General features: G+C 67.3%; 50 protein-coding genes and 2 pseudogenes (2 of these 52 cut by a window edge). 22 read left to right on the top strand and 30 right to left on the bottom strand.

Annotation, left to right across the window (positions count from 1 at the left end; all coding sequences use genetic code 11):
- Positions 1–5, top strand: partial view of a dihydrofolate reductase family protein gene (locus GNX95_RS01845; protein WP_163505314.1) — the 3' portion only. The gene continues 712 nt to the left of window position 1, outside the view; 5 of the gene's 717 nt are visible here — the last part of the coding sequence; its start codon lies beyond the left edge, outside the window; the stop codon is at positions 3–5.
- 14 nt (positions 6–19) lie between these two features.
- Here the strand turns inward: GNX95_RS01845 and GNX95_RS01840 are convergent, their stop codons facing one another.
- Both GNX95_RS01840 and GNX95_RS01835 read right to left on the bottom strand, forming a co-directional pair.
- Positions 20–613: a dihydrofolate reductase family protein gene (locus GNX95_RS01840; protein ID WP_163505312.1), complete on the bottom strand. Its 594-nt coding sequence runs from the start codon at positions 611–613 to the stop codon at positions 20–22.
- An 11-nt stretch (positions 614–624) separates the two neighbouring features.
- Positions 625–2,028, bottom strand: a complete 1,404-nt coding sequence (locus GNX95_RS01835; RefSeq protein ID WP_222853335.1) for an alpha/beta hydrolase family protein — start codon at positions 2,026–2,028, stop codon at positions 625–627.
- A 107-nt stretch (positions 2,029–2,135) separates the two neighbouring features.
- Between GNX95_RS01835 and GNX95_RS01830 the strand changes: the two genes are divergently transcribed.
- Entirely contained in the window at positions 2,136–4,826 is a 2,691-nt protein-coding gene (locus GNX95_RS01830; RefSeq protein ID WP_163505310.1) for an AfsR/SARP family transcriptional regulator, read from the top strand.
- Here the strand turns inward: GNX95_RS01830 and GNX95_RS01825 are convergent.
- The 10 genes from GNX95_RS01825 to GNX95_RS01780 all read right to left on the bottom strand — a co-directional run bounded on the left by GNX95_RS01825 (position 4,813) and on the right by GNX95_RS01780 (position 14,297).
- The gene (locus GNX95_RS01825) at positions 4,813–5,121 is read right to left on the bottom strand and encodes a DUF1048 domain-containing protein (protein ID WP_163505308.1); all 309 of its coding nucleotides are present in this window, start codon (positions 5,119–5,121) and stop codon (positions 4,813–4,815) included. The two genes, GNX95_RS01830 and GNX95_RS01825, sit on opposite strands and share 14 nt — an antisense overlap.
- Position 5,122: 1 nt before the next feature.
- Complete coding sequence (locus GNX95_RS01820) at positions 5,123–5,473, bottom strand: DUF1048 domain-containing protein (RefSeq protein WP_163505306.1); 351 nt, start codon at positions 5,471–5,473, stop codon at positions 5,123–5,125.
- Between the two features lie 17 nt (positions 5,474–5,490).
- Positions 5,491–6,258, bottom strand: coding sequence for an ABC transporter permease (locus GNX95_RS01815; protein ID WP_163505305.1), 768 nt, complete (start codon positions 6,256–6,258; stop codon positions 5,491–5,493).
- The gene (locus tag GNX95_RS01810) at positions 6,255–7,013 is read right to left on the bottom strand and encodes an ABC transporter ATP-binding protein (RefSeq protein ID WP_163505303.1); all 759 of its coding nucleotides are present in this window, start codon (positions 7,011–7,013) and stop codon (positions 6,255–6,257) included. Before GNX95_RS01810 ends, GNX95_RS01815 begins: the two co-directional genes overlap by 4 nt.
- Entirely contained in the window at positions 7,013–7,342 is a 330-nt protein-coding gene (locus GNX95_RS01805) for a PadR family transcriptional regulator (RefSeq protein WP_163505301.1), read from the bottom strand. Before GNX95_RS01805 ends, GNX95_RS01810 begins: the two co-directional genes overlap by 1 nt.
- A gap of 424 nt (positions 7,343–7,766) precedes the next feature.
- Complete coding sequence (gene rhaI / locus GNX95_RS01800) at positions 7,767–8,930, bottom strand: L-rhamnose isomerase (RefSeq protein ID WP_163505299.1); 1,164 nt, start codon at positions 8,928–8,930, stop codon at positions 7,767–7,769.
- 5 nt (positions 8,931–8,935) lie between these two features.
- Positions 8,936–11,167, bottom strand: a complete 2,232-nt coding sequence (locus tag GNX95_RS01795; RefSeq protein WP_222853334.1) for an alpha-L-rhamnosidase — start codon at positions 11,165–11,167, stop codon at positions 8,936–8,938.
- 24 nt (positions 11,168–11,191) lie between these two features.
- Positions 11,192–12,025, bottom strand: a complete 834-nt coding sequence (locus GNX95_RS01790; RefSeq protein WP_163505297.1) for a carbohydrate ABC transporter permease — start codon at positions 12,023–12,025, stop codon at positions 11,192–11,194.
- A complete protein-coding gene (locus GNX95_RS01785) occupies positions 12,022–12,963 on the bottom strand; it encodes a carbohydrate ABC transporter permease (RefSeq protein ID WP_163505295.1) in 942 nt (313 codons plus the stop codon). The genes GNX95_RS01790 and GNX95_RS01785 overlap by 4 nt, the downstream gene beginning before the upstream one ends.
- Before the next feature lie 26 nt (positions 12,964–12,989).
- Positions 12,990–14,297 (bottom strand): ABC transporter substrate-binding protein, encoded by a 1,308-nt coding sequence (locus GNX95_RS01780; protein ID WP_163505293.1) that lies wholly within the window; start codon positions 14,295–14,297, stop codon positions 12,990–12,992.
- Positions 14,298–14,633: 336 nt separating this feature from the next.
- Between GNX95_RS01780 and GNX95_RS01775 the strand changes: the two genes are divergently transcribed.
- The gene (locus GNX95_RS01775; RefSeq protein ID WP_281356862.1) at positions 14,634–15,398 is read left to right on the top strand and encodes an alpha/beta fold hydrolase; all 765 of its coding nucleotides are present in this window, start codon (positions 14,634–14,636) and stop codon (positions 15,396–15,398) included.
- 17 nt (positions 15,399–15,415) lie between these two features.
- On the opposite strand, the gene GNX95_RS01770 is transcribed toward GNX95_RS01775, so the two are convergent.
- Together GNX95_RS01770 and GNX95_RS01765 are read right to left on the bottom strand one after the other, a co-directional pair.
- The gene (locus GNX95_RS01770) at positions 15,416–16,018 is read right to left on the bottom strand and encodes a gamma carbonic anhydrase family protein (RefSeq protein WP_163505286.1); all 603 of its coding nucleotides are present in this window, start codon (positions 16,016–16,018) and stop codon (positions 15,416–15,418) included.
- Positions 16,019–16,294: 276 nt separating this feature from the next.
- Positions 16,295–17,137 (bottom strand): S1 family peptidase, encoded by an 843-nt coding sequence (locus GNX95_RS01765; protein WP_222853333.1) that lies wholly within the window; start codon positions 17,135–17,137, stop codon positions 16,295–16,297.
- A gap of 129 nt (positions 17,138–17,266) precedes the next feature.
- Between GNX95_RS01765 and GNX95_RS01760 the strand changes: the two genes are divergently transcribed.
- Positions 17,267–19,012 (top strand): hypothetical protein, encoded by a 1,746-nt coding sequence (locus tag GNX95_RS01760; protein WP_163505284.1) that lies wholly within the window; start codon positions 17,267–17,269, stop codon positions 19,010–19,012.
- Here GNX95_RS01760 and GNX95_RS01755 read toward each other — a convergent pair.
- The 4 genes from GNX95_RS01755 to GNX95_RS01740 form a co-directional block, all read right to left on the bottom strand.
- On the bottom strand, positions 19,002–20,219 hold the full coding sequence (locus tag GNX95_RS01755; RefSeq protein ID WP_163505283.1) for an FAD-dependent monooxygenase: 1,218 nt from the start codon (positions 20,217–20,219) through the stop codon (positions 19,002–19,004). The genes GNX95_RS01760 and GNX95_RS01755 overlap by 11 nt on opposite strands.
- Positions 20,220–20,291: 72 nt before the next feature.
- Positions 20,292–20,528 carry a hypothetical protein gene (locus GNX95_RS01750; RefSeq protein ID WP_163505282.1) on the bottom strand — a complete coding sequence of 79 codons (237 nt, stop codon included), beginning with the start codon at positions 20,526–20,528 and terminating at the stop codon, positions 20,292–20,294.
- Between the two features lie 9 nt (positions 20,529–20,537).
- Positions 20,538–22,718 carry an alpha/beta fold hydrolase gene (locus GNX95_RS01745; RefSeq protein WP_163505281.1) on the bottom strand — a complete coding sequence of 727 codons (2,181 nt, stop codon included), beginning with the start codon at positions 22,716–22,718 and terminating at the stop codon, positions 20,538–20,540.
- Positions 22,719–23,258: 540 nt separating this feature from the next.
- Complete coding sequence (locus tag GNX95_RS01740) at positions 23,259–24,605, bottom strand: MFS transporter (RefSeq protein WP_163505280.1); 1,347 nt, start codon at positions 24,603–24,605, stop codon at positions 23,259–23,261.
- Between the two features lie 47 nt (positions 24,606–24,652).
- Between GNX95_RS01740 and pdxR the strand changes: the two genes are divergently transcribed.
- Entirely contained in the window at positions 24,653–26,083 is a 1,431-nt protein-coding gene (pdxR, locus tag GNX95_RS01735) for a MocR-like pyridoxine biosynthesis transcription factor PdxR (protein ID WP_163505279.1), read from the top strand.
- On the opposite strand, the gene GNX95_RS01730 is transcribed toward pdxR, so the two are convergent.
- Positions 26,077–27,918: an alpha/beta hydrolase family protein gene (locus GNX95_RS01730; RefSeq protein WP_163505278.1), complete on the bottom strand. Its 1,842-nt coding sequence runs from the start codon at positions 27,916–27,918 to the stop codon at positions 26,077–26,079. The genes pdxR and GNX95_RS01730 overlap by 7 nt on opposite strands.
- A 99-nt stretch (positions 27,919–28,017) precedes the next feature.
- Between GNX95_RS01730 and GNX95_RS01725 the strand changes: the two genes are divergently transcribed.
- Positions 28,018–29,388 carry a M20/M25/M40 family metallo-hydrolase gene (locus GNX95_RS01725; protein WP_163505276.1) on the top strand — a complete coding sequence of 457 codons (1,371 nt, stop codon included), beginning with the start codon at positions 28,018–28,020 and terminating at the stop codon, positions 29,386–29,388.
- Here GNX95_RS01725 and GNX95_RS01720 read toward each other — a convergent pair.
- Positions 29,368–30,420, bottom strand: a complete 1,053-nt coding sequence (locus tag GNX95_RS01720) for an ArsR/SmtB family transcription factor (protein ID WP_163505274.1) — start codon at positions 30,418–30,420, stop codon at positions 29,368–29,370. The genes GNX95_RS01725 and GNX95_RS01720 overlap by 21 nt on opposite strands.
- Entirely contained in the window at positions 30,417–31,547 is a 1,131-nt protein-coding gene (locus GNX95_RS42380) for an SDR family NAD(P)-dependent oxidoreductase (protein WP_222853332.1), read from the bottom strand. The genes GNX95_RS01720 and GNX95_RS42380 overlap by 4 nt, the downstream gene beginning before the upstream one ends.
- Positions 31,548–31,873: 326 nt before the next feature.
- Here GNX95_RS42380 and GNX95_RS01705 point away from each other — a divergent pair, with 326 nt between their 5' ends.
- Positions 31,874–34,993: an amidohydrolase family protein gene (locus tag GNX95_RS01705; RefSeq protein WP_222853331.1), complete on the top strand. Its 3,120-nt coding sequence runs from the start codon at positions 31,874–31,876 to the stop codon at positions 34,991–34,993.
- A gap of 24 nt (positions 34,994–35,017) precedes the next feature.
- On the opposite strand, the gene GNX95_RS01700 is transcribed toward GNX95_RS01705, so the two are convergent.
- Together GNX95_RS01700 and GNX95_RS42375 are read right to left on the bottom strand one after the other, a co-directional pair.
- Positions 35,018–35,635, bottom strand: a complete 618-nt coding sequence (locus GNX95_RS01700) for an SMI1/KNR4 family protein (RefSeq protein WP_163505263.1) — start codon at positions 35,633–35,635, stop codon at positions 35,018–35,020.
- On the bottom strand, positions 35,635–36,849 hold the full coding sequence (locus GNX95_RS42375; RefSeq protein WP_222853330.1) for a WXG100-like domain-containing protein: 1,215 nt from the start codon (positions 36,847–36,849) through the stop codon (positions 35,635–35,637). The genes GNX95_RS01700 and GNX95_RS42375 overlap by 1 nt, the downstream gene beginning before the upstream one ends.
- Before the next feature lie 131 nt (positions 36,850–36,980).
- Here GNX95_RS42375 and GNX95_RS01690 point away from each other — a divergent pair, with 131 nt between their 5' ends.
- Positions 36,981–37,301: a hypothetical protein gene (locus tag GNX95_RS01690; RefSeq protein ID WP_163505261.1), complete on the top strand. Its 321-nt coding sequence runs from the start codon at positions 36,981–36,983 to the stop codon at positions 37,299–37,301.
- A 52-nt stretch (positions 37,302–37,353) separates the two neighbouring features.
- Here GNX95_RS01690 and GNX95_RS01685 read toward each other — a convergent pair whose 3' ends face one another.
- Together GNX95_RS01685 and GNX95_RS01680 are read right to left on the bottom strand one after the other, a co-directional pair.
- Positions 37,354–37,830: a DUF4396 domain-containing protein gene (locus GNX95_RS01685; RefSeq protein WP_163505259.1), complete on the bottom strand. Its 477-nt coding sequence runs from the start codon at positions 37,828–37,830 to the stop codon at positions 37,354–37,356.
- 93 nt (positions 37,831–37,923) lie between these two features.
- Positions 37,924–39,204 carry a helix-turn-helix domain-containing protein gene (locus GNX95_RS01680; protein ID WP_163505257.1) on the bottom strand — a complete coding sequence of 427 codons (1,281 nt, stop codon included), beginning with the start codon at positions 39,202–39,204 and terminating at the stop codon, positions 37,924–37,926.
- Positions 39,205–39,416: 212 nt separating this feature from the next.
- Between GNX95_RS01680 and GNX95_RS01675 the strand changes: the two genes are divergently transcribed.
- Together GNX95_RS01675 and GNX95_RS01670 are read left to right on the top strand one after the other, a co-directional pair.
- The gene (locus GNX95_RS01675; protein ID WP_163505255.1) at positions 39,417–40,730 is read left to right on the top strand and encodes an NAD(P)/FAD-dependent oxidoreductase; all 1,314 of its coding nucleotides are present in this window, start codon (positions 39,417–39,419) and stop codon (positions 40,728–40,730) included.
- 2 nt (positions 40,731–40,732) lie between these two features.
- Positions 40,733–42,673, top strand: coding sequence for a S9 family peptidase (locus GNX95_RS01670; RefSeq protein WP_163505253.1), 1,941 nt, complete (start codon positions 40,733–40,735; stop codon positions 42,671–42,673).
- Here GNX95_RS01670 and GNX95_RS01665 read toward each other — a convergent pair.
- The gene (locus GNX95_RS01665; RefSeq protein WP_163505238.1) at positions 42,670–43,974 is read right to left on the bottom strand and encodes an MFS transporter; all 1,305 of its coding nucleotides are present in this window, start codon (positions 43,972–43,974) and stop codon (positions 42,670–42,672) included. The two genes, GNX95_RS01670 and GNX95_RS01665, sit on opposite strands and share 4 nt — an antisense overlap.
- A 168-nt stretch (positions 43,975–44,142) precedes the next feature.
- Here GNX95_RS01665 and GNX95_RS01660 point away from each other — a divergent pair, with 168 nt between their 5' ends.
- The 8 genes and pseudogenes from GNX95_RS01660 to GNX95_RS01635 all read left to right on the top strand — a co-directional run bounded on the left by GNX95_RS01660 (position 44,143) and on the right by GNX95_RS01635 (position 51,513).
- A complete protein-coding gene (locus GNX95_RS01660) occupies positions 44,143–45,366 on the top strand; it encodes a metal-dependent hydrolase family protein (protein ID WP_163505236.1) in 1,224 nt (407 codons plus the stop codon).
- Positions 45,366–47,426 (top strand): prolyl oligopeptidase family serine peptidase, encoded by a 2,061-nt coding sequence (locus GNX95_RS01655; protein ID WP_163505234.1) that lies wholly within the window; start codon positions 45,366–45,368, stop codon positions 47,424–47,426. Before GNX95_RS01660 ends, GNX95_RS01655 begins: the two co-directional genes overlap by 1 nt.
- Before the next feature lie 7 nt (positions 47,427–47,433).
- Positions 47,434–49,092 carry a gamma-glutamyltransferase gene (locus GNX95_RS01650; RefSeq protein ID WP_222853329.1) on the top strand — a complete coding sequence of 553 codons (1,659 nt, stop codon included), beginning with the start codon at positions 47,434–47,436 and terminating at the stop codon, positions 49,090–49,092.
- Positions 49,020–49,472 (top strand): annotated as a pseudogene (locus GNX95_RS44155) (hypothetical protein); the annotation flags it as partial. The gene GNX95_RS01650 and the pseudogene GNX95_RS44155, both read left to right, overlap by 73 nt.
- A 188-nt stretch (positions 49,473–49,660) precedes the next feature.
- Positions 49,661–49,717: pseudogene (locus GNX95_RS44150) on the top strand (hypothetical protein); the annotation flags it as partial.
- A 10-nt stretch (positions 49,718–49,727) separates the two neighbouring features.
- The gene (locus GNX95_RS44145) at positions 49,728–50,279 is read left to right on the top strand and encodes a beta-N-acetylglucosaminidase domain-containing protein (protein WP_425483887.1); all 552 of its coding nucleotides are present in this window, start codon (positions 49,728–49,730) and stop codon (positions 50,277–50,279) included.
- Positions 50,162–51,205: an Ig-like domain-containing protein gene (locus tag GNX95_RS01640; protein ID WP_246281485.1), complete on the top strand. Its 1,044-nt coding sequence runs from the start codon at positions 50,162–50,164 to the stop codon at positions 51,203–51,205. The genes GNX95_RS44145 and GNX95_RS01640 overlap by 118 nt, the downstream gene beginning before the upstream one ends.
- Complete coding sequence (locus GNX95_RS01635) at positions 51,181–51,513, top strand: hypothetical protein (RefSeq protein WP_163505228.1); 333 nt, start codon at positions 51,181–51,183, stop codon at positions 51,511–51,513. The genes GNX95_RS01640 and GNX95_RS01635 overlap by 25 nt, the downstream gene beginning before the upstream one ends.
- 83 nt (positions 51,514–51,596) lie before the next feature.
- On the opposite strand, the gene GNX95_RS01630 is transcribed toward GNX95_RS01635, so the two are convergent.
- Together GNX95_RS01630 and GNX95_RS01625 are read right to left on the bottom strand one after the other, a co-directional pair.
- Entirely contained in the window at positions 51,597–52,259 is a 663-nt protein-coding gene (locus tag GNX95_RS01630; protein ID WP_163505226.1) for a response regulator, read from the bottom strand.
- The gene (locus GNX95_RS01625; RefSeq protein ID WP_246281484.1) at positions 52,259–53,413 is read right to left on the bottom strand and encodes a sensor histidine kinase; all 1,155 of its coding nucleotides are present in this window, start codon (positions 53,411–53,413) and stop codon (positions 52,259–52,261) included. The genes GNX95_RS01630 and GNX95_RS01625 overlap by 1 nt, the downstream gene beginning before the upstream one ends.
- Here GNX95_RS01625 and GNX95_RS01620 point away from each other — a divergent pair.
- Both GNX95_RS01620 and GNX95_RS01615 read left to right on the top strand, forming a co-directional pair.
- On the top strand, positions 53,402–53,845 hold the full coding sequence (locus GNX95_RS01620; protein WP_163505225.1) for a hypothetical protein: 444 nt from the start codon (positions 53,402–53,404) through the stop codon (positions 53,843–53,845). The genes GNX95_RS01625 and GNX95_RS01620 overlap by 12 nt on opposite strands.
- The gene (locus GNX95_RS01615; RefSeq protein ID WP_246281483.1) at positions 53,842–54,558 is read left to right on the top strand and encodes a hypothetical protein; all 717 of its coding nucleotides are present in this window, start codon (positions 53,842–53,844) and stop codon (positions 54,556–54,558) included. Before GNX95_RS01620 ends, GNX95_RS01615 begins: the two co-directional genes overlap by 4 nt.
- Positions 54,559–54,933: 375 nt before the next feature.
- On the opposite strand, the gene GNX95_RS01610 is transcribed toward GNX95_RS01615, so the two are convergent.
- On the bottom strand, positions 54,934–55,359 hold the full coding sequence (locus tag GNX95_RS01610; RefSeq protein ID WP_163505223.1) for a winged helix-turn-helix transcriptional regulator: 426 nt from the start codon (positions 55,357–55,359) through the stop codon (positions 54,934–54,936).
- 86 nt (positions 55,360–55,445) lie between these two features.
- Here GNX95_RS01610 and GNX95_RS01605 point away from each other — a divergent pair, with 86 nt between their 5' ends.
- Entirely contained in the window at positions 55,446–56,291 is an 846-nt protein-coding gene (locus GNX95_RS01605) for an SDR family NAD(P)-dependent oxidoreductase (protein ID WP_246281482.1), read from the top strand.
- Positions 56,292–56,329: 38 nt separating this feature from the next.
- Here GNX95_RS01605 and GNX95_RS01600 read toward each other — a convergent pair whose 3' ends face one another.
- On the bottom strand, positions 56,330–56,923 hold the full coding sequence (locus tag GNX95_RS01600) for a TetR/AcrR family transcriptional regulator (protein ID WP_163505220.1): 594 nt from the start codon (positions 56,921–56,923) through the stop codon (positions 56,330–56,332).
- A gap of 35 nt (positions 56,924–56,958) precedes the next feature.
- Between GNX95_RS01600 and GNX95_RS42370 the strand changes: the two genes are divergently transcribed.
- On the top strand, positions 56,959–57,421 hold the 5' portion of the coding sequence (locus GNX95_RS42370) for a class I SAM-dependent methyltransferase (RefSeq protein WP_222853328.1). Its footprint extends 38 nt past the window's final position; 463 of the gene's 501 nt are visible here — the first part of the coding sequence; its start codon is at positions 56,959–56,961; the stop codon falls past the right edge of the window.

The raw sequence follows: 57,421 nt of genomic DNA, 5'->3' as shown, positions 1-57,421 counted from the left end.
GATAGGCAGGCGGAGCTCGTCAAACGATGTCGTAGACCAGGTGTGTCGCGGTGGAGGTGACAGTGACGCTCCGCTGCACGAGCGTACGCGTCGCGCCGCCGGTGAACAGCGGTGTGCCGGCACCGAGCACGACGGGTGAAAGGTGTACGAAAAGCACGTCGACCAACCCGGCTTCGAGCGCCGAGTGGATCGACGCGCCGCCACCCATGAGGACGACATCTCGGCCGGACGGCGCTTTCTGGCGCGCGACGGCGACGGCGTCGGACACGCCGGTGGTGACAAAGGTCCAGTCAAGATTGGTCAGCCGCACCGATTCCGGCGGCGAACTGGTCATGACCACAAACGCCGGCTTTCCGACCTCGGTGGCGCCATAGCCGACCTGCTCGCTCCACCCCTTCGGCCCGTCGACCACGTCGAAGAGCCGGCGGCCGAGGATGACCGCTCCGGAGCGAGCGGTCCCCTCCCGCAGGATCCGGCGATCTTCGTCGTCGCCAGAAAAAGCCCAGGTGTGCAGCGCCTCGCCGCCGTCGCCGAGACCGTTGTCGGGGCCGGCGTTCGGACCGGTGACGAAGCCGTCGAGAGAGATCGAGATGTCGGCAACAACGCGCGTCATGTCAGTTCCTTTCAGCGTGATGGACGCAGTGATCGCGGTGGGGTGAAGGAAAGAAATGCTGGCGGCATGGCTTTGTCTTGGAAGGTGGGGAAATCGAGGACGTTCTGATAGTCAGGACCGTACGCGGCGGCCTCACGGTTGAGCTGCGACGGTCGCAGGTCAGGCCACCGGCCGGTGTCGATACGTTGCAGCAAAGCACGAATCGCGACGAGTTCTTCGGCGTCGCTGATGGCGCAGTGCATTCCGCGGTCGGTAAACAGCTGCCGCAGTTGATCGCGCCGGTCGACCTGCTGCGCATACCACCGCTCCTGGTCCGGCACCGCGCCTCCGTCTTTCGGCGTGTGTACGGTGATGACCGGCACCGGCGTACGACCGCTGGGGACCCAGAAACGGTAGAGATAGCCGACCGCGGACGGGCTGGCTGCGATCCGCGGTGCCGCATTGAGCCTGGCGAGGTCGGTGTCCAGATCGAGGCCGGCCGACGCGTACGCGGTGCGCACCTGCCGGGTCAGCGCGGATCTGGCCAGCTGCGCCCGATAGTCGATGCCGAGGTTCCACGAGGGATTTCCGCCGGCACGGCGTTCGATGTCGGCGGCGCGTTCGTACGGCCCGGCGAAAAGCAGGTAGCTGCTGAGCCATTCCGCCTGCGCGCGGATCTGACCGTCCAAGGTGGACGGCGGCGGCTCATGACCGGAGAAGGCGCCGGGGATGTTGCCGAACGACGCGGCGAGCGCGATCCGTGCTCTGCCTTGCGGCGTGGCGACCGCGTCGTTGATGGCCTTGGCAAGCAGGTCGTTGCTGTGTTTGGGATCGCGAGCCAGGACCAGGTCGATGTCCTGATCTTTTGCCGGTACGAGCAGGGTTTTGACCGCGTACAGCATGTCGAGCGCGGTGTTCAGCGTGGCTCCGGCGTCCAGCTCGGCGCACATCGTCGCCACGCCGGCAAACCGTCCGGGGTTGCGCTCGGCCAGCTCGACCGCGATGAGACCGCCGTGCGACTGGCCGGTCGACAGCGTACGGCGCGGATGTCCGATGTTTGCGTCAAACCAGTCCAGCAGGGCGATCTGGTCGTGCAGCGCCGGCTCGGTCACATAGCCGGTGACTCCGGTGAAGTTGGACGCGGCCAGCGCGTAGCCGTTGTCGAGCAGCCACGTCGCGGTGCGTGACCGGTCCGGCGGCCGGTTGGCCAGCCAGATGCCACCAGGCGGCGCGCCGACGGTGGTCGGCCAGTCGCCGTGGCTGAACAACACCAGTGTGCCGTTCCAGCGCCGCGGCATCTCGATCCGGAAATCCGCGCTGCCGATCGTGCCGGTGATCGTTCGCCGGCCGGTTTCGGCAGCGGTGACCGGACCGCTGGCGAGCAGGACGACCACGGTGGCGACATAACCGGCGACGCGGAGCCAACGGTGGATCATATCGCTCCTTCGATGAGTTGCGTTTTCGCGAAATGATCGTCAGCTTCGCGTACGGCGGTGGCAGAGTGCTGTCAGTCCGGTGAAACTCGGCTGAGGAGGTGCCGTCCATGCTGACTGTCGACCTGCTCGGCGCCTTGCGCGTCGCACTGGACGGACGGCCGGTCGAGCTGCCGGCCGGACGGTTGCGCGCGCTTTTGGCTGTGTTGGCGCTGTCGGCGGGCCGGACGGTCTCGACGGACGAGCTGGCGGCGGCCGTCTGGGGACCGGAGGCCGGCGGCGACGCGCGAGCCAATGTGCGTACGAACATCAAGCGGTTGCGCCAGGTCCTCGGCGCCGCGGAGGTGATCGCGGCTCGACCAGGCGGCTATCTGTTGAACGTCGATCCCGATCAGGTGGACGTGCTTCGTTTCGGCCGGCTGCTCGATGAGGCCGCGGCGACGTCGGACCCAGCCACCGAGCGGTGCCGGCTGGACGCCGCGTTGGCACTGTGGCGCGGCTTTCCTCTCGACGGCATCCGGATCGACCGCGCGGTCGGACCCGCGCTGGAAGGCCGATATCTGACAACGTTGGAGCGGCGGACCGACCTCGACCTCGCCGCCGGCTCGCGTCCGGAGCCGACGGCGCTCGTCGCGGCAGCCGAGCGCCATCCGCTGCGCGAGTCGCTGTGCGTACGGCTGCTCCAGGTGCTGGCGGCAGCCGGTCGTCCGGCAGAGGCGCTGGAGCGGTACGAGACGATCCGGCGGCGGCTTGCCGACGAGCTCGGCGTCGATCCGAGCCCTGAGCTGCGGCAGGTGTACGCGGACCTGCTCGCCGGTCGCGGTCCGAGCCAGCTGCCGTCGGTCCCCCGCCAGCTGCCGCCCGGCGTCCATGGATTCGCCGGACGCGAGTGCGAGCTGGCGGCGCTCGACGGGTTGCTCGATCCGCGCCGGCGGTCGTTGCCGGTGGCGGTGATCGCCGGCACGGCCGGCATCGGAAAGACGACGCTCGCCGTGCATTGGGGACACCGGATCGCCAGCCACTTTCCGGACGGCCAGCTCTATCTGAACCTCCGCGGCTACGACCCGTCGGACGTCGTACGGCCAGAGGCAGCGATCCGCGAGTTTCTCGACGCGTTGCGGGTGCCGCCACACGAGATCCCGGATGGCGCGGCGGCTCAGGCCGGCCTGTTTCGCAGCCTGCTCGCCGAGCGGCGCATGCTCGTCCTGCTGGACAACGCTCGCGACGCCGACCAGGTCATCCCGCTGCTGCCCGGCGCGTCCGGCTGCCTGGTCGTCGTCACCAGCCGTGAGCACCTCACCGGCCTGGTCATGGCGTGCGGCGCACGCTCGGTCACGCTCGACCTGTTGCCGCCGAGCGAGGCCAGACGGCTGCTGGCCAGCCGGCTCGGCGCCGACCGGATCGCCATCGAGCCGGCCGCGACCGACGAGATCATCCGGCGCTGCGCCGGTTTGCCGCTGGCGCTGGCCATCGCGGCCGCTCGAGGCGCGATCCGTCCCGCGCATCCGCTCGACGCGCTCGCCACCGAGCTTCGCGACGCCCTCGGCGCGCTGGACCGGGCCGCCGGCGTACGCGCCGTCTTCTCCTGGTCGTACGGGACGCTCAGCGAGCCGGCGGCCCGGCTGTTCCGGCTGGTCGCCGGCCTGCATCCCGGCCCGCACAGCACGACCGCGGCCACGGCGAGCCTGGCCGGCATCCCGGACTCGCAGGCGTCGGCGCTGTTGGCCGAGCTGGCCCGCGCCAACCTGCTGACCGAGCCCGCGCCGGATCGGTTTTCCTGCCACGACCTGCTTCGCGCGTACGCGGCCGAGCTCTGCCAGGCCCACGACGCGGATCGAGCGGCCGCGCGGCAACGCGTCGTCGACCACTACGTACGTGCCGCCGAGGCGGCCGCCGCGCGGCTGGCTTCGATGGAGCGTGGACCAGGCGACGCCGTCACCACGGCGAGCTGGTTCGCCACCGAGCGCCACGTCCTGCTCGCCGTCCTGAAGCTCGCCGTCACGGCCGGGCTCGACCGGCAGGTCTGCGCCCTGGCGGAGGCGCTGTCCATTTTTCTGCACCGCCACGGCCATTGGCACGATCGAGCCGACGTACAGCGTGCCGCCGTCGACGCGGCACGCCGGCTCCACGACCCGACGGCGGAAACACGCGCGCTCTGCAACCTGGCTCGCGCACTTGCCGACCTCGGACGTTTCGACGACGCGCACACGTGTTTCGACAACGCGTCGCAAGACGACCCGTGGACGCACCACAATCGCGACATCGTCTACGCCATCCAGGGCCACCCGGCCGACGCACTCGATGCCGCAGTCCGCGCGTACGACCTCTTCGAACAACAAGGTGACCAGGCCGGTCAGGCGATCGCGCTCACCGACATCGGCTGGCACCACGGCCGGCTCGGAAACCACCTGCGAGCCGTTGAGCTGTGCGAGCAAGCCCTTGTCCTGCACCAAAAACTTGGCAACCGTACGTACGAGGCGCACACGCTGTCCTGCCTCGCCGACAGTCATCTCACCGCCGGCGACCCGGCCGCGGCCGCCGCCTGGTGGCGCCAGGCGCTCGACCTTTTCCGAGAGATCAGCGATGTTTACGGCGAGGCAAGCACACTCGCCCACCTCGGAGCCTGTCATCACCACGCCGGCGACGACGTGGCCGCGTACGAACACTGGCATGCGGCCCGTCTGGTGCTCGATCAGCTCGACGCGTACACCTTCGAGCAGATCTACGGCCAGCTGGCCAGCTACGACCGGCGCGCGGCCGACGCCTTCCGCGACACCGCCAAGGGCGCTATTTCTTGTTGATGGTGTCTCGATAACTGTCCGCGTACGTCGGCGAGTCCTTCACCAAATCGTCGCAGAATGCCGCCACATCGGTGCCGATGAGTTCGAGGACTCCTTTGCCTGCCGCCGCTCCTTCCTCGAAGAAGTCGACGATGCCTGGCAGCAGCGTGCCGTCGGTCAATCCGACCGGTCCGACCTTGAAGAAATACTTCTGGATTTCCTTGTAGACGATCTGATAGTCGCGCGGCAGTGCCTTGACCCGCGCCATGTGCGCACGCCACTGCTTCTTGCCCTCGATGATGTCCTGGATCCCCATGTCAGCCCCGTCCCAGTTTCCTCGCGACATTTCGGTTCAGCTGGTCGCGCCACCGGTCGCGATAGGTGCGCGCTCCCTCGCCGCCGGCCAGTGCCGCGCAGAAACCGGCGATGTCGTCACCGAGCACATCCTCGATGCTCTGCTCCTCGGCCGCCGTCTCCTCGAGCAGTCCGAGAGCGCTGTCGAAAATCGGCATCAGGTTGCGGCCGGTGAAGTCCGAGTACGAGAAAAGATGCGTCTTCATCTCCTCCCAGGCCGCGCGATAGTCGGCCGGCAACACGGCGGCGCGTGCTTCGAACGTCTTCCATTCCTTGGTGAGATCGTTTCCGGTGACCGTGTCCCAGAAGTTCATGTGTCCGTCCTCTCCAGCTAGGAGATCTTGCGGCGATAGATGACCATCGCCAGAGCGAAGGCGACAACGAGGATGCCAACCATCCAGGAAAGTGCGCTCCAGATGTCGCCGCTGACTGGCTGCTGGGCGAAAAGATCGCGTATCGTGTTGACGATCGGCGTCACCGGCTGGTTGTCGGCGAACCATCGTACCGGCCCGGGCATGGTGTTGGTCGGCACGAACGCCGAGCTGATGAATGGCAGGAATATCAGCGGATACGAGAACGCGCTCGCGCCGGAGATGGATTTCGCGGTGAGGCCGGGAATGACGGCGACCCAGGTCAACGCGAGGGTGAACAGGACCAGGATGCCGGCAACCGCGAGCCACGCCAACACGCCAGCACCGGTGCGAAAACCCATCACGAGCGCGACGACGAAGACGACCGCGACCGAAATGAGGTTAGCCACCAGCGAGGTCAGCACGTGCGACCAGAGCACACCCGAGCGCGCGATCGGCATCGACTGGAAGCGGCCGAATATTCCGGTCGTCATGTCGGTGAAGAGCCGGAACGCCGTGTACGAGATGCCGGAGGCGATCGTCATGAGCAGAATGCCCGGCAGCAGATAGCCGACGTAGGTGCCGCTGCTGGCTCCGCGACTGATCGCGCCGCCGAAAACGTACACGAACAGCAACATCATCGCGATCGGGACGATCGCCGTCGTAATAATCGTGTCCATGCTGCGTGTGACGTGTTTCAACGACCGTGCGGTGAGTACGGCGGTGTCGCTGACGAGGTGAGTGCTCATGGCGTGGTCACCTTTCCACCATCGCCGACGATCGCCAGGAACACGTCTTCGAGGCTCGGCTGCTTTTCGACGTATTCCACCTTGGCCGGCGGCAGCAACCGCTTGAGCTCGTCGAGCGTGCCGTTCACGATGATCCGACCTTCGTGCAGGATCGCGATCCGGTCGGCGAGTTGCTCGGCCTCGTCCAGATATTGCGTGGTCAGCAGCACCGTCGTGCCGCCGGAGGACAGTTTCTTCACGGCATTCCAGACTTCGATGCGTGCCTGCGGATCGAGTCCGGTCGTCGGCTCGTCGAGGAAGATGACCGGCGGACTGCCGATGAGGCTCATCGCGATGTCGAGGCGGCGCCGCATGCCACCGGAATACGTCGCGACCCGCCGCGCGGCAGCGTCGGTCAGCGAAAACCGCTCCAGCAGGTCATCCGCGACACGGCCAGGCTTGCCGACGTGCCGTAAACGCGCCACCAAGACGAGATTTTCGCGCCCGCTCAGGATTTCGTCGACGGCGGCGAACTGGCCGGTGAGGCTGATCGACCGCCGTACGTCCGCGGGTTGCCTGGCGACGTCGAATCCATTGACCGCGGCGGTGCCGCTGTCGGCTCGCAGCAGCGTGGCGAGGATGTTGACAATGGTGGTCTTGCCCGCGCCGTTAGAGCCGAGCAACGCGAAGATGCTGCCGCGCGCCACGTCGACATCCACGCCACGCAGCACTTCGAGCTTGCCGTACGACTTTTTCAGGTCTCGCACACGAATCATCACATAACTCCTTGCCGGAGTTGGTGGAGCCGATCCACCAGAAACCCCCACGTTGTCCAGAATTCTTCGAGGTAATCGTGTCCGTGCGCGTTGAGCGAATAGACCTTGCGCGGCGGACCCTTTTCCGACGGCACCTTCTCCACGTCGACGAGCCCCTGCCGCTCGACCCGCACCAGCAGGGCGTAGATGGTGCCTTCGGCGATGTCGGCGAAGCCCTGGTCGCGCAGCCATGCGGTGATCTCATAGCCGTACGCAGGCCGACCGGCCAGGATCGCCAGCACGATGCCTTCCAAGGTGCCTTTGAGCAGCTCCGTTGCCTGCCTACCCATGGACGCGTCCTTCTACTCAATGTCACTGACTACCGGTAGATAGTAGCGCTGACTACCAGTAGATAGCAACACCAAGTAGCTGGTCTCCTGCAAGCCCACGAAGTCGGGGCGACCGAATCCACCAACTCACCACGGCCAGGAAACTGCGACTAGGGTCTGTCTCCATATTCCGGGGGGATGAGAGTCGAGATCCAAACGTCAGGCGGCCCGAGAAAGATGTGACAGCGGCTCGGCTATCGCCCCGCGCGGAAGATGAAGATAGACCCTAGGTGTTTCTGAAATGGGATGCCGGGTCCGGTGATCCAGAAGGCGGCTGGGCGTGCCGGGAAAGCGCCCTCATACCGGGCGTATCCGGGCGCCTTCCCGGTGCGTCCACGCGGCTTCTGGGACGCCCGAACCGGCGTGCCAGTTCAGAAACACGCCACTAGGCTCCCCAGCCGGCTTGGACGCCGCCGACACGGTCGGCTTCGATCTTCTCCTGATAGCCGGATGCCGCATACGTCGTCATCGGATCGGCTGGAAGACCGCGCGACTCGCGCCAGTCGGCGAGCGCCGGTCGTACGTCGGTATAGAAAGCGTCCATGACAATTTCGTTGGCACCGAGCACATCGCCGGCAGACTGCGCGGCGGCGAGTGCGTCGCGGTCGATGAGCAGAGCGCGCGCGGTCATCTCCTGTACGTTCAGCACGGAACGGATCTGCCCTGGCACCTTCTTTTCGATGTTGTGGCACTGGTCCAGCATGAACACCACGTCGGGACTGTTCAGTCCCCCGCCGCGTACGACCTCGGCGAGGATGCGGAACAGCTGGAACGGGTCAGCGGCGCCGACGATCAGATCGTCGTCGGCATAAAACCGCGAATTGAAGTCAAACGAGCCGAGCTTTCCCAGCCGCAGAAGCTGAGCGACGATGAACTCGATGTTCGTGCCGGGCGCGTGATGGCCGGTGTCGAGGCACACCTTCGCCTTGTCGCCCAGCGCCACCGTGTGCGCATAGCTGGTCCCCCAGTCCGGCACATCGGTGTGATAAAAGGCCGGCTCGAAAAACTTGTATTCCAGTACGAGCCGCTGCTCGTCGCCGAGACGCTGATAAATCCGCCGCAGCGAGTCGGCAAGACGGTCCTGACGAGAGCGGATGTCGTCCTGGCCGGGATAGTTTGTGCCATCGGCAAGCCAGATCTTCAGGTCGCGGCTCCCGGTCTCGTGCATCACCTCGATGCACCGGAAATGATGGTCGATCGCTTTCTGCCGGACCGTCGGGTCGGAATGTGTGAGCGAGCCAAGCTTGTACGCGTCGTCCTGGAAGGTGTTGGAGTTGACCGTGCCGATCGAAACGCCGTTGTCCTCGGCGTGCCGGCGCAGATCGGCGAACGAATCGACCAGATCCCACGGAATATGGACGGCGACCTTGGGTGCGAGGCCGGTGTGCTTGTGCACCTGCGCCGCGTCCGACACCTTCTCGAACGGATCGCGCGGAGTGCCCGGCGAGCCGAACACCTTGAAGCGGGTGCCCGAGTTTCCAAAGGCCCAGCTGGGAAGTTCGATCGTCTGCGCGGCGAGTGCCGGCGCGATGCCGGACAGCTCAGTCATGACTCTCAGCGCGCTCCCGTGACCGAGAGCTGGCCGGCTTCCAGCTGCCGGTCGGCCTGGCCGGGCAGCCGCAGCACACCTTCCACTCCCGGCGGAATGTCGACGTCTACGGTGATCTCGTCATCGGACACGACCCACTTTACCGCTATCCGCCCGTGCCGCGTTTTCAACGAGGTCTCCACTTCGGTGAGGCCGCCGCCAGGCCGCGGAGCGATGAGCACCTTCGCATAGCCGGGCGCCAGCGGAGCGATGCCACCGACGACGCGGTGCATCCAGTCGGCGACCGCGCCGAGCGCGTAATGATTGAAGGAAGTCATCTCGCCGGGGTTGATCGTGCCGTCCGGCAACATCGAATCCCAGCGTTCCCACACGGTGGTCGCCCCCATCGTGACCGGATAGAGCCAGGACGGACACTCGCGCTCCAGCAGGAGTTTGTACGCGTCGTCAAGATGGCCGGTCCGCGTGAGCGCGTCGGTGACGAACGGCGTGCCGGCGAATCCGGTCGAAATGCGATAGCCGGCCTGCGCGCACAGCTCGGCGAGCCGATCGCCGGCCACCGCCTCGTCCTGCGCGTCGAGCAGGCCGAAGACGATCGCCAGCGCGTACACGGTCGTACAGTCGCTGAAAACCCGGCCATCGTGGACATAATGCTCGCTGAAAGCAGCCCGGAGTTTTCTCGCGAAATCGGCAAATTCCGCCTGCTCGGCCGACAGTCCGAGAATTGCCGCCGACTCGGCCACGATGACGGCCGACCGGTACGCGCAGGCCGTCGCCACGACGCCGGGGTCGGCCTTCGCCTGCGCCGGACGCTCGGGCGGCGCATCCGGGTCCAGCCAGTCACCAAACTGGAAACCGGTGTCCCACAGCCCGTTTGGCGACAGCAGCGAGCGTACCCGGCGCACGTGCGCGGCCATGGAGTCGAACTGAGCGCGCAGCACCTGGTCGTTTCCGTACGCCTGATAGAGAGTCCACGGGACCCACACGCCGGCGTCGCTCCAGATCGTGGTCGACTCCACCGGGCGGTCGAGGAACTTCAACACATCCGGCACGACGTACGGAATGATGCCGTCGTGGTGCGCCTGCTCCAGCGCCAGGTTGGCCAGCCAGTCGCGGAGAAATGCCTCCACGTCGTACAAAAAAGCGGCCGTCGGCGCGAACGCCGCGATGTCACCGGTCCATCCCAGCCGCTCGTCGCGCTGCGGACAGTCGGTCGGCACGTCGACGAAGTTGCCGCGCATCCCCCACACCACGTTTTCGTGGAACTGGTTCAACAACGGGTCCGAGCTGCGGAAGGTGCCGATCCGTTCGAGGTCGGATCCGATCGCCACGGCCGTCAGGTCCTCCGGCCTGAGTTCTCCCGGCCAGCCGGTGATTTCCGCGTATCGGAAGCCGTGGAAGGTGAAGGTTGGTTCGAACTCGTCACGGCCGCCACTGAGAACGAACCGGTCGGTCGCCAGGGCCGTACGCAACGGCCGCGTGCCCAGCTCGCCATTCTCCAGGACTTCCGCGTGCCTGATGGAAATCTCCGCACCTGCTTCGCCTTGCACGGTGACCCTGATCCAGCCGACCAGGTTCTGACCGAAGTCCACCAGGGTCTTTCCGGATGGCGACGTGGATATCTCTGTTACGGCCAGCTCTTTCCAACGCGTAACGCGGGGACCGACGTACGGCGTGAGGATGTCGGTGTCGAAGTCGAGGACGTGTACGCCGCACCAGCCATCACCGGCGAAGCCGGCATCGAGCCAGGAGTCGTCACGCCGGCGCGCGTCGATGGTCTGGCCGTCGTACAGGTCGTTCGCGAGCACGGCGCTCGGCCCGGCGGTCCAGGTCTCGTCCGTGCCGACGACCTGCGTCGAGCCGTCTTCGAACGTGACCTCAAGCTGCGCGAACGCGCCAAGTTCCTTGCCATAGAAGGCCGAACGCCCGGACCAACCCAGCCGGCCGCGGAACCAGCCGTTGCCAAGCGCGAGGCCGATGACGCTCGTGTCGTCAATCAGGTCCGTGACGTCGTACGTCGCATACCGAAGACGCCATTCGTAGCTGCTCCAGCCCGGCGTCAGCAGATCGTCGGAGACCGGCCTGCCGTTAAGCCAACCCTCCACCACACCAAAAGCGCTAAGCGACAGGGACGCGCTCGTAACGGCGCCGTGACCAGGATCGAGGCTGAACTCCCTCCGCAGCAGCGGCGCGCCATCGAAGTCCTTGTCTGCGGCGATCATGCGAGCTTGCCAGTTCATGGACTCTCTTTCCGTCGGGTTGCCTCAGCCTTTGATGGCGCCGCTGGTCATGCCACTGACGATCTGCCGGTTGAAGAAGATGTAGGCGACCAGCGGCGGAATGGTGACCAGGAAAATGGCCATGAACAGCTGGTTGTAGAAGCTCAGGTTTTGGCCGGAGAAGGTGTAGAGCGCCAACTGTACGGTCACATTTTGGTCGCCTGGCAGGAAATAGAGCGGTCCGGCGAAGTCGTTGAATACGAAGACCGCCTGCACCACGATCACCGTCACGATCACCGGCCGCAGCAGCGGCAGCACGACCTGGAAGAACAGCCGCACCGGTCCGGCGCCGTCGAGCACCGCGGCCTCGTCGAGCTCGCGCGGGATCGTCCTGACGAACACGCGGAAAAGCAGGATGCAGAAGGACAACCCCAGCGTCGTCTCGACGAGGATCATCCCGGGAATGGTGCCGAACAGCTTGAGTCCCTGCAGGACCCAGATGGTCGGCACCACCGCCGGCGGCACGATCAGGCCGGCGAGGACGAAGAAGTTGACGACCGGTCCCCATTTGCTCTTCTTGCGAGCGAGCACATATCCGGCCATCGCGGAGATGATCACCATGAGCGTGACCGAGCCGACCGTCAGGACGGCGCTGTTGATGATCGCGCGCCAGATCACGCCGTCATTGGAGGTGAGCGTGTCGCGCAGGTTCTGGAAGAAGACCCACCGCGTCGGCCAGGAAAACGCGAAGTTGGACGCCTCCGCCGGTGTTTTCGCCGCCTGCAGCAGCACGAACGCGAACGGTACGAGGAAGACCACCACGGACACCAGGATCGCGATGACACCGACGATCCAGGCTCGGAGCCGCCGGCGGTTCACAGCTCCACCTGCTTTCTGTTGAGGACGTACGAAAGCGGGACCATGATCGCGGTGACCAGGAGGAAGAGCACGACGTTGCCGGCGGTCGACAGGCCGAAGAAGCCGGCCTGGTATTCCTTGTAGATCACCGACGCGAGCACGTCACTGGTGAAACCGGGGCCGCCGCCGGTGGTGACCCAGATGATCTCGAAGGACCGCAGTCCGCCGATCAGCGAGAGGATGATCACCGTCGCGGTCGCACCGCGGCACAGTGGAATCGTGATCTGGCGCAGCGTCTTCCAGCCGCCGGCACCGTCGATCTTCGCGGCTTCGAAGTACTCGTGCGGAATGGCGACGATTCCGGCCATGAAGATGAGCGTCGCGATGCCGACGCCCTTCCAGACGTCCACGGCCGCGATCGTGTAGAGCGCGAGGTGTGGATCGGTGAACCAGCCAGGCTCGGGCAGTCCGAAGAAGCCGAGCACCGCGTTGACCATGCCGTGAAATGGATCGAGCAACGACTTGAACATGATCCCGACGCCGATCGTCGAGATCAGCACCGGAAAGAACACGACGGCACGGAGATAACCACGACCGACGACCGGTCCGGTCAGCAGCAACGCGAGGAAGAATCCGGCGACCACCTTGGTCCCCGACGTGATCACCGCGTAGATCAGCGTGTTGACGAAGCTGCTGTAGAGCTGCGGGTTCTGGAAGAACTGGACGAAGTTGGCGAAGCCGATGAACGTCGAGTCGAACAGCGACCAACGCGTCAAGGAGAAATAGAATGACGAGAACGTCGGAATGGCAAAGAACACCACGTACAAGGCGATCGCCGGGATGAAGAACCAGGTCGGATAGTACGACCGGATCCGTCGTCGTTTCCCCGGCGCGGACGCGTCGACCCTGACGTCGGCCGCGCGGATCGCGGTCGCCGAGTTGGCGGTCGAGGTCGGCATGGCGTCACTCCTCGTCCGGGTTGGCCCTACCAGCCTTTGAGTCCGAGCTGCTGCGCCTGTGCTTTCACGTCGTTGTCGTAAAGAGCCGCGCCGGCGGCGCCGGAGGTGATGCCGGAACCGACCTGGATGAGGATCTTTTCCAGGTTTGGCCCCTTGATCGGCGACACGAACTCGAGCGCCAGCCCGGTTTTCTTGACGTTCTGGTAGGTCAGCTCGTCGGCCACCAGCGCCGGCGTGTTGGCCGGCAGCTTGCAGCTGCTGATCGCGTACGGCCCGGACGGCACCTGCGCCTTGTTCTGGATCTCGCAGCCGGCCGGAGAGTTCAGGAAAGCGACGAGCTTCTTGGCCGACACGAGCTTGTCGCCGGTCGTCGACTTCGGGATGTACGCTCCGCCTGGTTCCCAGATCGTCGCGTGCGGTTCACCGGAGTCGGTCGGCATCGCGAAATAGCCGATGTCGTTGACCTGAGCCGGATTGCTCTGCACCACGTTGCCGATCGCCACGGTGATCATCGGATACTGCGCGGCCGCGCCGGTGGCGAGCAGCTTCAGCGCGTTGACGTTGGTCAGCGAGGCGAAGTCTTTGTTCATCAAGCCGAGCTTGAAAATCTGCTCGGTGTGCGTGAAGCCGGCAAGCGCTGGCGGGTTCACGTACTTTGCTTTGTTGTTGGTGTAGTCGGTGGCCCAGTTCGGGTCTTTCGCGCTCACGTTGGCAAAGTCGGCGAGGACGAAGAGCTGGCTGGTCCAGGTGTCACCGAACGACTGCAGCACCGGGGTGATGCCGGCGGCCTTGATTTTCTGGCTGTTACTGATGAACTGGGCCCAGCTGGTCGGCACCGACAATCCCAGCTTCGCGTAGACCTTCTTGTTGTACATGATGCCGCCGTCGAAGGTCGTCCCCCACGGCGCACCGTACACACCCTTCGGTGTGCTGACCGTTTTCTTGAAATCAGGGCTGATATCCTTCACCCATGGCTCGTCGGTGAGCGGCTGGAGCTGTGAGTCCGGATGCAACGCCTGGAAAAGCGACCCGGAGTTGTACAGGAAAACGTCGTCCATCGTCCCGGTCGACAGCCTGGTCTTGATCAGGTTGTCGCCTTCGGTGCCGCCCGGCCGCGTGTCGACCTTGACCTTGATCGTCGGGTTGGCCTTCTGGAATGCGGCCGCGAAGTCGTTCGCCGTCTTGGTGGCGACCGGGTCGTTTCCGCCGGCCATGAGGGTGATCGTCGAACCGGACCCGCCGCCGGTCGCACCGCAGCCAACCAGCGTGCCGCCGAACACGGCCGCGCCCGCGAGAGTGGCGGCAACGCGAGCTGCCGTACGTCGAGAGAACATGAACAGCCTCCCTGAGGTGGCGCCGCAGCTCCCGTCGGGTATTCCGGAGGGGATGCATTGAAACGCTTCAACAGAAGCTAGGAGCGCGAGCGGAAGGCGTCAATGGTGGTGTCCGATTGTAACGATTCAGTCGGGTGAATCGTACGCGCTTCGGCTGATTCGTGGCGAGATGCCGACGCTCCAACAGCCGTCGACCATTCTACGAAACCCGGCGGCTTGCGAACTTGTTTTCTTGATCTCACAGGGCAGCTCCACTCGCCGAACGTCACGTTTCACCGCCACGGCGTTGACCGCGGCTATTTCCACTGTGCGGGAGTGAGGAGGTAACCTCGGCGGGTGCGGAATCGGACCGGCCACATCGCCTGGCAGCTTTTTGGTGAGAAACCACGGATTTTGCTCTTGCATGGGATGAGCGACTCAGCCGCGTGCTGGGATCCGTTGATTCCGTTCTTCACCTCCTACGGCGGCGTGGTGGCGACCGACGCGCGCGGACACGGCGGCTCGGGACTGCCGGAGGAGCCGTTGGCCGAAGCTGTGCTCGCGGCCGACGCGGCCATGGTGTTGGACGAGCTTGACGCGGGGCCGGTAGTCGCGATTGGCCACTCGATGGGGGCCGCGACCGCCGCGCACCTCGGTCGCATCCGTCCGGATCTGGTCAGTGCCGCCGTACTCGAGGACCCGCCGACGTCTGGTCGCCAACAACACCCGGGTGGACATCCGGCGCCGGACTGGCTCGCCGACCTGCGTACGCTCGACCCGCAGGCCACCGTCGATCGGGGCCGCGCCGACAATCCCGCGTGGCCGGCGGACGAACTTCCGCCCTGGGCAAGGTCGAAACACGAGATGGATCTGGAATTTTTCGGCCGTCTCAGCCAAGCGTCACCGCCGCTGGTCGATGTGCTCGGAGCAGTCAGCTGCCCGGTCCTCCTTCTGCACGGCGACCCCGACCGCGGCGGCATCGTCACCGCCGAGGTCGCCGCCGAATGCGAACGCGAGGCTGGCGGTTCGCTGACCGTCAGGCACATCGACGGAGTCGGACACAACATTCACCGCGAGGCACGCGACCGATACAAAACCGTCGTCGGCGAATTCTTGGCCTGATAACGGAGACGCTGGCGTCAGAGAATTCTGTTCGTACGGTGACGCTCGAGTGCGCGACCGTAGCGGCGGGTCATCTCGGGCATGGTGTTCTCGCCGGAGGCGTCGCGCGGTAGTCCGAAAACATAGCCGGGGAAATCCAGTTCTCGTTGGATTTCCCAGATCTGTTCGTGCTCGGACGGTGCGAACAGCCGGGCGGGGTCGCCCACCGCGACCCAGCCGATCGGTACGACCGTCGACTCGGGCAGCACACTCCGCAGGTGCACCACCGCGCTGATCCGCACCTCCGCGCGTGAGCCGATTCTCGCGCCGTTGAAAATCCGTGTGCCGGTGGCCAGAAACACCTCGTCCGCCACACTGCATCCGGTCAGGTAGGCCATCGGCCCGACCAACACATGCCGCCCGACCCGCACCGGATCACGCGGAGTGCCGCGGAGCACCGCGTTTTCCATCACCACCACGTGTTCTTCCAGGACGACGGGGCCACCGTCGGCGGTCAGCACGGCACCGAACAGGACCTGGCAATGCGGTCCGACCCGGACATCACCACACAAGGTGGCGTTCGGCGCGACGTACGCGGTCGGATCCACGGACGGACTTTGGCCGTTGTGCTCGATCAACATCGGTTCACCCCTCCAAAAAGACAGGCAGCCGAAATCGTACGACCCCGCGCGGACGACCGCCCATCGACGCACGATGCTGACTGCTCCTTTCTGCCACCTGGTCGCCGGGAGCAGGTCACGGCGACATCTCGTTGAGAGCACGCAGATGGTCAGAGGCCAGGAACAGGTGTGCGAGGACCGGGCTTTCCGTTCCACCTGGCCATTTTCACCGGTCCGAACGGGCGCCTGGGCGGCCGGGTGACGGCCCGGGCGTGGGGGTCCGGGCCGTCACATGGCTCAGTGGTTCGGGTAGATCGTGTCGATGATCCAGCCGCGCGACGCTACGACAGAAGTGTCGATGTCGGGAGTCTGCCCGCAGATGTCACCTGGCCCTCGACTCACCACACCGGCCAGTTGCCACCGGCCGTCGATCTTCCACAGCACTGGCGAACCGGAGTCGCCGCCGCACGAACCTGACACTTTGTCAGGATTCTCAACGCAGAAGTCACCCGGCCGGATGCCGTACGCGTCACCGGCGGTCGGGTCGCTGACGCATTCAGGAGTGGCCGGATCCACGACCGGCGAGTCCAGCTCGTTCAGTCCGACCGGCAGCTGCGTCGGGCTGTTCTGGTCGATTGTCGTATAGCCCCAGCCAATCTGGCGCGTCATGGTGCCCGGCGGCGGCATCTTCGCCACCATCGCGGCCCGCTGGTTGGGCACCACGTGCTCAAGACGCAGCAGCGCGATGTCCTTGCCGTCGTTACGATCCGCCTTGTTGACCCAGTCCCACCGGACCTCGATCTGCGCCACGTTCGCCACCGTGCCGCCGGTCGTACGGTCATTCGACCCGATCCGTACGTGGAACGTCGACGGCGGCAGGCTGGTGTACGGCGCGCCGTTCACGCCGGGTTTGGTGACACAGTGCGCGGCCGTGATCACCCAGTTGTCGGACACCAATGTCCCACCACACCATTGCGTGTTCGGATCACCTTTGTATTCGCGCTGGATGGACACGACGAATGGATAGTTCTCAGATGCCGGATGACCGTTGATGATCGCCTGCGCCGGCGCGGCGCCGGCGAGCACGAGGCCAGCCGCCACCATCGCGGAAGCCGCGCGCCACAGCGTACGAGATTTCACCTCGAAGAAACCCTTTCGGTCGAGTGTGTAAGAGCAGGGTGAATTTTAGCGCTCAACAGCCAAGTTGATCACGCGGTGGTAGCGATATTTCGCTTGACCCGCCAGGAAGACGGGCAACACAGTGGGGCGGTGAATGTCCCAGAAAAGGTACGCTCCAGTTTCGTGGCCCCGGCGCGCCGCCTTCCCGGCGGAGCCGGCACGTCCTGGCAGATCGACGCGCTGGTCCTCAAACCCGATCAGGATCCGGCCGAGGCCGAGTGGACGGCCGGGGTGTACGCCGGCCTGCGCACCTCGGGGTTTCGAGTCCCGCGACCGGTGCCGGCGGTCGACGGCTCCTGGACGGTCGATGGATGGGCCGCGTGGACGTACGTGGACGGCACGCCCGGCGCGTTGGAGCACTGGCCTGAGCTGATCGCCGCCAGCCGCGCGTTTCACCTGGCCCTGGCCGGCGTACCAGCGCCGGATTGGCTGAGCCAGGAACGCAATCGGTGGGTCGTCGCCGACCACGTGGCGTGGGATGGGGCGGCCGTCGAGTTGGCGCCGGAGCTCGCCGACCTGATCGACGCGCTGCTGGCGACCACCAGACCGGTGCGGCTGCGCGACCAGCTGATTCACGGTGACCTCGCCGGCAACGTGCTGTTCGCCGACGGCCAGCCGCCGGCCGTGATCGACTTCTCGCCATACTGGCGGCCGGCCGCGTACGCGCTTGCCGTCGCCGCGGTCGATTTGCTGGCCTGGTCAAATGCGCCACCGGAGATCCTCGACGAGCTCGACGACGAGGACGAGATCGACCAGTTGTTGGTACGTGCGTTGGCGTGTCGGCTGGTGACCGAGTCGCTCGGCCGGCCGGACCGGGAAAGCCGGCTGGCGGTCCGCCGGGCCAACGCTCCGGTGGTCGACCTGCTGCTGTCGCGGCTGACCGGCCGGCCGGCGGCCGGCTATCTGACCGACCGGCAGATCGCGGAGCAGGCCAGCCACCTGCTCGGACGTGACATCGGCGTGCTGCGGCCGGCGCCGGGTGGCTACAGCAGGTCCGTACGTCGGATCGCGGACTCCGTGTTCGTCAAGGCCGGGCCGGAGCTCGACGTGGAGCTGGCCGCGTACGACGCGCTGCCGGCCAGTGCCATGATCGCGAGCACTCGCGAACCAGTGCCGATGCTCGTACTGGAGGCGCTTGCCGCGGACGGTTGGGTCCGCGACTGGACGCCGGAACTCATCGACGCCACCGACAGGTTGCTTCAGGACCTGCACGCGCTGCCGACTCCGAGCGGCGTCCCCACAGTCGCCGCGACAACGAATCCATGGGACGCGATCTCCGCCGATCTCGGTCGGCTGCTGTGGATGGACGTGTGTTCCGCGGACTGGCTTGCAGAGCACCTGGCCGCGTTGCAGGCGGCGGCCGCCGACGCGCCCCTCAAGGGCGCCAGCCTGCTGCATCGCGACGTATGCGCCGCCAACCTGTGGCATCGCGACGGCCGGCTCGTACTCGTGGACTGGGCCTCGGCCGGGGTCGGCGATCCGTGGCTCGACCGGCATCTCTGGCTGGTCGCGATGCATGCGGAAGGTGGTCCGCCGCCGGAGGACCACCAGGGACCGTACGCGGTCAACTACGCGGCTCTGATCGCCGGCCAACAACCTCTGCTGACGCCGTCACGCGACTCGAACCCGGCGTTGTTCCAGCTGCGTCGCCGGCGTCTCGAAGTGGCGTTGTCCTGGTCCGCACGACTTCTCGGCCTTCCGGATCCACTCGATCAGGCCGGCTCAACCGTTGCTGTCGCATGTGCCGGAGCGGCGAAATCGTCGACCGTCTCGGCCGTCAGCGCCTTGGGTTTCCGCGGCGGCGGAAATCCCTTTCACCGGTGGCCTATGACATGACCGGCTGTACGGTCGTGGGCCTGGTGTCCGGCAGTTCCTTGTAGTCGGGCAGGTCGACGCCGTTGATGGCGCGTTGGATCAGGTCGAGGTCCCATTCGGGTTCGGTGTGGTGTTGGGTGCCGTTGAGGCTGTTTGCGTGGAGGCGGCCGATTTTCTGGTTGGCTTGCACGTACGGGAGCATCCGGTGTTGGTAGGCGGTGAATCCGGTGTGTGGGTCCCAGTCGGCGGCGGCCAGTTCGCTGGCCAGCAGGTAGGCGCCGACCAGGGCCAGGCCGGTGCCGCCGCCGGACATCGGTGAGGAACTGTAGGCGGCATCGCCGATCAGCCCGACCCGCCCGTTGGACCAGTGCGGCATCACCACCTGGGCGACCTGGTCCAGGTAGAAGTCCGGCGTGTCATCGGCGTGGCCCAGGATGCGCGGAGTCAACCATCCCATCCCCTCCATCCGCTCCCGCAGCAACCGCTTCTGCGCCGCGACGTCCCGATAGTCGACCTGGAAATCAGCCGCCGGGAAAGACAACATCGCCATCGCCCGGCTCGGATCCGGGACCGGCCGCAAACCAGCCGAACGCCCCGAGGCAGCGTCCCGGTAGTCCAACAACCACCGCCCCAACCCAAACTCGTTCGGCACACTGTAGAAGGCCAACACCAACCCCAAATGACGAACAAACCGCTCATGCGGCCCGAACACCATCGCCCGCAACGCCGAATGCAACCCATCCGCGCCCACCACCAAATCAAACCGCCGCCAACCACCACCACCAGCACCACCGGCACCGGCGAACAGCACATCAACACCCTCGCCGTCCTGAGTCAGCTCAGCGATCCGATCCCCAAACACATACTCCACCCCATCCCGCGTGTCCTCATACAACACCCGGGACAGATCACCCCGCAGAATCTCAATCTCCGCGATATACCCATCCCCACCATCATCCTCCGCACGAAACGTCTCCACCACCGCCCCATCCACATCCACCGTGTACGCACCAGCCGTCAACGTCCGCGCCGCCCGCACCCGCGCCTCCAACCCCATCCGACCAATCACCTCCCGCGCCACCCCACGCGCATCCACCGCCTGACCACCCCCACGCAACCCCAACGCCCGCTCCACCACCGTCACCCGCGCACCACGCCGACACAACCAATGCGCCAACGCCGGCCCCGCGATACTCGCACCAGCCACCAACACCCTCACACCACTCATCTGCCCGCCTCCTGTTGATTCGTCGTCAAGACATCGCTTTCACACAAAGAAAGGTCCGACGCTCACGATCCATCACGCGGCGGCGCGCGTCGTCGTCAGGATTGGTGATTTCACAACCTGAGCCGGCGATCGCCAGCTCGACTTGGCCAGCTGCCGCGCGTAGTCGACACCGGCGTTGCCGTCCGGGTTGCCGCCGGCGCGACCGAGCAGTTCGGCCTGGCCGGCGGGTCCGAACGCTCCGACCGTGATGAACCGCTCGAGTCGTACGCGGCCGCGATGACGCCAGAGCCCGGCAATTGTGCTCGGCACACGAATTCGTCAGTTGAGTGGGATCGCGGCGGTGACGGGGTGGCCGTCGATGGAGCCGGTCACCTGGGTGCTGTTTTCGGCGCGGAATGCCAGCCATTGCAACCGTACGCGGTGCGGTTTCGGCCCAACGGTGGCGAGCACGGCGATCGCTCTGCCAGCGGTGTCGTACCGAACCGTGCCGGTGACAGGCAGATCGGCGACGAACCGGGCCTGGTCCAGCCGTATGGTGGCGTGCTCGTCGTCGTAGGCGACCGCGCCGCCGCGCAACCCGGGCTCGTGGTGAATGCCGGCAAGGCTGTCGAGGTTGGTCGGGTTGCGGCGACCCAGTACGTCGTCGGCGGTGGCGAAGACCGCGGCCAGCAACTGTGCGTCCGTACGCGCGGCGCCGGTCGCTGGCCGGACGGCCGCGAGCGTACGCGGGAAATGTCCGTGAGCGCGGTAGTTCTCCGCGCTGCAGGGTTTACCCGGCAAAGCGGCGCTTGGCTGCGCGAGGAAGGCACGCATCAGTTCGCGTACGCAGGTGCTGTATGGCCCCGACTCGCCGAATCCGCTGGCGTGGTTGCCAAACGGCACTTCGACGTAACGGCTGTTCGGAAACCGGTCAGCGACCTTGCGCGCGCTGGACGGGGTGGTCGTGGTGTCCAGTTGTCCGTTGACGACCAGGACCGGGACGTCCGGATACGCGGCCCGTGGCGGGACCGGTGGACTCGGTCGCGGCGTCGGCCACTCCGCGCACCAGGTCGGGTAGTCGCCACCGCCGCGGAGCATCTCCGCGTTGGTGTACGGCCAGTACGGTTGGCTGGCCAAATAGGCATCCAGTTGCCGGTGCCGGGTGGGGATGTCGGCAGTGTGGTCGAAAGGATATTGCGCGTCGGCGCACGTGTACGACAGCAGTGCCGCACCCTCCGGGTCGGTGCCTTCGTCCGGCCGTCCGGCGCGCCAGGCGCGATCCTCGCGCACGATGCGGTGCAGCGCGGCCGGGTCGCCGCGCAGGTATCCGACGACCGCGGCATCCAGGTCTCGGCTGTAGCCGGGTTCGCCGACCCAGCTGGCGAGATAGCTGAGGTCGATGGTGCGAGCGTCCTTGTCCGGATGCGACCGCAGCCGGTGGATCAGCGCCACCCACCGGTCGCGCGACCGCCCGGGCAGCGCGCGGCAGGCCGGTGACCGGTCGCAGATCGCGTCCAGGTCTGACAACGTGGTGCGCATCGTGGAACGTGCTTCGCCCCAATCGAAGTAACCATTGGGAAATGCCGACAGCACGCTGTCCAGATAGATCGCTGCCACGCGCGTCGGGAACCGGGTGGCGTACGCCTGCGCATGCACGGTCCCGTAGGAATTGCCGTAGAAACTCACCTTCGGCACGCCGAGCGCGGCGCGGATCGCGTCCATGTCCCCGGCGACCTGGTCGCTGGAGAAATACCGCGTACGAGCGCCGAGCCGGCTGGCGCAGGCGCGGATGGTAGCCGGTTTGTCGAGGTCCAGTCCGGGACAGCGCAAGGTGTTCGCCGCGCCGAAACCTCGCAACTCCACGATCAACAGGTTCTGGTGAACCAGCAGCGGTCCAAGCGTGCGTTGGAATGACGGCACGTCGCCAAGTGCACGGGTCGGCCCGCCACCGTTGGCCATGATCGTTCCGGTCGCCGGCCGGGACAGGTCCGACCGCGGCACCCACGCGAACGCGGCGGTCACCCGCTCACCGCCCGGCCGCCGCCAGTCCAACGGCACGCTGATCGTGCCGTCGCACCGCTTCACCGCGGCCGCACACGGATGTCGTGGCGATTGCGCGTACACCGGCGTCACCATCGAGGCCATCAGGACAGCACCAGCGATAGGTACGATTCCCGTCCACATATGGATGAGGATCGCGATGCCGGCAAAGGCACACAACCAGCCGGAGACCGCTGACACCCCGCCAAAGGTCTGGTCGTGACATCGGTGGGTCGGGCGTAACGACCGATCCACCCGGCACCGCGCCTGACCGGCGGTAAGCCGCAACGCGGCGGCGAACTCATCAGCGCACCAACTCTGCGCCCGCTCCAGCGCCTCCGCCAGGCTCTCCTTGAACGCCGTGCCATCCTTGCGGCGCAGGATCAACGGCTCCTGCTCGGCGATGCGGCGCCGCGCCAACTCCGCCATCATCGCCAGCTTCTGCGCACCAGCAGCCGACTCCACCCGATCAAGCACCACCGCCGCATCCACAATCTCCGCATCCGACAACAACACAGGATCCGGCACATCGCGCGAGTCGAGCAGCAACCGCGGACCGCCAGAGGCAATCCCCGGCGACCCGCGGCAACTCCTCAACCAACCTAACCCATATCGTACAAACGTTCGAGAACACCTCGAACACCGGGGTCCGGTCGTTTCCACGCAAACAGTTGTGACTGTGAGGCATACCTGTCACAGGTGAGCGCCAACTGTCACTGGCGCGGTCGATGTTGCTAAAGATCCGTGATCTCCTCCGGAGATAAGCGCCAAAGGACTGAGCCGTGCCCGGCCGACCTGAGATGCGGCTCCTCGATAACTAGGGTCCCGAGTCAGAAATTCGTCACTTTGTCTCGGCACCCAGACGGCGACTGAGTGCACCGGAAAGGCGCCCGAATACACCGGGTATGAGGGCACTTTTCCGGCACACTCAGTCGCAGCAAACAGTTGAAACTCAGAGAGGCCGCGCGAATAGGCGTTGGTCATAGTCGTGTTTCTCGAGGGGTGCTGTTCGCGCGGCCTCTAAGCAGTCGATGGCCGGGATCGTGCGGTGAATCCGCTGAGCGCGATGGCGAGGATCAGCATGGCCAGTGGTACGAGCAGCGCGTCGCGAATCGAGTCGGCGCGCAGGACCGCTCCGGCGGCGGCCAGGCCGAGCATGCCGCCCAATCGTTGTGCCGTACCGAAAACCCCCGAGGCGGTGCCGATCAGCGCGGCCGGCAGGCTGCGGGTCGCCAGGACGAACGGCGCGCTGAAGACGACCCCCATGCCGACGCCGAAGATCGCGAGCCCCGGCACGAGCAGTGCGACCGGTGATCGGAAAGCGACCGCGACCGCGGACGCCGCCACCCCGGCGGCCATGAAAGCCAGGCCGGCGACGAGCACCGGCCGCGGGCCGCGGCGGTCGACGATCGCGCCGGCGTAATGGGAAAAGGGAATGGACACCGCCGGCGCGACGGCAAGCAGCAGGCCGGCGGCGTACGCACTCATAGAGGCCACGTTCTGCAGGTAGGTGGAGAGAAGGAACGTCATCCCGGAAACCGCCGCCGGCAGTGTTCCGACCACGGCCGCGACCAGGCTGAAGTCGCGGTTTCGCAGGAGCCGTAACGGGATCAGCGCATTGGTGTCGCGCCGCCGGAACTCCACCGCGACAAAGACGACGGCCAGAACGGCTGCGAGCGCCAGCAGCCATCCCGGACCGCTGTCGATCAGCACGTACGTCACACCGGCCAGCGATCCGGCGAGCAACAGTTGCCCCAGCACGTCCATGCGTACGGCGGCGCTGACCGGGTTGGGCATGAGCGACCGGACGAGTACGCCGGCGGCCACACCCAACGGCAGGTTGACCAGGAACACGCCGCGCCAGCCGAGCGCCGACACCAGAATCCCGCCCAGCGACGGACCTGCGGCGACGGCGAATCCGGCCACGGCGCCGCTGACTCCCAGGGCCCAACCACGCCGATGCGGCGGGAACACGTGCGTGACCAGGCTCAGCGACTGCGGTGCCAGCAGACCCGCGCCGACGCCCTGCACGATCCGGACGGCGATCAGCCAACCGCCATCAGGCGCGAGCGCGCAACCGGCGGAGGCGACCGTGAACAATCCGAGTCCGGCGAGCAGGAGCCTACGCGGACCGAACCGGTCCCCCAGCCGGCCGGCCGCGATCGGCATCACCACCAGCCCGAACGTGTAGCCGTTGAGCACCCACAGCACCTGGCCGAGCGTCGCGGGCAACTCGCGCTGCATCGCCGGAGCCGCGAGCGCGACACCATACGCGTCCAGCAGCGTCATGAACGTGATCAGGCACAGGACGGCGAGCACCAGCGCCGGTTTCCGAGTGCGCCGCGTCGCGGCGTCGACGGTTGTCATACGCGACAGCATCGGCGAGCGATTGGTCCAACATAAGATCCACGGACATGCGAAGAAATTGGTCCACTCTGCACGAGCTGCTGCTGCCGATGGCCGCCGGCCAGCCTGGCGGCCCACCAGACCAGCCTCGCTACCAGCGGCCGGGCCGAGCGCTGGAAGACCAGCTGCGCGGCATGGTCCGCGCCGGTCGGCTCCACCCCGGAGCGCGGCTGCCGTCCACCCGTGACCTCGCCGGGCAGCTCGGCCTCGCACGCGGCACCGTCAGCACCGCGTACGCGCAACTGATCGCCGAAGGTTTCCTGGACGCGCGACGGGGCGCCGGCACCTTCGTCGCGGCTGTGACCCCGGACGCCAAAGACGCTCGGCACGCGCCGGAAGCCGGCCTGCCGCGCCGCTTCGACCTCACCCCGGGCCTGCCCTCGCTCGCCGAATTTCCGCGTACGGCCTGGACAAGAGCGGCGCGCGCGGCGCTGAGCACGCTGGCCGACGACCAGCTCGGCTATCCGCCGCCGGCCGGGCTGCTGTCGGTCCGTGCCGAGCTCGCCGCGTATCTCGGCCGCGTACGGGCCGTCTCGGCGACCACCGACCAGGTGGTCGTCACACACGGCACGATCGACTCGCTGGCCACGCTCGCGTCCGAGCTTCGCGGCGACGGCCACCGGCGGATCGCGGTCGAGGATCCAGCCAACCCACACGTGCTGCGTACGCTCACGCTGCACGGCCTCACACCGGTGCCGGTGCCGGTCGACCGGCACGGCATCCAGGTCGACCAGCTGCCCGACTGCCGCCTCGCCCTGGTCACGGCCGCTCACCAGTATCCGCTCGGAGTCGCGCTGAGCCCCGCGCGCCGCCGCTCGATCATCGACTGGGCCCGGCGGCGCGACGGGCTGGTCATCGAAGACGACTACGACTCCGAATACCGCTATGACCGGCCCGCGCTCACACCACTGCAGGCGCTCGCGCCGGACCGGGTCGTCTACCTCGGCACGAGCAGCAAGACGCTGGCACCGGCGATCCGCCTCGGCTGGCTGGTCGCTCCAGGACCGCTGGCCGACGCGATCGCGGAACGGAAACGGCTCACCGACCGCGGCGCCAGCGCGCTGTTGCAGGCGACCTTCGGCGAGCTGCTACGGACCGGCGGCTATGACCGCCACCTGCGCCGTACGCGTCCGATCTACCGTCGCCGGCGCGACGCGTTTCTCGCCGCCGTCGCCAAGGAACTCCCCGGGTGGAAACCGGCCGGCATCGCGGCGGGAATGCATGTTGTCCTTAACCTGCCTCAAAAACTCGACGACACAACCATCGCCGAACAACTGGCGGCCCAAGGCATCCACCTCGACCCGCTTTCCCACCACGTCCAGAAACTTCCCCGACCACCCGGACTTGTCTGTGGCTACGCCGGCCTCACCGAAGACCGGCTGCGGGCCGCCGTCGCGGACATCGCTCGGTGCGTACGAAACCAAGCGCCGCTTCACTGATTCAGGTGCAGGTGGCGGTCGAACCAGTCGACGGTCGCGGTGAGTGCGGCATGGCGGTTGCGGCGGCTCGTCGACCCGTGGCCGTCGCCGGCGAGAACCACGTACTCGACGGGTTTGCCGAGTTCGCGCAGCCGTTGCACGACCCGGTCGGATTCGGTTTTGGGTACGCGTGTGTCGTTTTCCCCGTGAATGACGAGCAATGGCGCGTCGATGTCGTCCACGTACGTGATGGGACTGCGTTCTCGAAGCAGCTCCGCGTCCCGTTCGATGTCGCCGACCCATTCGCGCATGCGAGAGCGCCAATGTGGCGGCACGGCCGCGGTGGTGAGGTCGCTTCGGCCGCACTGCTCCACGCCGGCACACCACAGGTCAGGATGCCGGCCGAGGCACGACAACGCGGCGAATCCTCCGTAGGAGACGCCGTAGACACCGAGGCGGTTGGCGTCGACCCAGTCCACCGTCCGCAGGTAGTCGACGGCTTTGGCCAGGTCGCGGAGGTCACCGCCGGCGAAGTCGCGGTAGATCATGCGCTGGTAGGCCAGGCCATAGCCGCTGGAACCGCGGTAGTTCGGTTCGATGACACCGATTCCGCGCTGGAGCAGGCACTGGATCAGCGGACTGTAGACCGGCAGCGCCTGCACCTCGGGACCGCCGTGGATCGACACGACGACTGGCGCTGGCGCGTCAGCGGTCGCCGACCGCGGCTGATACAGCAACGCTGGCACCACTACCCCGTCGGTGCTCGGATATCGAACCACGGTCGGGGCGACCAAGTTTTCCGGGTCTGGCACCCGAAGGTGATGCGCGGTCACCGTCGTGTCGGGCCGGCCATCCGTCCAGAACCGGCGCAGGTGGGTCGGCATGGTCGCCGTCCCCACACCGGTCACGATCGACGTCGACCCGGCGAACTGCGGCGCGTACGGTCCACGACCCATGTCCCGCGCCAGCACCGCGGTCGGCGTGCGCAGCACCCGCTCACGTCCGGGTGCGGCCGACAGCTCACGCAGGTGCAACGTCGTATGGCCGTCCCGATTTCCTGACCACAGCAGGCACGAGTCGGACCGCGTGACATAGTCGATGTCATACGGCGGCGTCGCCAACCACCGCAGCCGCGGAGCGTCGTGTTGCGATGCGTCGATCCGTGCCAGGCCGGCGAAATCCCGGCCCTGCGTGGTCGCCGCATAGATCGCGCGACCGTCGCTTGACCATGGCCCCGGCACATATCGTGCGGGCCCGTCGTGCGGCGTGATGTGCTCGACCGTCCCGTCGCGTACGTCGCACACGAACAGGTCGTGATCGGTGTTCTGTCGCATGCGCAGGACCAACAGGCGGCGACCGTCTGGTGCGAAGCTGACCGGGAAATACCGGTCGTCGCCGCGCAGGACGATCCGCGTCTGGCCGTCGATCAGGTCGTGCACGACGATGTCGAACACGGCACGATCACGCGCGTTGGACGCGTACGCCAGCAAGCGGCTGTCCGAGGCGTACGGCTGGTTGCCGGTGCGAGCTGGCGGTCCGATTTCGTGTCGCGCCGCGGCATCGATGCTCAGCCATTGGAGCGTGCCAGATGCCGGATCGAGCTCGCCGAGCTGATAGTTCTCCTTGCCGTCGGCATCGACCTGCACGAGAATCCGCCGGCCATCGGGACGCCAGACACACCGTTGGACAGGCTCGCCGGCCCACAACAGTCGTGGCCGCTCGCTGTCGTCCAGAGAGGTGACCCACACCGCTGTCACCTCCTCGTGCGGCGCCACGTACGCGAGGTGTTCTCCGCGCGGATGCACGGAAAACTCACCGATCGCCGCGAAATCAGATAGCTGCGTCAGGCCGGTCATGACCTCATCGTCCTGCCACTCGAAGGCACTGGACGATCGATTGACTGCCGGCCGTCAAGCGTCGCTGGAGGACCGGCGGGCGGCCGTACGTTCGAAGACGTGAGCCTCAACGACGTACTTGCCTACATCGACCACAGCATCGAGGACATGACCTCGGACTTGTTTCCGTTGCTGCGTCAACCAAGCATCAGCGCCGACGGCACTGGCGTACAGGAGTGCGCGGACCTGCTCGCCACGATCATGCGCCGCGACGGCATCACCACCGACGTCGTGCCGACAGCCGGCCACCCTGTCGTACTCGGTCACGCGACAACGCGGCCCGAGGCACCGACGCTCCTTGTCTACGGACATTACGATGTGCAACCAGTCGATCCGGTTGACGCGTGGACTTCCCCACCCTTCCAGCCGACGATCCGCGACGGTCGGATCTATTGTCGTGGTTCAGCGGACAACAAAGGCCAACTTTTCGCCCAGCTGATGGCTCATCGTGCCTGGCGTGCGGTCGCCGGCAGCGCGCCGATCAATCTGATCTACCTGTTCGACGGTGAGGAGGAGAGCGGCAGCACACACCTGCCTGACTTCATACGCCATCACCGCGGCGCGCTGGCCGCCGATGCCGCCTACGTCTCCGACGGTCCCGTCGATGAGACCGGACGATACCGCGTCGCGCTCGGCGTACGCGGACTCCTGGCGCTGGAACTCGTCGCACATGGCGCCGCGCGCGATTACCATTCTGGCCATTTTGGGAACCTGCTGCCAAATCCCGCCTGGGAATTGGTTGATCTGTTGGCCACGATGCGCGATCCCGACGGACGAATAACGATCGATGGCTTCCATGACGATGTCGAGCCACCGGACACGGCGACGGCCGACGCGGCTCGGGAACTGCCGGTTTCGCCGGGCGATTTCCAGACGCGACACGGAGTCGACCGGCTCGCACCGATGCCGGAACCCGGCTTTTTCGAACGGTTGATGTTCCATCCGACGCTGAACATCTCTGGCCTGCAATCCGGTTATGCGGGCGCGGGAAGCAAAACCATCATCCCGGCGACCGCGGCCGTTCGGCTGGACCTGCGGCTGGTCGTACGCCAGGACCCCGACGTCATTTATCGACGCGTCTGTGAACATGTGGCACGCCACGCACCTCACGTGGAGGTCCGGCGCATTGGCGGTGCCGTACCGCCGTCGCGTACACCACTGGACTCGCCGGTCGTCGGAATCGTCGAGAAGGCGGTCGAGAAGGTGACCGGCGCGGCGCCGTTGGTGTTCCCGTCCACCGGAGGTACGTTGCCGGACCACGTATTCACGCGAATACTGGGAGTGCCACTGGTGAAGGTGCCGTACGCCAACGCCGACGAAGCCAACCACGCACCAGACGAAAATCTCGACCTGGCATATTTCAGGATGGGCATACGCATCGCCGCAGCGGTCATCGACGCCATGGCCAGGTTACCGAAGAAGGAGGTTTAGCAGGTCCGCACCAAGCGAAGCCACCACGTCGTGTCGCAGCGTGTAAAGAACAAATCGGCCCTGCCGCTCGGAGGACACCATCCCCGCCTCACGCAGCATTCGAAGCTGCCGTGACATTTCCGGCGCGGTCATCCGCAGTGTCTCAGCCAACTCCTGCGTCGACCGGGGGTGTCGTGCCAACATGCGGCACACCCGCAACCGAGTCGGTTCCGACAACAGCCGCAGCCGCGTCCGCAGCAGGTGTCCCGCCACCGGTCGCCGCCGCCCCTCCGGGCGGGCCGGAAACTGGACCACAGCGGGAAAATCGGGGTCGTGCTTGACCAGCACATGCGGCGCTCCCAACACCGACGGCACCAGGAGCATGTCCCTGCGGGACAGATCGATCACCGCGTGAGTCAGCTTGTCGACGATCAGCCGGTCCGGAGAGACGGCCACCCGCGACGCCGGAACCAGCCGGCACAACGCCTCGGTCAGCTGTCCGCCGTCCAGCAACTGGCGGGCCCGGCCTGCCGCAAGCGACAAATGCGGAGCCAACGCGCTCCACTCCGCCGCGAAAAACTCCTGCCAGCTGCGTTCGAGCACTGTCAGCAGTCGCGATCGGAACGCGGCCGCGTCGCTGACCAACAGCTCCGCCGCTGGACCACAGCCGCGGCCGCGCGCCCGGGTACGCAACGAATCCGGCGACAGCCGCGCCGTGCGGCGTACATCCGCACCGGCCAACGCATTGCCGGCCTGCGCGGCAAAGACGTGCGGTGGCATCGCCGCGATCCGTGCCAGCTCGGACGTGATGTCCGCCGGCGGGGCCGCGGTCGGAAGCAGGAACCGCGATCGATAGCCACCCCAGATGCCGGCGAAAAAATCGCACTCTCCCAACAACCGCGCCGGCATGGCGACCCTGGTCCGCGCCACCCAACGCGATTCGCGATGGTCGACTGAGCCCAACCGATGCAACGCGGCGCCGAGCTCGGCAAGCGGTGACAACAAAACCGCCGGGCGCGTCGCCACCAGATCCGCGAGGAGAATGACACTCATGTCCGCACCCGCAACGAAACGTCGGTGAAACAGGCATCGCGCGGCTGATCGAGAACCGTCGTCACGGCCGAGGCGATCGGCCGAGGATCAGGCGTACGACCATCGCCCGCCGGAATGATCGTGGTGACCCGGATTCCGCTTTCGCCTTCGCGCAAAGAATCGGCGAATTCTCGAAGGGCCGCCAAGCTCGCCGCGGAAGCCGTACAACGCCGCGTCCCGTGGACGAACACGACGTGTCCCGTGCAGCGACGCAGACCGGGCAGCAACGTGCGCGTCAGCTCGACCGGACCGAACACGTTGACCGACATCATCCGACGCCAGTCATCCGGCGCATCGACGCTCTCGGCGCAGTGGACAAGCGCATCCACGGGCTGCTGTGTCAATTCGTTGGGGAACGACTCAGGCGCGCACAGGTCAACGACAACCGGCGTGACGGTCGGCATCGCGGCGAACCGTACGCCGAGTTCGTCCATCGACGGTCCCAGCGCCACTACGCTGTCGCCTCGCTCCTCACACGCCTCGACGACCGCCGCACCGACCTCGCCAGTCGCTCCGGCGACGACGACCGTACGGCGCTGCTCCTGCTCGATCGCAAGCATCTGCGGGTCCCCCGGCCGGCGTGTCAGGTGCCAGAGAAAGGACAGGTCTTCGCCGTTCTCGTCCTCACGTGCCCGGTATGTGTTCAGCAGCTCCCTGAGCCGCTCGACGAGTTCGCGCTGCGCTTCCGGCGTCAGCCTCAGCACTCCGCGAGCCCTGTCCCGCACAGCTCCCGGACCCGCCTCGCCGACCTCGGCAGTGTGTGCGGACAGCACCGCGAGATCGACTTTCCGCCGTAACTGCGTGGGTTCCGGCGCGGCGGCGTGCAACCGCAACGTCAATCCGGTCGCGCGATACGGACGTTCGGTGCCGCCTCCCGGGCCGACACGTAGCTCCTCGGCGCGCAGAAACCCCTCGTCGACCAGCAGCCGCACATGCCGCAGCATCGTCGGCGCCGACACACCGAGCCGCGTTGCCAACTCCTGGTTCGTCCGCGCCGTGTCCCGACACAGCCGCAAGACCCGCCACCGTAACGGGTGAGCCAAGGCCTTCAGCTGGCCGACGCTCGCCGTGCCACCGTCAGGGTCCACGTCGTTACTCTAGCCTGTGATTAGCGTTATTGCTAATCGATTAGCGTCAGTACGTCACGGCGAGGGAGCACCATTGCCGGCATAAAGCTGAAGCTTGTCCGCGAGCCACCTCTGCCTTGCCGTACGCGACAAACGGCCGGCTGCCACGCGGCTGCGAACGGCGATCCGGCGCTGAGGTGACGCGCATCTCTGCCACCAGACAATCCAGGTCATCAGGCCCGGATGACCGGACACGGACGAGGACTCGCGTGTCGATGAGCGCACGGCCACATAATGGGTCAGTCCGCTATGGATCCCAACAAATTCTACGTCCGATAGGTGATGACGTGCCTTCATTGAACAGGCGGGAGTTCCTGGCCGGAGCGGTCGGCGCCGCATCCGCGACCGCGCTGGCCGGCCTGACCGTGCCGGACGCGGCCGAGGCCGCGCCAGCCTCCGGCGGTCGGCAGTTGGCCGTACGACAGGGCACCAACATCGCGCCGCGACTCTCGCCGGACGGCAGGACCGTCGCCTTCGACCTGCTGGGTGTGTTGTGGCTGGTCCCGGTGGCTGGCGGCGCTGCTCGGCGACTCACCGGCGACCTGTTCGACATCGCGCAACCGGACTGGTCGCCGGACGGCTCGACGCTGGCGTTCCAGTCCTACCGCGACGGCAACTACCACATCTGGACCGTACGCACGGACGGGTCGGATCTGCGCCAGCTCACCACCGGCCGGTTCGACCACCGCGAACCACGTTGGTCACCGGACGGCACCAAGATCGCGCTGTCCACGGATGCGTCCGGCAGCTATGGCATCCAGGTGTTGGATGTCGCCACGCGCGCCTTGACGGTCCTCGTGGACTCCTCGGCCGAGGAGTTCGAGGCCACCTGGTCGCCGGACGGCAAGCGAGTGGCTTTCGTCGTGGCGGGAAGCCGCATCGACGTCGTCGAGGTCGCGACCGGCGCGCGTAAAACGGCGGTCACCGCGCCGGCCGGCCAGGTCATCCACGCACCCGAGTGGACGCCGGCCGGCGACGACCTCGTCTACACGCTGTTCTCCGGCGCTGTCGCCGGCGGGTCGGTCGGCGCGACCGAGCTCGTCCTCGCCGGAAAGCCGTTGTTCAGCGGCGAGGACGTCTACCCGTTCCGCGTCTCGTGGTTCGCCAACGGCGACTACCTGTACGCCGCCGACGGCACGCTGCGCCGCCGGTCACGCTCAGGCGGCGCGCCGACGGCCATCGCGTTCACGGCTCTGGTCGACGTGGCCCGACCGGACTATCGCAAGCGGCGCCGCGATTTCGACTCACAGAAGGCAAACCAGGTCGTCGGCATCGGCAGCCCGGTGCTCAGCCCGGACGGACGGCAGGTCGCTTTCCGCGCGCTCAACGACATCTATCTGATGCCGGTCGGCGGCCATCCCGCGCCGCTCACCCGCGACCACTGGTGGAAGTCGCATCCGGCGTTTTCCCCGGACGGCCGCCAGCTCTCGTACTCGACCGACCGTGGCGGCAAGCTCGACATCTGGATACGTGACCTCGCCGCCGGTACGGACCGCCAGCTGACGCACCTGCCCGACGCCGCCGCCGTCTCCGGTTCCTGGTCGCGCGACGGCCGGACGATCGCCTTCCTCGACCAGACCGGCGCGCTCCACACCGTCGACGTGGCCAGCGGCGCGGTGCGCAAGGTGTTCACCGCGACCTTCGAGCCGGGCCGGCCCACCTGGTCGCCGGACGGCTCGGTGATCGCCCTCGCCGCCATCAAGCCGAACTCGGCACGTTTTCGCGAAGGCCTGAGCGAAATCCTGCTCGTCAACGTGAAAACCGGCGCCGCGACCTACGTCGAGCCGCTGCCGGGCAGATCCCTGCAAACCCGCGGTGACGACGGACCGGTCTGGTCACCGGACGGGAGCAAGCTCGCGTTCGTCGTCGGCAGCGTGCTGTACGTCGTGGACGTGCACACCGACGGCACGTACGCCGGCACGCCCCGGCAGGTGACCGACGAGGTCACCGACGCGCCGAGCTGGCACGGCGACTCGCGACACCTGCTCTACCTGAACAACGGCCGGCTGCGGCTGGTATCGCTCGACGGCGGCCAGCCGCGGACCGTACCCGTCGGACTGAGCTGGACCAACACCACATCCCGCGGACGTACGGTGATCCGCGCCGGCCGGATGTGGGACGGCGTCAGCGATCGCCTGCGGTCCAATGTGGACATCGTGGTGGAGGGGCACCGAATCGTGTCGGTGGGCTCGGGCCGCCACTGGGACGGCCAGATCGTCGATGCGCGCGACAGCGTCGTCATCCCGGGCCTGGTCGACATGCACAACCATCGCGAAATGCAGGGCTATGGCTACGGCGACCGGCAGGGCCGGCTGTGGCTGTCGCTCGGCATCACCACGACGCGGTCCCCGGGCAGCCCCGCCTACCACATGGTGGAGGAGCGCGAGTCCATCCAGTCGGGCGTCCGCGTCGGTCCGCGCTATTTCGCCACCGGTGAGGCCATCGACGGGTCGCGCATCTTCTACAACTTCATGCGGCCCACCGTCGACTCCGCACAGCTGGCGTTGGAGCTGGAACGCGCGAAAGCGCTCGACTATGACCTGATGAAGGCATACGTACGGCTCAGTCCCGAACGCCAACGCAAGGTCATCGAATTCGCGCACGCCAACAACATTCTCGCGACCTCGCATTACCACTACCCCGCGCTCGCCTTCGGCGGCGACGGCATGGAACACGTCGGCGCGACCAACCGGCTCGGCTATTCGCGTACGGTGTCCGCGCTCGGCAGCGGCATGTCCGACGTGACCGACCTGTTCGACGCGACCAAAGCCGCGCGTACGCCGACTCTTTTCGTGTCAGCGGCCATGTTCGGCACCGACCAGAGCCTCTATCACGATGACCGGGTGCGTACGCTCTATCCGAGCTGGGAATACGCGTCGCTCAAGGCGGCGGTGGACGCGGCACAGGCCAACGATCCGACCGCGACCCTGCACAATCTCGCCAAGCAGGTGCGCCAGCTGGCCACGATGATCCGCGGCGGCGGCATCGTCGTCACCGGCACCGACTCCCCGATCGACCACACCGCGGTCAGCACGCACATGAACCTGCGGGCGATGGTCGCCTACGGCCTCACGCCGTACGAGGCGTTGACCACCGCGACCCGCAATCCCGGCCTGGTGCTCGGCGAACCACTCGGGCAGCTCGCCCCGGGCAGCTACGCCGATCTGGCCGTACTCGGCGGCGACCCGCTCACCGACATCAAACAGGCCGCCAACGTCAGGCAGGTGATGGCGAACGGTCGCCTGTTCACCGTCGCCGAGCTTCTCGCGCCGTTCACGGCGACCCAGCCCGCGATCGCACACAACGAGATGCTGCCGGCTGTGGCCAGCCATCCGTCCAACGACCAGTATTGGTGGCACGATCCGCATTACGTCCTGCACAGCCGCACCGCCTGCTGCCAAGGCTGAGCCGCGTACGCCTTCCGGACCCGGCTAACCGGCGTCGAAGCGGATGGTGGCGCCGTCGGGCAGGTCGTGGATCTGGCTGGCGATCGGGCCGCGGACGAGCATGCAGGTCACGGCGTCCTCGGCGACCAGGTTGTCGTCGTCGTAGCTGCCGCCGAGCACGAAAAGCGTACGCGGCAGCAGCCGTTGGTCGTGATCGAGCGCGCCGTGAGTGTCCTGCCAATGGGTCGCGAAAGAATAGGCGCCGCGTTCGTCGGGGTCGGCGAGCAGCCAGTCGGCCCAGTCCTCCAGGCTGCCGCCGAAAACCTCGCGCTCGCCGGTTTCCGGGTCGAAGGTGCACACCCGGCTGTTGTCCTCGATGGCGAACTGTACGCCAAAAAGGTCCTGAGCAAAGAAGAACAGCCCGTCGGTGAGCGACCCGTAGGCGTGTCTCCAGGTCTGGTCGGCGTTCCAGTTGCGAAGCTCCGGCCCCAGGCCCCGCTCGCCGAGGTGGAACAGCTGGACTCCGGCGTTGAAGACGGTGAATCCGTTGGTGTGGGCCAAAAGCGTGGCCAGCTCGCCGTACAGTCCGGCACCAAGGTCAACGGACACCGGCGGGCCGAGCGGCGACCTGCCCCGGCTGATGAGCTGCTCCAGGCGTGTCATCAGTAGGTCTCGATGATCACGTGCTCGCCGTTTTGGACTCGCCTGGTCTGGCGATCGACCGAGTCCTCGTAGCGGCGCAACTGGTTACCCATGCTCGCACCGGCACCGCGGTTGTCCGATGGATCGATGTATTGCACGCTCGCTCCTTTGCCGCCTTCCTTGAACGTGGCGGGCGGATATTCGTCACGATCCTTCTCCGGTGCCGGCGGCACGTCGCGCAGCGAGTCGGCGCGGTTCTGCTTGGCTCCGTCGCGGTCCAGGGTGAGGTCGGTCGGTTGCTGCTTGGGATAGGCGGTGTCCTTGTCACCACGATAGGAGGTGCCGTTCTGCGCATCGTCGATGTGCGCCGCGGACTCCGGATATCGCTCCCTGGAAATGTAGACCGTCACCGGCGCCTTGTCGCCGTCGATCGCCTCGGCCACACCGTTGATCTGGGCACTGTCCTGGGCGCCGATCTCCAGCGCGCGCTCGGCGGTCGCGTCGCCGTCGGCGTCGGCGTCGGCCTGGATGTCGTTGCCTTCGCGGACCAGGTCGTCGCTGCCGATCAGATTCCCCAGGCCACGCAGAGCACCGCCGACGGTCTCGCCGAGCCCGTCGACCAGGTTGTCGTATCCTTCACCGGCCTGACGCCAGGCCCACTGGTCGAACGTGCCCCAGGTGCGCAGGCCATCGGCGAGAAGATCGTCGAGGCCGTACGAATCGTCCTTCGGCGGTTGCCCGGGAGTCGGCGCGCCGGTCGGATTCGCCCGCAGCGCGGCCGCCTTCTCGCTGATCATGCCTTGCAGATACGTCGCGATCGCGGCGACGAACGCGGCCTGAGCGGCGGCGCCCAGGACGCCAAGACTGCCCAGCAGCTCGTACGCCCTGTCGTTGGCGGCGATGGTGGACGTGATCGCGTTTTTGGCGGATTCAAGCACCGTCGCGTAGTTCTCACCGCGGGCGGCCAACCCGCTCATCTGCTGGGTGACCTGGCCGGCGGTCTGAGCGTACGTCCGCATGCCGCCGGCGAGCGCCCCGCCGGCGGGGTCGGTCCACCCGGCCAGCGCATTGCCGCTCGCCCGCATCGCGTCGCCAACGCCCTTGGCGACGGCCTGCCCGCCGGTTTTCCACGCGGTGCCGACATTCCGTGCCACGGCCTCGTCGTCCAGCGGCCAGGGATCGTGGATCGCCTTGACGGCCGCCCAGAGCGGGCTGGACGGCTCAGGAATTCCCACGACTGTCTCACCCGTCTGCGATAGCGCTGGAGCGCTGACGATAGGCAGATGTGCCACCCGGCTCGGCGGCCTTGGCCGCCTCCTGCCATGGACCTGTCGCGACACGTACGCAGCCGGCAGGATCCGCGACTATGGGCCAGCCCAACCGTGCGGATATCGACACCGCGGCGACAACCAGCGCCTTGACCGAGCTCAACACCGCCGGCCAGACCATGAGCGACGGCTGGCGGGCGGCGAGTGCACAGCTGACCGGTCTGATCGGCCAGTTGGGGAAAGGCCCGCTCGGAGCCGCGTTCATGGCCGGATACCAGCAGGAAGCAGCCGCCACCTCCAGCATGGTCGACCACTGTTGCCAAACACCGGGCAGGTTTGCCAATGCCGGCAACCGGGGAGTCAACGACTATGGCGCGGCAAACGACCGAAGCAAAGCCGGTTTCGACGCGGTGAAATAAGCCCGGTCGTCAGCGCGCATGCTCGCGAACTCGACGTTTTTGGTCCTGGTGGTCAGCGGTGGTAGGCGTGCACGACGGCGTGCCCGCGTCCACGGCCGATCATCCACTTGTTGACCGGCGTGGTGACCACGAACGCCACCGCCAGCGCGAAGCCGAGCGTTCCCCAGAAAAGCAGGGTCGTCAGCCCGGCGTCCATCGCACCCGGGATGGCAAGAATGACCGCGTTGTCAACGATTTCCATGACCACGATCGACACCGTGTCAGCGGCTAACGCGACCCGCAAAGCCGTGCCCAGCCACAGTCCGGCCTTGAGCACCGAGCGCATCGTCAGGCCGTAGCCGAACAGGAATGCCAACGCTACGGACAGGATCACGGTCGCCGCGTTGGGCAGGCCGGCCGCCGTGCCGATCACCATGCCGAGCACTTCGCCGATCGCGCAGCCGGTCAGGCAGTGCAGGGTCGCGGTCGCCGCGCTCGACCAGCTGACCTTGCCCTGACGGTGATGCGTACGAGCGTCGTTCACAGACATGCCCACTCCCTCTCCGAGCGCTAACGAACTCGAAGTATACCCCATAGGGGTATAGGCTAAGCAGGTGATACTCGCCTTTGACCCATCGATCGTTCAGGACACCGACTGGATTCTCGCTTGTGTGTCCTCGGCGGTGGTTGGTTTGGTCTCGTTGCGATAAGCGGCCGCCAGGGCTTGCAGTTTCAGCGCCAGGTGCAGGGTCAGCCGGTCCTCGCCGCGGTTCAGTGCGCAGCCGGTGAGGTGCTCGATGCGCTTGAGCCGCTGGTAAAGCGTCGCTCGGTGTACGTCGAGCTGTCGTGCGGTCCCCGCCACGTCACCGGCGTTGTCCAGAAACGCCTCGAGCGTGGGGACGAGCGTGGCGTTTGCATCTTCCCTGGTCAGCGCGACGAGTGCCGGCACCTGTGCGGCGGTGATCAGGTCGTCGGCCGGCACCTTGAGCAGCAGCTGGTACGGGCCGAGCTCGCTCCACCGCGCGACCGGGCCGGTGGACGGTACGAGCTGCGCCGCGCGTACGGCCAGGAATGCCTCGCGATAGGAGTCGATGATGTCCTCGATGCGGTGGACGACCCCGCCGATGCCGAGTACGACGTTGCCGCCGTCCTTGGTGAGCCGGTCGAAGCGCGCCGTGAGCCGGGTCCAGATCGTGTCCAGTTCGCGGCGGGATGGCGGCCGCGGCCTGGCCAACAGCAGCCAGTTTCTGGACTTGTTGGCGGCCATCAGCGTGCAACCCGGGACGGTCGCGCCGTGTGACAGCCAGCTTTGCGCGTCCTCGACCGCGGCTTCCAGCGCCACGGCCTGGGCGGCGGCGATGCCGTCACGGCCGTGGTGCTGGATGCCGACGACCTGGAAACACATGGCGGTGTTGGGAAACAGCTGCTCGGCGCGCAGGTCGTCCACCGCCTGCGAGCGTACGGCCTGGTCGGTGGCGACGAGTTCCCACATGATCGCCTCGTGCCGCGCTCTGGTGCGCTCGTGCACCAGAAGCCGTCGATACAGGACCACTCCGGCACGATCGGCGGCTTCCTTGGCCACCTCCTCGTGCTGCTGGCGCCGGTTGGAGCCGGACTCGATCAGCCACAGATAGCCCAGCAGCAGGCCGCTGCAGCGGATCGGGACGCAGATCCGCGGCCGGGCGCCCTCCACCGGCGGAGTCACCCGTCCCGGCGCGGTCCACTGCGCGATGCCGTGCGCGAGGATCTGCTCGCAGAGTGGCGAATCGATGAAGCGGTTGAGCACCGACGCGACCCGGATGGCGTCCTCGTCGTCGAAATGGCGGCTGGCCGCGAGCAGCCGCAGCCGCGGATCGTCGATCGCCACCGAGCGTTGCAGCCGTTCGGCCAGGTCATCGACGATGTCCTGCAGGTCGTCTGCCATCCCACGCACCTCCGTGAGCCGCGTCCAGGCCCTAGCAACTATGCACCCGCGGCGCGTGGGCTCGCGAGCGACAGCTGACGCGCGGCAGGCCGAGACGCGACAGCTGTCGTACGGTGCGGGACCCGAGGCGCACGACAGATGTCGTGTGAAACGACCGACGCGTTCGACGCTTGCAGACTGTTGCCGGCAAACCAGATCAGGACACTGGACCAATGGATCGAATTGCCGGAACGAACAGCGCCAAGAGCGCGGATGTCGTGGTGGTCGGAGCGGGGGTGATCGGTGCGTCGATCGCACTGGAACTGGCCAGGACGGCACGTCGAGTGGTCGTGGTGGATCGCGCGAGTGGTGCCGGCCAGGGCTCGACGAGCGCGTCGAGTGCCGTGGTGCGATACAACTTCTCCTATCTGGCCGGCGTGGAGACCGCGTGGGAAGCACATTTCTGTTGGTCCAACTGGGCCGGCCATCTCGGCCACGACGTGGCGGACCTGGCGCGGTTCGAGCGCAGCGGTCTGGTGATGCTGGACGTGGACCTGGCGCCGCGGCACAGCTGGCTGCCGTTCTACGACGAGGTCGGTGTCCCGTACGAAACCTGGGACAGCGCCATGCTGGCCAAACGCGTCCCCGGCATCGACACCGGCCGGTTCTGGCCGCCGAAACGCATCGATGACGAGGATTTTTGGTCCACCGCAACCGAATCGCTCGGCGCCGTCTACACGCCCGACGCCGGATACGTCACCGACCCGCAGCTCGCCGCGCAAAATCTCGCTGCGGCCGCGACGAAAGAAGGCGCGGAGTTCCGCTTCGGCGGCGCGGTGTCCGGCGTGGAGTCCACCGGCGACCGGGTACGCGCGATCGTGCTGGCGGACGGGACCAGGATCTCCACTCCGGTCGTGGTGAACGCCGCGGGTCCGTGGTCGGGCCGGCTCAACGAGCTGGCCAGGGTCGGATCGGACTTCACCATCGGCGTACGACCGTTGCGGCAGGAGGTCGCATACGTCGCCGCACCCGAGGGTTACCCCGGCCCGGTGGTGGCCGACATGGACCTGGGGACGTACTTCCGGAGCGAAGCCGGAGGCGGCCTGCTGGTCGGTGGTACGGAACCGCAGTGCGACCCGTTCCAATGGCTCGACGACCCCGACGACGCCGATCCGCACCCGACCATGGCGGTGTTCGACGCGCAGGTCACCCGAGCCGCGCGGCGACTCCCGGGGTTGCGCGTGCCGAACCGAGCGCGCGGCGTGGTCGGCGTGTACGACGTCACCGACGACTGGACGCCGATCTACGACCGTACCGAGTTGCCGGGGTTCTACGTGGCGATCGGCACCAGCGGCAACCAGTTCAAGAACGCGCCGGTGGTGGGACGGCTGATGGCGACGCTGATCGAGCAGGTCGAGTCCGGTGCCGACCATGACACGAACCCGGTGCACTACCAGGCGGTCCACACTGGACGCAGAATCGATCTCGGCGCGTTCTCTCGCAAACGCGAGCGAAACGCGGACAGCTCCGGCACGGTGATGGGTTGACCATGGACGAAGATCTGCGCGCGTACGTCTCGAACTTCCAGCACCAGCTGCACAAGCCGGCGTTCGGCGCTCCGCACGCGTTGCGGGAGCCGCACGTGAGCCGCGACGGCCGGCGAGTCGTCGTCACCGCGAGCGTCTACGACGCGTTGGACGGCCTCCCCCGTACGGCCATCTACACCGTTGCCGACGGGCGCCTGCACGCCATGCCGTCGCTCGGTGGTTCGACGCGCGGAGCGCGCTACGCACCGGACGGCCGGACCCTCGCCGCCCTGACCGACAGCGCCGCGGCCGGAGTGTTCCAGCTGCAGCTCAACACCGGCGACGAGCTCGTCGCGGCTCCGCACGTGCCTGGCACGGTCGAATATCTGCGCTGGTCGGCCGACGGCACCAGGATCCTGCTCGGGGTCGCGGCGCCGGGGGCCGACCTTGCCGGCGGCCAGGGCTCCGGCACACACGTACGCGACACCGCCGAGCAACCGGAGTGGATGCCGACCGTCGAGGACGGCTCGGCGTCCGACGGATGGCGCACGCTGTGGGTTTACGACGTGGGCACCGGCGAGCTGGCTCGCATCTCCGCGCCCGGCCTGAACTGCTGGGAGGCCGACTGGTGCGGCAGCGACCGGGTCGTCGCCATCACCTCACCGGCGCCGGACGAGGACAGCTGGTATGGCGCCGAAGTCACCCTGCTCGACCTCGGCGGCGGCGCCAGCAAGCGGTTGTACGCGAGCCCGGTGCAGCTCGGCTGGGTCACCGGCTCGCTCGACGGGCGGCGAGTGGCCGTCGTACGCGCGATCTGCAGTGACCGGTGGCTCGTCGCCGGCGACCTCGTGCTGATCGACGTGGCGACCGGCGCGACCGCGGTCGCGGACACCGCCGGCACCGATGTGACCTGGCTGCAGTGGATCGACGAGCGGCGGCTCGGCTATCTCGGCCGGCGGCACCTCGACAGTGTCGCCGCCGTCCTGGACACCGAGGACGGTCGTACGGACGAGATCTTCGCGGTCGGCCGCGCTGCCGGCGGCTGGCATCCGGAAGGGGCGTTCACACAGGACGGGCGCGTGGTGACCGTGCAGCACGGCTATCGGACTCCGCACCAGGTGATGCTCGACGAGGTCGTGATCGCGTCGGTCGCGCACGCCGGCACCGACTGGCTGCTGTCGGTCGCCGGCAGGTCGGAGCCGGTCAGCTGGCGAGCGCCGGACGGCCTGGAGATCGAAGGCATCCTCTGCACACCGGCCGGCGACGGTCCCTTCCCGCTGGTCGTCACCATTCACGGCGGCCCGATCTGGTCGTTCTGCGACCAGTGGTCGATGAATTACGCCTGGGTCCCGCTCCTCGTCGCGCGCGGCTACGCCGTGCTCAACCCGAATCCGCGCGGCAGCAGCGGCCGCGGCCAGGAGTTCGCCGGCCACGTCGTACGCGACATGGGCGGAGCGGACGCACACGACATCCTCAGCGGCATCGACGAACTCGTCCGACGCGGCGTGGCCGACCCGGACCGGATCGGCCTGATCGGCCGCAGCTACGGCGGTTTCATGTCCGCGTGGCTGGTCACCCAGAGCACGCGGTTCGCCGCGGCGGTGCCGCTCTCGCCGGTGACCGACTGGTACAGCCAGGCGTTCACCAGCAACGTCGCCGGCTGGGGTAACAGCTTCCTCGGCGCCGATCCGGAAGAGCCCGGCAACGCGGTGCACCAGCGCAGTCCGGTGCTTCGCGCCAGCCGTGTCCGTACGCCCTGCCTGAACGTCGCCGGTGCCCTGGACCGCTGCACTCCGCCGACGCAAGCGCTCGAATTCCACCGCGCTCTCCGCGCGTACGGAGTGGACTCGACCTTGGTGATCTATCCGCAGGAAGGCCACGGTGTCGCCGGCTATCCCGCGCTGGTCGACTTCCTGGCTCGCGTGCTCGGCTGGTTCGAGCGCTACATGCCCGCCTGGTACTAGGAGCGCAGGTCGACGCCTTTGGTCTCCGGGATGCCCTTCAGCAGGATCGGCAATGCCAGCACCGCGACCACGCTGGCATAGATCGCCGGCGAGAGCAGGCTGCCGGTGCTGTCCACCAGGAGCGCGCTCACCAGTGGTGCCGTGCCGCCGAAGACCGCGTACGCCAGGTTGTAGGGCAGCGCCATCCCGCTGAACCGTACGCCGGTCGGATAGAGCTCCAGCACCGACAGCGCACCCATCGTGAGCAGGCAGACGGCGAAGACGAACAGCACCAGGGCGGCGATCACGGCGGCGGTGCTGCCGGTGCCGATCAACAGGTACGCGGGCACCGGCAGCACGACCGCGGCCATGGCGCCGAGCCGGACCTGGATCCGGCGGCCATAGCGATCGGCCAGGACAGACAACGACAACGAGACCGGGATCGACGCCAGATTCGCCACGGTGGTGAGCGCCAGGACCGTGCCGGTGGACACGCCGATCGCCCTGTTCAGGTAGGTCGGCAGATATCCGAGGAACATGTGGGTGAGCAGGCCCAGCGTTGCGAAGTAGACGAACAACACCAGCAATGTCCGCCAGTGGTCCCGCAGCAGCACCTGAAATGGCCGCAGTGGCGCCTGCTGTTTGCGCATTTCCTCGAACACCGGACTTTCGTCGACACGCAGCCGAAGAAACAGTCCGACCAGCGCGATCGCGCCGGCGAGGACGAACATCCAGCGCCATCCGTCGACGGCGAAGCGCGGCCCGGTGACCGACTGGAAGACCAGCGCCACGGCCGTCGCGCACACCGCGCCGAGCATGGTGGACGACCCCACCAGACCCAGAAACCACGCGCGCCGGTTGTCCGGTGCGTGCTCGATGGTGAAGGTCAGCGCACCGCTGTATTCGCCGCCGGCGGAGAATCCCTGCACCAGCCGGCAGACCAACAACAGGATCGGCGCCAGCACACCGATCGAGGACCAGCCGGGCAGGAGGCCCATGGCGGCCGTCGACGCGCCCATCACCATGATCGACAGGCCCAGCGACGTACGCCGGCCGCGGCGGTCGCCGATCCGGCCGAACATCGCCGCGCCGAGCGGCCGCGCGACGAACGCGACGCCGTAGACGGCGAACGCGCCGAGCAACGCCGCCGCGCCGTTTCCGGCCGGAAAGAACGTCGCGGCGATCACCGCGGCGGTGTAGCCGTACAGCGTGAAGTCGAACCATTCGACGAAGTTGCCGACGGACGAGGCGAACAGCACCGCGCGCCGGGTTGTGGCTGACTGAGCCCGATCGGACGAGGTCGGTCGCGTTTGCTGGCTCATCGGATCTCCTCGACGTGAGAGTCGTTCGAGTGTCCCGGCGACCGGTGGTCGCGATCCATCGACAGATGTCGCGTCCTCGTGCGCCTGCGCGCGACGTACGTCGATGGCGCCGATCGCGGCCACGGCTCAAAGTGAACAGCAGGCACCGACGCACGGACGGAGTACGCCATGTGGCTGACCGGAGCGACCGTCATCGACGGGACCGGCGCGGACCCGGTCCGCGACCAGGCTGTCCTGGTCGAGAACGGACGGATCTCGGCGTTGGGCGCCAGCCCGCCGCCGGGTGCGGAGGTCGTGGACCTGTCCGGCCTCTACCTGACGCCGGGTCTCATCGACGCGCACGTACATTTCGGGCTGTCCAGCGACCTGGACAAGCTGTGCACCTCCCACACGCTGTCGGTCGCGGAGATCGCCGCCGACATGTTCGTCAACTGCCGGCGGACGTTGGAGTCCGGTTTCACCACGGTCCGCGACACCGGCGGAGTCGACGACGGCCTGGCCGGCGTCGTCGCGTCCGGGCGGATGCCGGGGCCGCGGATCGTCCACTGTGGACCGATCCTGAGCCAGACCGGCGGACACGGTTATCTGGGCGCGGAGTGGGACTCGGCCGACGACTGGGCGGCGCGGCAGATTCCCGGACTGGTCGCGTTGTCGCTGCTTTCCGACGGCCCGGATTCGGTACGGCGCAACGCACGCGAGGCGTTCAGGCGCGGTGCGAGCTTCCTGAAGATGTGCGTCACCGGCGGCGTCGTGTCGCGGCATGACAAGCTCTCCGACACCCAGTTCACCTATGAGGAAATCGCCACCGCGGTCGCCGAAGCCGAGGCCCGCGGCACGTACGTGACGGTCCACGCGCACAACAACGCCGGCCTGCGTACGGCGATCAGTGCCGGTGCGAAATGCGTGGAGCACGGCTCGGAGATCGACGCGGAGATGGCCGCGCTGATGGCCGAAAAAGGTGTCGCTCTGGTGCCGACATTGGCCGTCGCGCACGATCTTCTCAAGGACTCGACCGGAGCCGGCCTGCCGGCGCACATCGGCGCGCGCGTCGGCAACGTCATCGAGGGCCAGGCCGAAGCGATCCGCGCGGCGCGCGCGGCCGGCGTACTCATCGGCTCCGGCTCCGACCTGATCGGCCCCAACCAGGACCGCCGAGGCCGCGAACTGGTGCTGCGCAGCGAGATCGAGTCTCCGATGCAGGCCTTGGTCTCGGCGACTCGCGACAACGCGCGCGTCCTGCGTCTGGAGGACATCGGCACGGTCGAGCCGGGAAAAGTCGCTGACCTGGCGGTGTTCGGACATGATCCATTGGCGGATCCGCTGGTTTTCGGCGACCCGCACGAGGTCAAGGTCGTGCTGCGGCGCGGCCGCGTGGTAAAGGACATTCGCTGATGCGCTATCCCGAGACTCGTACGGTGGACGAGGTCGTCCAGGTGGCCGGCGTCGACTTCCCCGATCCCTACCACTGGCTGGCCGACCGTACGGACGAAGTCGAGCAGTGGCAGGAAAAACAGGCCGAGCTGGCCGACGCGTACGTCCAGGACTGGCCGCATTTCCAGACACTGAAGGAAAGCGTGCGGCACTATTTCACGCCGCGGTTCGGCGCGTACCCGTCGCCCGCCGGGAAGCGGTGGGTGCGCAGCGAAACTCCCGACGGGGCGACCCAGGCGCGAGTGGTGCTGTCCGACGAACGCTTCGGCGACGGCGAGGTGATCTTCGACGCGGTCGAGGAAAATCCGGAGAAACCACCGTTCGTGTCGTGGGTTTCCGCGTCACCGGACGGTCGCTACGTCACCGTCGGCGTGTGTGAGGACGGCAGCGAACGCAACACCATCCGGCTGATCGACGTCGAGACGCGCGAACGGCTCGCGGCGCCGGCGCAGGCGCTGCTGGACAACTGGACCGGTGGAGCGCGGTGGCTGCCCGACTCCAGCGGCTTTCTGTTCACCAGCATCGTCGGCGAAAGCGTCGACCTGCGGCACGAGGTTTTGCACTATCACCTCGATTCAGGCACGGTCACGAAAGTCGACGCTCCGTGGCTGCCGGATCGCGACTACCGTACGGTCGTGTTCTCCACCGACGGAAAACACGCGATCGCCGTCCAGCGCCTGCTGACGCCAATTCCGATAGCGGTGGCCAAACTCGACGGCTCCACCGAATGGAGCTGGCGGCCGTTCGTCACGGATCCGGCCGTCGGTGGCCTCGCCGGTCAGCTGGTCGGTGACCGGTGGATCGCCGTCTCCGACCTCGACGCGCCTCGCGGCCGGGTCGTCGCGATCGCACTGGACAATCCGACACCGGCGGATCCGCGGACCTGGGACGAAGTGGTGCCGGAGTCCGACGCGGCGCTGCGCTCGATCACTCCGGTCGGTGAGCACCTTTACGTCCTCGGCCTGGAAAACACCTACAGCCAGGTCCGGATTTTCACCCTGGCGGGCGAGTTCGCCGGAAACGTACCGATGCCGGCACCGGGTGCCGTGATCGAGCATCCGTTCCCGTTGGCGGCGATGTATCCGGAGGGCCGCGACGACGAGTACGTTTTCGCTTTCACCACCCTCACAACGTCCGCCGGTTACTACCGCCACGCGGGGTCCACATTGGACACGCTGTCGCAGCCGCGGACCTCCATTCCGGACACGGTGATCGAGGACGGTTGGTCAACGTCACCGGACGGGACGCGGGTGCCATACCACGTCGTCCGGCGCAGGGACCTGCTACTCAACCGGCCACGGCCGACGCTCGTCTTCGGATACGGCGGATTCAACGCGCCGTGGCATCCGGTCTTCCTCGGGCCGATGTCGTCCTTTGTGGACAGTGGCGGCGTACTCGTGCACGTCCACCTGCGTGGCGGCGGCGAGTTCGGCCGTCACTGGTGGGAACAGGGACGGCTGAAGAACAAGCGAAACTGCTACGACGACCTGCACGCCATCGCCGAGGACCTGATCGCCACCGGTGTCACGAGTCCCAACCTGCTCGGCGTGACCGGCGGGTCCAACGGCGGTCTGCTGGCCGGGGTGGTCGCCACCCTGCGACCGACGCTGTGGGCCGTGTCGGTGCCGCGCGTGCCGCTCCTGGACGCAATCGGCGCGACGCAGGACGGCTATGGCCGCTTCGCCATCAGTCTCGAACTGGCCGACCTCGACGATCCTGACGACGTACGACGGCTCGCCTCGCTGTCGCCGTACCACCTCGTCGAGGACGGCGTCGACTATCCGGCGGTGTACCTCGACGCCGGCGACACCGATCCGCGCTGTCCGCCTTGGCACGCACGGAAATTCGCCGCCCGGCTGCAGGCCGCGACCGCCGGTCCCAACCCGGTCCTGCTCCGGGTGTGGCGCGATGTCGGCCACGGCTGGGCCACCGACAGGGAGGTGGCCATCACCGAACACACCTCGTGGCTGGCCTTCGTGATGAAGCGTTTTGGCATGACAGCCCGGAATCCGGCGGAGTAGGAGGATCATGACAAGCGAAACGGCAGCGGGTCACGGCCGGGTCGGGCCGAAAAAGCCGGTGACCGGCCGCCGCGCGGTCGCCTCAAGCCAACACCGAATCGTCACCGACACCATGCTCGACACCTTGCGCGCTGGCGGCAACGCGGTCGACGCGGCGATCGCCGGCAATCTGGTGCAGGCGGTCGTACAACAGGACATGACCAACCACACCGGCACCGTGACCGCGCTGGTGTACGACGCCGCGAGCGGCGACGTCGTCGAGCTGAACAGCATGGGGACGATCGTCCCCGGACTCGCGCCGTTCACGCCAATCCCGATGGGAAAGGGGTTGTACGCGGCCGCGCCCGGCATGCCGCGCGCGGTGGCACCTGGGTTCATGCCGGGAATGAAGGCACTTTACGAGCGTTTCGCGACGCTGCCATGGGCCAGGCTGTGCGAGTCGGCGGTGCACTGGGCCGAAGAGGGCCACGTGGTGACGTCGTTCGAGCATCTTGTCATGGCGCAGACCGTCGATTTCTTCCTCTACACCGAATCCGGACGCCGGCACTTCACGCCAAACGGGCACCTGCCGCAGGTCGGCGACCGCTGGGCCTCGCCGGAGCTGGCCGAGACCATGCGCAACCTCGCGCAGGACGGGCCGGACTATTTCCTCACCGGCAAATGGGCCCAGGATTTCGTGGCACGCGGCAACGAACTCGGCTGGCAGGTGACGCTGGAAAACCTCACCGCGATCCCGCCGCGATGGTCGTCCGGACATCGGTGGAACCACAAGGGATCGACGGTCGTCCAACAGTCCCCGCCGGAACGGCAGGGCATTTACTGCCAGATCGTGCTCGGCATTCTCGACGAGCTCGACATCACCTCTGTCGGACACTGGTCGGACAGCGCCGAAGCGCTGTATTACCTCGCGCACGCGTTACGGCGTGCCACGATCGAGACGGGCATCCTCAACGATCCCGATATTTTCGGCGACACCGCCGGCCCACTCACCTCACCCGACCTGATCAAGGGATTCGCCGGCATTCTGCGAAACGCGAAGGCGCGCGTCGACCTCACCGAACACGTCAAGCTGACCCGAGGCGTGCCGGCCATGGCCGCGTCCGGTGCGTCCAAACAGCCGGCCGGAAGCTGCGAGCTGACCGTCGTGGACGAGCGGGGCAACTGGGTCCAGATGATGAACACGCTGCAGAGCGGCGGCATCCCCGGCGAGGTCGTCGGTGGTGTACCGATGGTCGGCAGCCACGCGTCCAACAGCCTGGCCGCACCGATCGAAGGCTGGGTCGTCGGCGGCGGGCGGATGCGGTCGATTCTGTCCAACACCATGGTCCTTCGCGACGGGAAGCCGTGGATTTCCCTTGGCTCGCCCGGAAACGTACACTGCACCGTGCCGCAGGTCCTGTCCAACATCCTCGACTTCGGCATGGCACCGTACGACGCCGACGACGCTCCGCGATGCCTGCCGTACGAGGACAACCACACGATCTCGGTCGAGTCGCGGGTCGCCGCGCAGGTGCCGGCCGGACTGGCAAAGCTCGGCGTGCTCACCAATCCGTTGCCGGCCTACGACTACCACATGGGGACCTACCAAATGGCATGGCGGGACGACGACGGCAGCCTGTCGACCTGCACCGGACCACGCCGGGAAGGCGTCGCCGCCGGCCTATGACACCCGGCGCGCGGATCGGGCAGGTCGCCACTATCGGCCGCCGCTGCGCGGCGACTGCGTATCCATATTCGGAAAACATCCGTGTGTTGCGTTTCGCGGTCGCGATCGTCCTGGCCGCCGGCGTCCTGGCCGGAGCGCCGGTCGCCGGACAGGCCCGACCGGCTCCCCCGCGCCTCAGTTCCGCGCCGCAGGAGTTGCGGTACGGGCAGGGTGTCGTGCGCATCCCCGACCGGGCCGGGCAGTTCCATGCGACGCGGACACTGCGGCAACTCCTCCACCGAGGCACCGTGTCGGTGCTGGCCGTACGCGACTGGCCGGCACTGCCGATGCGGGGAATTGTCGAGGGTTTCTACGGAAAACCGTTGTCACGCGCCGACAGGATGCGGGCGCTGGACTTTCCCGGGCGGCACCAACTCAACACCTATGACCGCGAAAAGCCAGGCTCTGTACGACGCGGGCGTCCGCACTTTCGCGCTGTTCTTCGACGACATCGCCGGCCAGCCCGGCTGCGTCGACCGAATACACCGGCACCGCGACCTCGCCGTACAAGCAACGTTTCGCGCAGCTGGTGCCGCCGTCGGTGCGGGTGCTGTGGACCGGGCCGCAGACGATCTCGCCGACGATCAGCGACGCCGATGTCGTGGCCGCGCACCGGACGTACGCGCATCCGCTGGAGCTCTGGGACAAACTTTCCGGTCACCGACGCACAAACCGACCGGCTCTACCTCGGGCCGCTCAACGGCCGCGGAGGCCACCCGGACGCGGCCGGCTGGCTGGCCAACCCGATGGTGCAGGCCGAGCCGTCCATGATCGCGCTCGCCACCGCCGCCGACTACAGCTGGAATCCGCGATCGTACGACCCGCAACGGTCGTGGCGGCAGGCCATCGGTGGCTCGGACGCGCTGGCCGCTTTCGCTGACGCCAACCGCACCTCGCCGCTGCAACCGGCGCCAGCGCCGGCACTCAGCACGCGATCGCGGCCTTCGAGTCGGCGCCCGCCGCCTGCCGGCTGGCGACCGCGGCAGCTCCGCTGGTCCGGCTTTTCCGCGACCTGGCCGCGGCCCGGTCGGTGCTGCCACACTTGTCCGGCGATCTCGACAGAACGGCGTTCGCGACGGAAGCCGACCCGTGGCTGCGCAAAGCCGAGGCTTACGGCGCTGGCGGCGCCGCGATCGTACGCTCGCTGACCGCCGAACGGGCCGGCGCGCTCACCGAGGCATGGCTCCAACGCGCGATTTTCGACGCGGAACATCCCGACACATGGCCGCAAACAGTCGCGCCGGGAGTGCTCGATCCGTTCTGCGAACGCGCACGATCGGCGAGCGGTCTGGTCCGGCTGAGCGCTCCGGATCCGTCGACTCCGCTGACACCGGGCTCCGACGTCACGCTCGCCGCGACCGTACGATCCGGGGCGGTGCCGATCCGTTCGGTGCGTTTTCTGGTCGGTGACACGGTCATCGGCACGGCCACGTCCGCTCCGTACCAGGTCGTCTGGCACGACCTGCCGCGCCGGGTCGCTCGCACGGTCGTGGAGGTGACGGACGCGACGGGCGCCGTCGTACGCTCCAGCCCGGCGACGCTGACCATCGGCAAACCCGACCGCGTGCTGCTGGTTTACGGCAACGACGGCAATCCCGGCACCGGCGGCCTCGCCGCCGGCGAGGTGGCCGTACGCGACCGGCTGGAGCTTCTCGGCCTGGCGGTCGATGCCGTACCGGCCAAGCAGGTCAGCACCGCCGACGCGACCGGCGAGGCGCTGGTGATGGTGTCGTCCACGGTCGCCGGCGATGTGGCGGCCAAGTTTCGTGATGTCGCCGTTCCTTTTGTCGGTTGGGAGGCCTACATCTTCGACGACATGGGAATGTCGTCGTCGCAGGGCGAGGAATTCCGCGTGCGCACGGTGCATTTCGTGCCGTCCGCGCTGTCCGCCGGCCTGTCCGGCGACGTCGACGTCGGCACGACACACGTCCGGGTCGGTCTGTGGAATGCCGCGGAGTTCGCCGAGCGCTGCCGGCGGGCCGGACTGGCGTCCGTACTGGAAGCCGTCGTACGCCCGGTGCGGACGAAAACTGGCATCGCGAGGAGGCCATGCTGGAGGCCGCCGAGGAGCTGACCGCCACGCGGCCCTCGCCCTACAAGGTCGAGGTGCCGTTGTCCGGCACCGGACCGGCCGAGCGGATCGCCGCCTGGTGCGCGCACATCCACCGCGCCACGCCGGTGCCGTGGGTCGTGCTGTCGCAAGGCGTCCAGATGGCCGATTTCCCCGCCGCCGCCGGCTTCCTCGCCGGCCGCGCCGTGTGGCGCGACTGCGTGGCACCTGTCGACCCGACGCCGGCGCTCACCGAGCTGGCCCGGCCACGACTGGCCGCCTTGCGCGAGACCGTCATCAATACGCCGCACTCGTCGCTGGGTGATTGTTGATCATGGCGTTTTCATGCCCGAGCGGGTCATCTCGGCAGGTCGCGTACGCGACGGCCAGGTCAGCACCCGGCTCGACAGCCGGGTCAGCGGTTTTGACCGGCCTGGAAGACCAGGATCGCCAGTTGGACCCGGTTGTCCAGCCCGGTCTTGGTCAGCGCGCGGGAGATGTGGGTCTTGACGGTGCCTTCGCTCATGAAGAGCGCCTTGGCGATGGTGGCGTTGGAGGCACCTTCGGCGACCGCCTCGGCGACGGCACGCTCCCGCTCGGTGAGCACGGTCAGGGTGCGTACGGCCGTCGAGCTGTCGTTGTCGCTGTCGGCTTGGGTTTGCCGCGCTACGAGCTGCCGGGTGATCGTCGCGGAGAACGCTGATTCGCCCGCGGCCGCCAGATGGATGGCGTGGCAGAGCTCCTGCGGCGCGACGTCTTTCAGCAGATAGCCACTGGCTCCGGCCCGTAGGGCATCGAGGACGTGTGTGTCCAGGTGGAACGTCGTGAGCATGAGAATCGCCGATGAGGGAACCACCGCGTGGATCCGCCTGGTCGCCTCGACACCGTCCATCTCCGGCATCTGGAGATCCATCAGCACGACATCGGGTCGATGGCGCGTCGCGGCGGCGACCGCCTCGGCACCGCTGGACGCCTCGGCGACGATGGCGATCGTGGAGTCCGCCGACAGGACCATCGACAGCCCGGCGCGTACCATCGCGTCATCGTCGACGACGAGGACAGAAGTCGTGGCGGACATCAGGCGGGCACCCTTCCCTGCAGCCGGAACTCGATCTTGCCGTCTCCGTGGTCGATGATCTCGTGTTCGAGGACACCGCCGATGGCGCTGACCCGTTCGGCGAGTCCGACGAGGCCGGCACCACTGCCGGGCAGGATGGCAGCACTGTCGCCGACGGGGTTGGAGATGGCGATGACCACATCCGCCTCGTCAAGGTGGACGTTGACGGTCACCATCGCACCGGGTGCGTGCTTGCGCGCGTTGGTCAGCCCCTCCTGGACGATCCGGTAGACCTCGTCGGTTGCCGCGGTCTTCTCCTGCACGACTCCCCTGTCCAGATGGGCGACGACGATTTGTCCTGCCTGGCGGGCTTGGTCGACGAGGTTCTCGACGGTCCGCTGCCGACTGGTCTCTTCCGGCACGACGAGGGTCCCGTCGCGCAGCATGCCGATGACCGTACGCAACTCGCTGAGGGCGCTGGTCGCGGTCGTACGGATGGTCGCAGCGGTGTGACTGACGTTTTTCGCGTTCTCTCCTGCGACCTCGAGGCCACCGGCGTACAGGGCGATCAACGAGATGTAGTGCGCGACCGAGTCATGCATGTCACGGGCGATCCGCGCGCGTTCGGCCATCTGGATCTGCTCGGCACGCAACTCCCGTTCGCGTACGATCCGTGCCGCCCGATCCCGGTAGACGACGACCAGGTCCTGCTGGGTCTTCTGCAACGCACCCCACGCGACGACCGCGAGAGCGATGGCGGTGTTGACGACGATGGTCAGGCTGAGCGCGGAGTTGGCGGGATAGAGGAGCCAGAAACCCAGTGATCCGACGATATCGACCAGAGCGACCATGATGGCCTGCTCCAGGCGCCGGTGCCGTGCCACGGCGAACAGCGCCACGTAGTTGGCCACACCGGCGGTGGCGCAGAACGCGGCGGCGACGGCGAGTATCAGTCCGATGGTGATTGGTGCGCGGCGACGGAACAGTAACGCGATGCACGCGAGCGCTCCGACCGCGATGTCGATGATGCGCCACCATCCGCCGGGACGCTGCTCGAGCACGAGGAACAACATCGCGAGGCCGCCGGCGAAGGCGGCGAGCACCTGAAGCGCCTGGCGGCCGCGCGATTGCCACGACCGCCAGTCCTGGCGCGAGTCGATCACATGAAGCTGCACCGTGCCAGCGTAGAGGGGATGGCCGGAATGGCCGTCAACGAAAGTCGTAGTCGGCGCTGGCCGTTCGAGCACCCGGTACGCCCGAGAGACAGACGCCGCGACCGGGTGCAAACCAGCATCGTTAACGGCATGAACACGACACGAAATCGCCTGAACGCACTGCTCGGATTAGCGCAGGCCCAGCCGGGCTCCACGACCCGGATCCGGTTCGCCGTCACGATGATCGCCGCATTCGCCACGGTCGTGCAGGTCATCGTGTGGCTGATCATCGGCATCACCAATGTCCATCTGGACAGCCCCTGGTGGCTCCTGACAGCAGCGGGAGCACTCGCCGCCAACGCCGCGTTGTACGCGACCGACCACGTTCGTACGTGCTGGTCGCAAACCTCCCAGTCCGCTCATCAGACCGCCCAGAGCAAGGAGTCACTGTGAACTCGACCACGATCACCCCCGGCACCGCAGTCACCCGACCTGTTGGTGCGTCCGAAACAGCAACCCGTCGCGCCGCCGGCTGGGCCGGCGTCGCAGTCGGCGGTGTATCCGTGCTGATGGTGGCGCTGTATTTCGTCTACTCCGGGCCGCCGCCGGAATCGAACGTCCTCACACGTGGTCTGCTGACGCTGGGCATCATGGCCGCATTGACCTTCTTCGGCATCGGCGTGGCCCGGCTGCTGCCGACCGGCCCCAACGGGGAACGCAGCCTGGCCGGGCAACTCTCGATCGTGTCGCTGTTCACCTATGTCGCGGTCATCCTGTTCGCCACGTCACTGGAGGTCGGCACGCCACTTGCCTTTCCGGGAAAATCGATGGACCCCACGACTGACGGTCCACTGGCCGCGGCCATGGCGCTCGCACACGGTCCGATCGCCCACCTGTGGGTCGCCATGTTCTTCCTCGGATTCGCCAAAGCCGTGAGCCGGCCGGTGAACGCCCCCATCGTCCCGGCTTGGACCATCGGCGGCAGCGTCGTCCTCGCCGTGATCAATCTGCTCGCCATACCGTCGCTCTACTTCGGCATGAACGCTGCGAACTTCTACGCCGTCAACGGCTGGGGTGCGGACGCGCTCGTCGGACTGATCACCCTGGTCTGGGTCGGATTCATCGGCCTCGGCATCCTGAGGGGTCACAAAACGCGAGCCGCGTAGCGAAATAGAACGAACGCCAACGAGGCGAGCCGCACATGCCGGCTCGCCTCGTTTGGCAATGTCGATCACGGTGCACAGACATCACCAACCCTCGCCGAGGTGGGGGGTTCCGCCCGCCTGAGCGAAAACGCTTGTCCACAAACCTGTTTGATGGCGTGGTTTTGTCGGCGGAGCCGCAAGTCCGCCGCGCGTGTGTTGAATATCGTGAAGGCGATCGACCATCAAAAGGCGTACGGGAAGCTGCAAGCGAAACGACGCAGCAGCTGTTGGAAGACCCGTCGCCGGGTGCAGCGCGCTCGGGTGTTCCGTCCGGGCATGGCGTTGACAACAACGACCGGCGTTGCCCGGCTCGCGGGCGGCACTACAACAAGTGGCCTACTTCGTAGAGTCCTCGACGGTGGCGTCGGGTCGCGCGCGAGCCGCCGCGATCTGAGGTTGATGCTCGACAGCCCAGTCGGCGAGGGTGGACAGCGGCCCGAGCAGCGACTCCCCGAGCGGGGTGAGGCGGTATTCGACGCTCGGCGGTTTCGTCGGGAACACCTCGCGGTGGACCAGGCCGTCGTGCGCCAGGCCGCGCAGCGTACGGGTCAACATCCGCTGGCTGATCGTCTCGATCTCCCGATGCAGCTCGCTGAAGCGGAAGCGACGCCTGCCGAGCAGCACGATGACCAGGATGGACCACTTGTCGCCGACGCGGCGGAGCACGTCGGTGACCGCGCACTGCTCGTATTCCTCGACCGGCACCGGGCTCGGCAGCTCCACGTCCACGATGGAGGGAACAACGATGTTCGTACCGGACATGAAACTGCCTCCTTCCTCAACCATCCTCCGTTACCGATGATGCCAGTACGCCACCAACTACCAGCAACCACCGGAAGGACTCCGTCGTGACCGCAGCGAGCTCGGGCCGCGTCGTCGTCATCAGCGGCGGCACCGACGGCATGGGACGCGCCTTGGCGCTGAGCCGAGTCGGCCGCGGCGACCGGGTTGTCGTGATCGGCAGCAATCCCGACAAGGGCCGGCGTACGGTCGCCGACGCGCGCCTGATCGGCTCCGGCGATGGGTTGGAGTTCATCCGGGCCGACCTGTCCAGCATCGCCCAGACGCGCGCCGCCATCCGCGAGATATCCAGCCGATACGGAGCCGTCGACGCATTGTGCCTGTTTGCGAACAGGCCTTCACCGCGGCGCGTCGTGACCGCGGACGGGCTGGAGCGCACCTTCGCGCTCTACTACCTCAGCCGCTATCTCCTCGGTCACGAGCTCGCACCGCTGCTGTCCCGAAGCGCGAGCCCGGTGATCGTCAACGTGGCCGGCGTGGGTGCCACCGCGGGCAGGATCCACTGGGACGACCTTCAGCTGGAGCGCGGCTACAGCGCCGTCGCCGCGCAGCTCCAGGCAGGTCGCGCCAACGACCTGCTCGGCGCCACCTACGCCGAGCAAACCGAGACCCCGATTCACTACGTGCTCTATCACCCGGGATTCACCAAAAGTGGCGACCTCACGCCGTTCCCTGCTCCCACCCGCGCACTGATCCGTGTCGCCGCCGCGGTCGCGGCACGTACGGTCGAACGATCGGTCGAGCCGATCCACGGGTTCATCGAGCATCCACCGGCTGCCCCGTTGACCGCGGTGGATAGGGGTAGGACGCTGCCGCTCACCCTCAGGACACTCGATCCCGCGGACGCCGAGCGACTCTCCACGGTCACCCGGCAACTGCTGGCCAGAATGTAGTCGGAGCCCACGGCATGCACGCAACCTGCGCCTGATTCCTACGCTGGTGCGGTGAGGCCGCGGATCGTCGTCTCCACGACATGTGCGGCGAGTGACTTCAGCGGCTCGCCTCGCAGGCCCTGCAGGGGTCCGCTGGTCGCCAGCGTCGCGAAGCCGTGCGCGGCCGTCCAGCAGACCCACTCCGCGTTCGACCGGCGGTCGGCGGCCAGCGCACCGGCGGCCACCGCGTCGTCCAGCGCCGCGAGCAGCAGCTCGTACGGCGCCGGCGTCGACGGGTCAGGCGGCGCGTCCTGGGACAGGCAGGCCAGCTCAAACCACCCCGGCTCGGCAACGGCGAAGTCGACGTACGCCAGGGCGAACGCGCGCAGCCGCGCCACCGCCGCGTCGGCGCCGGCCGCGGCGTCCATCCGGTCGCGAATGGCGCGGGCGAGCCGGTGTTGCGCCTCCAACGCGACGGTGAGCACGATCGCCTGCCGGTCGGCGAAGTGGCGATAAGCCGCGTTGGGCGTCACCCCGACCGTACGCGTGATCTCGCGGAGGCTGACCGCCCCCGCACCGCCCTCTCTGGCCGCGGCCAGACCAGCCTCGACCAGCGCGGACCGCAAGTCGCCGTGATGGTACGCACCCGACATTGCCTCGCCTCGACCCCAATGTGTACGGTGTGAACATGACCGATGTGGACAGTGTAGACATTACCTCGCGCCGAGTGGCCGCCGGCTGGGACGACGCGGCCGACGGCTACGAGCGATATTTCGTGCCCCGGTTTGCCCCGTGGCTGGCGGCCCGCGTGCGCGCGCTCGGCGACGACCTGCCACCCGGCCCGGTCCTGGTGCCGTGCTGCGGCACCTTCCCTGAGCTCGACGTCCTGCTGGCTGCCTTCGGTGACCGCGAGGTGGTCGGCATCGACCTGTCCGCTGGGATGCTGCGGGTCGCCCAGCGGCGGATCGCCGACCGGCCGGGGATCACCCTCGTGCACGGCGACGCGTCGGCCATCGACCCGCATTGGAGCGGGCGTTGCGCGGCGGTGCTCTCGGTCTTCGGACTGCAGCAGCTTCCGGACCCGGTGCGGGCGATGCGGTCGTGGACGGCGGCGCTGCGGCAGGTGGCCGGCTTTCGGTCGTATTTTGGCC

Source organism: Fodinicola acaciae, assembly GCF_010993745.1.
GTDB lineage: Bacteria > Actinomycetota > Actinomycetes > Mycobacteriales > HKI-0501 > Fodinicola > Fodinicola acaciae.
Note: the sequence above shows the minus strand (reverse complement) of the source record. Positions and strands in the feature narration are given on the sequence as shown.

What these genes read in the sequence shown, in the direction of transcription:
- GNX95_RS01840 (WP_163505312.1), bottom strand. Translation starts at nt 613, where the DNA reads ATGACGCGCGTTGTTGCCGACATCTCGATCTCTCTCGACGGCTTCGTC.
- GNX95_RS01835 (WP_222853335.1), bottom strand. Translation starts at nt 2,028, where the DNA reads ATGATCCACCGTTGGCTCCGCGTCGCCGGTTATGTCGCCACCGTGGTC.
- GNX95_RS01830 (WP_163505310.1), top strand. Translation starts at nt 2,136, where the DNA reads ATGCTGACTGTCGACCTGCTCGGCGCCTTGCGCGTCGCACTGGACGGA.
- GNX95_RS01825 (WP_163505308.1), bottom strand. Translation starts at nt 5,121, where the DNA reads ATGGGGATCCAGGACATCATCGAGGGCAAGAAGCAGTGGCGTGCGCAC.
- GNX95_RS01820 (WP_163505306.1), bottom strand. Translation starts at nt 5,473, where the DNA reads ATGAACTTCTGGGACACGGTCACCGGAAACGATCTCACCAAGGAATGG.
- GNX95_RS01815 (WP_163505305.1), bottom strand. Translation starts at nt 6,258, where the DNA reads ATGAGCACTCACCTCGTCAGCGACACCGCCGTACTCACCGCACGGTCG.
- GNX95_RS01810 (WP_163505303.1), bottom strand. Translation starts at nt 7,013, where the DNA reads ATGATTCGTGTGCGAGACCTGAAAAAGTCGTACGGCAAGCTCGAAGTG.
- GNX95_RS01805 (WP_163505301.1), bottom strand. Translation starts at nt 7,342, where the DNA reads ATGGGTAGGCAGGCAACGGAGCTGCTCAAAGGCACCTTGGAAGGCATC.
- rhaI (WP_163505299.1), bottom strand. Translation starts at nt 8,930, where the DNA reads ATGACTGAGCTGTCCGGCATCGCGCCGGCACTCGCCGCGCAGACGATC.
- GNX95_RS01795 (WP_222853334.1), bottom strand. Translation starts at nt 11,167, where the DNA reads ATGAACTGGCAAGCTCGCATGATCGCCGCAGACAAGGACTTCGATGGC.
- GNX95_RS01785 (WP_163505295.1), bottom strand. Translation starts at nt 12,963, where the DNA reads ATGCCGACCTCGACCGCCAACTCGGCGACCGCGATCCGCGCGGCCGAC.
- GNX95_RS01780 (WP_163505293.1), bottom strand. Translation starts at nt 14,297, where the DNA reads ATGTTCTCTCGACGTACGGCAGCTCGCGTTGCCGCCACTCTCGCGGGC.
- GNX95_RS01770 (WP_163505286.1), bottom strand. Translation starts at nt 16,018, where the DNA reads ATGTTGATCGAGCACAACGGCCAAAGTCCGTCCGTGGATCCGACCGCG.
- GNX95_RS01755 (WP_163505283.1), bottom strand. Translation starts at nt 20,219, where the DNA reads ATGAGTGGTGTGAGGGTGTTGGTGGCTGGTGCGAGTATCGCGGGGCCG.
- GNX95_RS01740 (WP_163505280.1), bottom strand. Translation starts at nt 24,605, where the DNA reads ATGACAACCGTCGACGCCGCGACGCGGCGCACTCGGAAACCGGCGCTG.
- pdxR (WP_163505279.1), top strand. Translation starts at nt 24,653, where the DNA reads ATGCGAAGAAATTGGTCCACTCTGCACGAGCTGCTGCTGCCGATGGCC.
- GNX95_RS01730 (WP_163505278.1), bottom strand. Translation starts at nt 27,918, where the DNA reads ATGACCGGCCTGACGCAGCTATCTGATTTCGCGGCGATCGGTGAGTTT.
- GNX95_RS01720 (WP_163505274.1), bottom strand. Translation starts at nt 30,420, where the DNA reads ATGAGTGTCATTCTCCTCGCGGATCTGGTGGCGACGCGCCCGGCGGTT.
- GNX95_RS01700 (WP_163505263.1), bottom strand. Translation starts at nt 35,635, where the DNA reads ATGACACGCCTGGAGCAGCTCATCAGCCGGGGCAGGTCGCCGCTCGGC.
- GNX95_RS01690 (WP_163505261.1), top strand. Translation starts at nt 36,981, where the DNA reads ATGGGCCAGCCCAACCGTGCGGATATCGACACCGCGGCGACAACCAGC.
- GNX95_RS01685 (WP_163505259.1), bottom strand. Translation starts at nt 37,830, where the DNA reads ATGTCTGTGAACGACGCTCGTACGCATCACCGTCAGGGCAAGGTCAGC.
- GNX95_RS01680 (WP_163505257.1), bottom strand. Translation starts at nt 39,204, where the DNA reads ATGGCAGACGACCTGCAGGACATCGTCGATGACCTGGCCGAACGGCTG.
- GNX95_RS01675 (WP_163505255.1), top strand. Translation starts at nt 39,417, where the DNA reads ATGGATCGAATTGCCGGAACGAACAGCGCCAAGAGCGCGGATGTCGTG.
- GNX95_RS01670 (WP_163505253.1), top strand. Translation starts at nt 40,733, where the DNA reads ATGGACGAAGATCTGCGCGCGTACGTCTCGAACTTCCAGCACCAGCTG.
- GNX95_RS01665 (WP_163505238.1), bottom strand. Translation starts at nt 43,974, where the DNA reads ATGAGCCAGCAAACGCGACCGACCTCGTCCGATCGGGCTCAGTCAGCC.
- GNX95_RS01660 (WP_163505236.1), top strand. Translation starts at nt 44,143, where the DNA reads ATGTGGCTGACCGGAGCGACCGTCATCGACGGGACCGGCGCGGACCCG.
- GNX95_RS01655 (WP_163505234.1), top strand. Translation starts at nt 45,366, where the DNA reads ATGCGCTATCCCGAGACTCGTACGGTGGACGAGGTCGTCCAGGTGGCC.
- GNX95_RS01650 (WP_222853329.1), top strand. Translation starts at nt 47,434, where the DNA reads ATGACAAGCGAAACGGCAGCGGGTCACGGCCGGGTCGGGCCGAAAAAG.
- GNX95_RS44145 (WP_425483887.1), top strand. Translation starts at nt 49,728, where the DNA reads ATGTCGTGGCCGCGCACCGGACGTACGCGCATCCGCTGGAGCTCTGGG.
- GNX95_RS01635 (WP_163505228.1), top strand. Translation starts at nt 51,181, where the DNA reads ATGCTGGAGGCCGCCGAGGAGCTGACCGCCACGCGGCCCTCGCCCTAC.
- GNX95_RS01630 (WP_163505226.1), bottom strand. Translation starts at nt 52,259, where the DNA reads ATGTCCGCCACGACTTCTGTCCTCGTCGTCGACGATGACGCGATGGTA.
- GNX95_RS01620 (WP_163505225.1), top strand. Translation starts at nt 53,402, where the DNA reads ATGAAGCTGCACCGTGCCAGCGTAGAGGGGATGGCCGGAATGGCCGTC.
- GNX95_RS01610 (WP_163505223.1), bottom strand. Translation starts at nt 55,359, where the DNA reads ATGTCCGGTACGAACATCGTTGTTCCCTCCATCGTGGACGTGGAGCTG.
- GNX95_RS01600 (WP_163505220.1), bottom strand. Translation starts at nt 56,923, where the DNA reads ATGTCGGGTGCGTACCATCACGGCGACTTGCGGTCCGCGCTGGTCGAG.